Here is a 55042-nt window from a genome sequence, read left to right as displayed (position 1 = left end):
GGAGACCAAGCAGCTCCCGATCATCATGCTGACCGCGCGCGGCGAGGAAAGCGAGCGCGTGAGGGGGCTGGCGACCGGTGCCGACGACTACATCGTCAAGCCGTTCTCGGTGCCTGAACTGCTCGCGCGGGTGAAGGGCCTGTTGCGCCGGGCAAGCCCGGAGCGGCTCGCCACCGTGCTCACCTATGGCGACATCGAACTCGACCGCGAGAAGCGCCGCGTCGCGCGCTCGGGCCGCCCGATCGATCTCGGCCCGACCGAATATCGCCTGCTGGAGTTCTTCCTGGAGCATCCCGGCCGCGTGTTCAGCCGCGAGCAGCTGCTCGACAGCGTTTGGGGCCGCGACATCTATATCGACGAGCGCACCGTCGACGTTCACATCGGCCGCCTGCGCAAATTGCTCAATCCCGGCCGCGAGCAGGACCCGATCCGTACCGTCCGCGGCGCGGGCTACGCGCTCGATGATCGCTTCGCGAAGGCCGAGCAGTCGTAAACCGGCGACCTCAATCCGTAGCCCGGGTGCAGCGAAGCGTAACCCCGGGGAAATTTGGACCCGCCGATACAGCGTTCCCGGGTTGCGCTGCGCTCCACCCAGGCTACGATCTGTCGTCGGCTTACTTGCCTTGTGACGGCTTGACCGTCGGACGGCGGCGGTCAGCCGCCGGCTGGTAGGCGATGCGGGAGTGGTGCGCGCAATAGGGCAGGCCGGGAAGCGCCTTGCCGCCGCAGAAGAAGAATTCCGGGCTCGAGGGATCGCCGACCGGCCAGTGGCAGGTGGCCTCGTTCAATTCGAGCAGCGACAGCCGCTGGCTCATCGGCACCACATTGTCGTAGGCGATAGGGTCCGCTTCCACCTCCACCTCGAAGGCGTGGGCGAGCGCGGTGTTGCCGCGGGAGACCGGACGCGCCACGCGCATCATCGGCTGTGCGGGACGCGCCTTGCGCTGCCGCGGCGCGGCTGCAGCAGGACTCTTGGCGCGGCCCGAGAGGCCGAGCCGGTGCACCTTGCCGATCACCGCATTGCGGGTCACGTTGCCCAGTTCCGCAGCGATCTGGCTGGCCGAGAGGCCACCTTCCCAGAGCTTTTTCAACTGCTCGACGCGTTCGTCGGACCAGGTCAATACCGTCATCGCATCTTTCCCTTCGCGTTGCGCCGGCCGATCCTGGGACAGCGCTGCGATGCCTAATCTCAAAAATCCCTGCGGGCAGAATCCCTTAAGGCTCGCCGGGCACGAAAACCGCACCCGAACGTGTACGCCGCACACAAAGGACTCTAAGGGATCAAAACTGCCGCACGAGATGTCGTACCCGACAGGCTAGACGCTACAATATGGCGTGACTCTGGCGCAAGAGTCCGCGCCTATGCGTCCACATGTTCCGACATTTAGGGATTGCAATCGGGCTTTTCCACCACACCGGAAAACTGCGGATTACCGGCACTTTGCAGCGCAGCCTGGCGGCTTCGTGGCGATTGACAGCACCCGCCGCGCGCATAGAATGCCTTCACGTGCCGCCCTGCAAAGGCGGCACGTTTTGTTTTCGCTGGATGAGCTCCAGCCGCGTGTCTGCATCGCTGCACGCCGCCGGGGCTTGTCTGAAAGGCTTGTCTGAACCCTTCAGTGATCGCCATGACCGACCGCGCCACGTCGCATCTGCTTCCCGTTTTTGCCAGGGCCGATCTCGGCTTCGAACGCGGCGAAGGCTGTTGGCTGATCTCGACCAAAGGCGAGCGTTATCTCGACTTCACCTCCGGCGTCGCGGTGAACGCGCTCGGCCATGCCCATCCGCATCTGGTGAAGGCGCTGCAGGAACAGGCGACGAAGCTCTGGCACATGTCGAACCTGTTCAAGAGCCCGGACGGCGAGAAGCTTGCCGCGCGGCTGTGCGAGCAGAGTTTTGCGGACTTGGTGTTCTTCTGCAATTCCGGCGCGGAAGCGATGGAGGGCGTGATCAAGGTCGTGCGTCACTATCACTTCTCGAAGGGGCATCCGGAGCGCTACCGCATCATCACCTTCGAAGGCGCCTTCCATGGCCGCACGCTCGCGACACTCGCCGCGACCGGCGCCGCTAAATATCTCGAGGGCTTCGGCGCGCCGATGGACGGCTTTGATCAGGTGCCGCATGGCGATATCGAAGCGGTGAAACGCGCGATCGGTCCAGAGACCGCAGGCATCCTGATCGAGCCGGTGCAGGGCGAAGGCGGCGTGCGCTCCGCGCCGCCGGCCTTCTTCAAGGCGCTGCGCCAGCTCTGCGACGAGCATGGCCTATTGCTCGCGTTCGACGAGGTGCAGACCGGCATGGGCCGCACCGGCGATCTCTTCGCCTACAAGCGCATCGGGGTCACCCCTGACGTGATGTCGCTGGCCAAGGCGCTCGGCGGCGGCTTTCCGATCGGCGCCTTCCTTGCGACCGCGGAAGCTGCGTCCGGCATGACGCCGGGTTCGCATGGCTCGACCTTCGGCGGCAATCCGCTCGCGGTCGCGGCCGCCGGCGCCGTGCTCGATGTGATGCTGAAGCCCGGCTTCTTCGATCACGTGCAGAAGATGTCGCTCCTGCTCAAGCAGAAGCTCGCCTCCGCGGTTGACCGCTATCCGTCCATTCTCGCCGACGTGCGCGGCGAGGGGCTTCTGATCGGCGTCAAGGCCGTGGTGCCCTCGGGCGACCTCGTCAACGCCCTGCGCGAGCAGAAGCTGCTCACAGTCGGCGCCGGCGATAATGTGGTGCGATTCCTCGCGCCGCTGATCGTCAGCGAGGCCGAGATCGAGCACGCCATCGGTTGTCTGGAGCGCGCCTGCACCGCGCTCTCAAGCGGACCGTCGAAGAAGGCAGCGGGATGATGAGCAAGGCGCCCCGTCACTTCCTCGACATCAACGAAATGTCGCTCAACGAGCTGCGCGCCATGCTGGCCGCCGGCGCCGCCATGAAGGCGAGACTGAAGGCGCATGAGCGGGCCACGAAGCCGCTCGAAGGCAAGACGCTGGCGATGATCTTCGAGCGTCCTTCGACCCGCACGCGAGTGTCGTTCGACGTCGGCATGCGCCAGCTTGGCGGTGAATCGATCATGCTCACCGGCGCCGAGATGCAGCTCGGCCGTGGCGAGACCATCGCCGACACTGCGCGCGTGCTGTCGCGCTATGTCGATGCGATCATGATCCGCATCCTCAACCACGATGCGCTCTTGGAGCTCGCCGCGCATGCCACCGTCCCCGTGATCAACGGGCTGACGCGCCGCTCGCATCCCTGCCAGGTGATGGCCGACCTGATGACGTTCGAGGAGCGTCGCGGTTCGATCGAGGGCAAGACCGTGGCGTGGACCGGTGACGACAACAACGTGCTGGCGTCATGGGCGCATGCCGCCGAGCGTTTCAAGTTCGCCCTCAATATCGCGACGCCGCCGCAGCTCGCGCCGAACAAGGCGATGCGCGACTGGATCAAGGCGACCCAGGCGCCGATCGTGCTCGGCAACGACCCAGAGGAGGCCGTGCGCGGCGCCGACTGCGTCGTCACCGACACCTGGGTGTCGATGGGCGACAAGGACGGCGAGCACCGGCACAATCTGCTCCGACCCTATCAGGTCAATGCCAAGCTGATGTCGCTGGCGAAGCCCGATGCTTTGTTCATGCATTGCCTGCCGGCGCATCGCGGCGAGGAAGTCACCGACGAGGTGATCGACGGTCCGCAATCGGTGGTGTTCGACGAGGCCGAGAACCGCCTGCATGCGCAAAAGGGCATTCTGGCCTGGTGTTTTGACGCGGTCGCGTAAGCGCGCCGCCAAGATAGCTGTCGTCCCGGCCAAGCGAAGCGCGAGCCGGGATCCATAACCACCGATGTGAGTTGTTGCATCAAGCTGCGGCCCCAGCTTTTCACAATGCTCACATCGGTGGTTATGGATCCCTGCTTTCGCAGGGATGACGGCTAACAACGATAGATGTGAACCCCTTTCGTTTCGCCTCTCAAGACCCCAGATAGAGCGCCATGGTTTCACAATCCCCCGACATCAAGATCACGGAAACACCGACCCGGGCGCCATCGGCCGTGCCGGTCGACGACGCGGTGCTGCCATTCGAGGTCGATGCACTCGATCTGCGTGGGCGGCTGACGCGGCTCGGTCCCGCCCTCGACGACATCCTGCACAAGCATGATTATCCGCCTGCGGTCGGCAAATTGCTCGGCGAGGCGATCGTGCTGACGACGCTGCTCGGTTCATCCCTGAAGTTCGACGGCCGTTTCATCCTGCAGACCCGGACCGACGGCCCGGTCTCGTTCCTGATCGTCGATTTCAAGGCGCCCGATCGGCTGCGCGCCTATGCGCGCTACGATGCGACGCGATTGCAGGACGGGCTCGACTCCGGCGCGCTGCTCGGCAAGGGCCATCTCGCGATGACCATCGACCAGGGGCCGGACATGAGCCGCTATCAGGGCCTGGTCGCGCTCCATGGCGGCAGCCTCGAGGACGCAGCGCATGAGTATTTCCTGCGCTCGGAGCAGATCCCGACGCGCGTGCGCCTTGCAGTCGGCGAGGAATGGCGCGGCGGCGACGGCGGCAAGGTTCGCTGGCGCGCCGGCGGCATGCTGCTGCAGTTCCTGCCGAAGGCGCCGGAGCGCGCGCGGCAGGCCGATCTGCACCCCGGCGATGCGCCCGAAGGAACGGCCGCCCATGAGGTTCCGGAAGACGATGCCTGGGTCGAGGGGCAGTCGCTGATCGGAACGGTCGAGGACGTCGAACTGCTCGATCCGGATCTGTCGGGCGAGCGGCTATTGTACCGCCTGTTCCACGAGCGCGGCGTGCGCGTGTTCACGCCTCTGCCGCTGCGCGCGCAATGCTCCTGCTCGCGCGAGGCGGTGTCCTCGATGCTGAAAAGCTTTACGGCGAAGGACCGCGCCGACATGGTGAAGGACGGCAAGGTCGTCGTCACCTGCGAGTTCTGCTCGTCGGTGTACGAATTCACGCCGGAAGAGGCCGGGGTGGAGTAGGGCGCTAAACTCCGCGTGTCATGGCCGGGCTTGACCCGGCCATCCATCTCGCCTGAAAAATTCTGTCGAAGAGATGGATCACCGGGTCAAGCCCGATGATGACGAGCGCGAGCGCTCGTCAATTCAACACCCTCTTCCCGTCCGGGCTGTCGAGCGAAAATGTCGGCACGTCGATCTCGAACCGTTCGCCGCTTTCGCTCACCATCTGGTAGCGGCCGCTCATGAAGCCGGATTCGGTCGGCAGCGGCACGCCCGAAGTGTATTCGAAGCGCTCGCCCGGCGCGAGCACCGGCTGTTCGCCGACCACGCCCTCGCCGCGCACTTCCTGCTGGCGGCCGGTGGCGTCGGTGATGAGCCAGTATCGGGTGCGCAGTTGCACCGTCTCGGTGCCAGAATTGGTGATGACGATGGTGTAGGACCAGAAATATTGCCGGTTTTCAGTCGACGAACGTTCCGGCAGGAAGTTCGGCTCGACGGTGACTTCGATGTCGCGGGTGACGGCGCGGTACACTTTTCCGGTCTCCTCAACTCGCATCATAGCCAATAAGTCCGTCGGAACCAATCGTCGCACTTGGTGACGAAGTTGGGCGGTTTCTGTTTTTCATCCCCGTTTGACCATAGTTCCGCTCTAAAGGCGCGAGGATCCGCGTCAATCCCGTATCTTGTCCGCAAGTGGCGGGCGGATATTATCCTTTTGAGTCGGGGCGGCGCAAAACTTCGCACGGTCATGGTGCCCGATGACGTCGATTGCCGATCCAATTTCCGGAACGCAGCTTGCCGACGCCAAGGACGCGAGCGCAGCGGTCGCCGCCGCGCCCGCGATCACGATGCCCGCAACCTCCGAGCGCGAATTGCGGCTGGATTTGTTCCGCGGCCTCGCGCTGTGGCTGATCTTCATCGACCATTTGCCGACGAACATTCTGACCTGGCTCACGATCCGCAATTACGGCTTCTCCGACGCGACCGAGATTTTCATCTTCATCTCCGGCTACACCGCGGCCTTCGTCTATGGCCGTGCGATGCTTCAGGCCGGCTTCGTGGTGGCGACCGCGCGCATCCTGCGCCGCGTCTGGCAGATTTATGTCGCCCACGTGTTCCTGTTCACGATCTTTCTTGCGGAAATCTCCTACGTCGCCACCCGCTTCGAGAACCCGCTCTACACCGAAGAGATGGGGATCATGGATTTCCTCAAGCAGCCTGATGTCACCATCGTCCAGGCGCTGCTGTTGCGCTTCCGTCCCGTCAACATGGACGTGCTGCCGCTCTACATCGTGCTGATGCTGTTCCTGCCCTTGATCCTGTGGCTGATGAAATGGCGCACCGACGTGACGCTGGCGCTCTCGGCTGGCCTCTACGTCCTGACCTGGCATTTCGACCTCTATCTCAGCGCCTATCCGAACGGCGTCTGGGCGTTCAATCCGTTCGCCTGGCAATTATTGTTCGTGTTCGGCGCCTGGTGCGCGCTCGGCGGCGCAAGAAGGATGTCGCGCATCCTGGCCTCCCCGATCACGCTCTGGATCTGCATTGTCTATCTTTTCGCGGCGTTCCTGGTCACGCTGTCCTGGTATCTGCCGCAGCTCGGCCACATCGTGCCGCGCCGCATCGAGCAGTGGATGTATCCGATCAACAAGACCGATCTGGACGTGTTGCGCTTTGCCCATTTCCTGGCGCTGGCGGCCATCACCGTCCGCGTCCTGCCCCGGGATTGGCCGGGCCTGAAATCGCCCTGGCTGCGACCTTTGATCCTCTGCGGCCAGCACTCCCTTGAGATATTCTGCCTTGGTGTGTTCCTGGCATTTGCCGGGCATTTCATCTTGGCCGAGGTGTCCGGCGGCGCCGGAATGCACTTCCTGGTCAGCGTCACCGGGATTGTCATCATGTGCGCCATGGCGTGGGTGATTTCGTGGTACAAACACTCCGCCGACAAAGGTGCCGCGCGATACAAGAGCGCCGGCGGCAATGCCGACCTGGCGGGAGGGGCGGTATGAAGTCCGGCTTATGGACTATGCTAGGCCTGACATTGCTGGCCGTTTATCTGTCGGCGGCCCCGGCACGCGCCGGCGATCCCGAGCAGATCTGCGACGTCCCGGCCAATCTGCTGGCCACCGAAAGCTCGTTGCGCAAGGTCGCCGAGGCGGTGCGAAGCGGCCAGCCCCTGAACGTGCTGGTGGTCGGCAGCCGCTCCTCCACGATTCCCTCTTCCGAGGCCAGCGCGTACCCGGCAAAGTTGCAGGCTGCGCTGAAGGAAAGCCTGCCCAGCACGACCGTTAACCTGTCCGTAGAACTGCAGGGCGCCAAAACCACGGGGGATACAGCCGACACCCTCGTTAAGCTGGTGGAAGCAAAAAGGCCTACTTTGGTGATCTGGCAGACGGGAACCGTCGATGCCATCCGAGCTACCGATCCCGACGACTTTCGCAGCGCTCTGGATGCGGGAATTGGTGCATTGCAACAGGCGGGAACCGACGTGGTCCTGGTCAATCTTCAGTACAGCCCCCGCACCGAAAGCATGATTTCCGGATCACCATACCTAGATAATATGCGGGTGTCGGCGCACGAACATGATGTCCCGCTGTTTGATCGTTTCGCCATCATGCATCACTGGAACGATGCTGGTGATTTCGACCTGTTCAGCTCCGCCCACGGCGTGGAATTGGCCAAGCGGGTGCATGCCTGTCTCGGCCGTGCGCTGTCGAAATTCGTGATCGACGCGGCCCACCTCGGACCGGCGCAGCAGAACTAAAGGGAACCAGCGTTAATGAGGACCTACCGCCCTTTTTGTCGAAGCACATGGCTGGTGGCGGCCGCCGCCGTCACGGCGTCCGTGCTCGTGACCTCGCCGCTGCACGCGCAAGTTGCGCAAGGCGACCAGCATGCCGCGCTTACTGACGGCGCGAAATCCCACCCCCCATCCGACAAATCGGGACCATCCACGCCGGCCATTTCGTCCGGTACTGCGGGCGCCGCCGAGGCTGATGCCCAGAAGGGCATCGCCGGAAAGGCGATCGACAAGGTGAAGGAGGTCGCGAAGTCGGCCAGCGACATCTTCCGTCGCGTGCCCTGCCTGCCGCCGAAGGGCGTCTCGAAAACGATGGGCTCGCTGCCCCATGTCGCGAGCAAGCTTGCCGCGGGCCAGCCGGTCACCATCATCGCCTTCGGCTCGTCCTCGACCCAGGGCTATGGTTCTTCGGCGCCGGAATTCACCTATCCAAACCGGCTCGCGGCGCAACTGCACCGGCAGTATCCCGGCGCCGACATCCGCGTCGTCAATCGCGGCCGGGGCGGCGAGGACGCGCCGGAGATGATGCAGCGGCTGCAGACCGAGGTGATCGACGCCCACCCGGACCTCGTGATCTGGCAAGTCGGCACCAATGCCGTGCTGCGCAATCTCGACCCCGGCGAGACCGAAAAAATGGTCGAGGATGGCGTGACGCGCATCCAGTCGGCCGGCGCCGACGTCGTGCTGGTCGATCCCCAATATTCGCCGCGCGTCACCGAGCGCGCCGCTAGCGCCAACAAGATGATCCGGCTGCTCAACCACATCGCCGAGCTCCGCCATGTCAGCATCTTCCCGCGTTTTGAAGTGATGCGCGACTGGCACGAGAAACAGTCGATCCCGATCGACAGCTTCGTGATCGCCGACGGCCTGCACATGAACGATTGGGGCTATGCCTGTTTCGCCCAGTTGCTCGGCGACGACATCATCAAGTCGGTCGGTCAGATCAAGCTCGGCGTCAACGTGCCGGCGGATGTGCGGACGTATCGGCCGATGTAAGGCTGAAAGCGAATGGAGAGTGGCGAATAGGGCTGACCCTACTCGCCACGCGCCATTCGCCTGAATCACACCGCCTCCAGCGCCTGGGCAAAATCCTCGATCAAATCGTCGGCGTGCTCGAGGCCGGCGGAGAAACGAATAAAACCTTCGCTGATGCCGAGCTCGGCGCGCGCGTCCGGCCCCAGGCGCTGATGCGTCGTGGTGGCGGGGTGGGTGACGAGGCTCTTGGCATCGCCGAGATTGTTGGAGATGCGCGAGATCTTGAGCCCGTTGAGGCAGCGGAATGCGCCGGCCTTGCCGCCCTTCACCTCGAACCCGATCAGGGTCGATCCGGAACGCATCTGCTTCTTCACGGTCGCCGCCTGCGGATGATCGGCGCGGCCGGGATAGATCAGCCGCGTGATCTTCGGATGGCTTGCGAGCGCATCCGCGATCTTCGCGGCCGTCTCGGTCTGCGCCCGGACGCGCACCGCCAAGGTCTCCAGCCCCTTCAGCAGTATCCACGCATTGAACGGCGACATCGACGGCCCGGTCTGGCGCAGGAAGTTATGGATATGCTCGGTGATGAACGCCTCGGAGGAGAGGATGATGCCGCCGAGGCACCGTCCCTGGCCGTCGATATGCTTGGTCGCGGAATAGACCACGACGTCGGCGCCGAGCGACAGCGGGCTCTGCCAGATCGGAGTGGCGAACACATTGTCGACGATCAGCCGTGCGCCGCCCTGATGCGCGATCTCGGCAATCGCGCCGATGTCGAGCACGTCGAGCGTCGGATTGGTCGGGCTCTCGAGGAAGCAGGTCTTGGTGTTCGGCCGGATCGCCTTTTTCCACTGGTCGAGGTCGAGCCCGTCGACCAGCGTCGACTGGATGCCGTAGCGCGGCAAGAGTTCCTCCACGACGTAGCGGCATGAGCCGAACATCGCTTTTGAGGCCACCACGTGATCGCCGGCCTTCAGCGGCGCGAGGATCGCAGTCGTCACCGCCGCCATGCCGGTCGCGGTCGCGCGCGCAGCTTCCGCGCCCTCGAGCTCGATCATGCGGCGCTCGAACATCGAGACGTCGGGGTTGGAGAAACGCGAATAGAGGAAGCCGGGATCCTCGCCCTTGAATCGCGCCTCGCATTCCTCGGCCGTGGCGTAGACGAACCCTTGGGTCAGGAATATTGCTTCGGACGTCTCGCCAAATTGTGAGCGTAGCGTTCCGGAATGAACCAGCCGGGTTTCGGGGCGGTAGCGTGTAGCTGCAGACATTAGGACCTCCAACGTGACCATTTTCGTCCTTGGGAAAATGGTCACAAAAAAACCGGCCTGAAGGGCCGGGATCGCTGAGGTCCCCGGCCTGTTTAGCGACTTATTTAACGTGGCTGCAAGCCGGCCGGCTCAAATCACCACGGGATAAGTCATGCTGATATTCGTTCCCGCCCTTTCCGTCAAGGCGGGCATCGGCTAACCGATAAAATCCATTTTTTGGGCCTTTTATGGCTCTAAGCCGTCTTGAGGGACCGCGTCTGTGTCGTTCGTACTGCAAGACGATGCCAATGGGATCCTGCCCGACCGCATGATCGCGGCGATGGCGGACGCGGGCCTGATCCTGCCGGTCTATCCCTTTGTGGAGAGCCAGATCCAGCCCGCGAGCCTCGATCTTCGCCTCGGCGACATCGCCTATCGCGTGCGCGCGAGCTTTCTGCCCGGTCCCGACGCCACCGTTGCCGAGCGCATCGACGAGCTCAAGTTGCACGAGATCGATCTCGCCGACGACGCGGTGCTGGAGACCAATTGCGTCTACATCGTGCCGCTGCTCGAGAGCCTCGCGCTGCCCCCGGAGATCGTCGCAGCTGCGAACCCGAAGAGTTCGACCGGGCGGCTCGATGTCTTCACCCGCGTGATCGCCGACGGCACGCGCCGTTTCGACATGATCGGGGCCGGCTATCACGGCCCGCTCTATGCCGAGATCAGCCCCAAGACGTTTCCGATCCTGGTGCGCGAGGGCTCGCGGCTGTCCCAGGTGCGCTTCCGCACCGGCGATGCCATCCTCAGCGCCAACGAGCTCGATGCGCTACATGACGCCGAACGCCTGGTCGATATCGACGATGCCGATCTCACCAATGGCGTCGCGGTTTCGGTTGATCTCTCGGGCGAGAATTCCGGCGGCTTCGTCGGCTATCGCGCCAAGCGCCATACCGGCGTGGTCGATGTCGATCGCCGCGGCGGTTATCCGGTCGATGATTTCTGGGAGCCGATCCGCGCGCGCCCCGACGGCAGCCTGATCCTCGATCCCGGCGAGTTCTATATCCTCGCCTCGAAGGAAGCCGTGCAGGTACCGCCGGACTACGCCGCCGAGATGGTGCCGTTCGATCCCTTGGTCGGTGAATTCCGCGTGCACTATGCCGGCTTCTTCGATCCCGGCTTCGGCTATGCCGGCGCCGGCGGGCAGGGCGCCCGCGCCGTGCTGGAAGTGCGCTCGCGCGAGGTGCCGTTCATCCTCGAGCACGGCCAAATCGTCGGCCGCCTGGTCTATGAGAAGATGCTGGCCCGGCCTGATGCGATGTACGGCCAGCGCATCGGCTCGAACTACCAGGCCCAGGGCCTGAAGCTCTCGAAGCATTTCAGGGTGTGATCGCGAAATCTCCTGTTGCTCATTTGGTACGGTTAGCCTGAATCACAGATTACATTCCTTGTGACCACCATAACGACACAAAGACGTTGTGGCCTATCTCAGGGGGCGACGGCTTGATGGGTGGTCGGTGGACTACACTGTAACCTGTTTCGGGGTCATTGCGGCTTGGCTCGCCTTCAATGGACTTGTTGCCATTGCACTGACCTATTGCTCTCCGGGTGAGCGCCTTTGGCGCCGTCAGCCATCAGAACCTGTCGACCGCGGTCGTAGCCGCCACCCTTCGGAAGGGGAAACGACAATTTTGATCGTGTTCGAGGCCGCGTAGCGCTCGCTTGGTCTCACATGACGCGGGGTTGTGGCCTCGACGCATCGACAGTGCCGGAAATGTTCCCCTGCGGTCGAATCCTTTTGACTGATCAGGGACGAGATCACCCCCTAAAGGCATGTTTGATGCAGTAATTTCATGTCTGATTATATTGAGCGTCGGTATTCTCATAGCCCACGCTATCGACGCACTTCGACCCTAGCGGCCGGATGTCGTCGCCGGACATTTGAGGTATGCTCGGCACATGCAGGATAGCGACACCCTGTTCGACGCCTTGCGCCGCTCGGCCGACCCGGTCGTGGTCGATGCCGTCGATAATCTCGTCCAGAACGGACGTGACGAGGAACTCGCCCGGCTCAATGCCGTGGCCTTCGCTGCCGGCAGCGGCCTGGACGAGGAAAAGGTCATCGCGGCCCTTCTGCACGCATCGCGGCTTGGGCTGTTCGAGATGTCCTGGAACATTCTATGTCCGAGCTGCGGCGGCATCCTCGGTGCCAACGCCACGTTGCGGAGCGTGCAGAAGGAGGACTACCATTGCGCTTTCTGCGGGGTGGCGAGCGAGCCGGTGCTGGACGAAACGGTGGAGGTCAGCTTCACGGTCAGCCCACGGATTCGCCGCATCGCCGCCCACTCTCCGGACGAACTCGGCTTCTGGGACTATCACCGGCAGGTCTTTTTCGGGACGGGGGTCGTCTCCCCCAGGCCGGACGCGTTCGCCGAGCTCGCCAGTAAGGCTGTGTTGGAGACGATCGAGCTGCACGCCGGCGAACGGATGATTCTGGCTCTGCAACTTCCGGCGCAGCCCGTGATCGTCTTCGACCCGGTGACCCATAGTGCCCATTTGATCGAGACCTCAGGCGAACCGACGGCGGAACGCCGCGAGCTCTCGATGATCTTCATGAACGCCCCTACCGGCCTCAGCCGCATCACCCTGTCTCCGGGTCCATTGCGTCTTCTGCTGGATAACCGAACGGAGCGCCGGATTCTGGTCGGCGTCTATGTGACGGGCCCGGAGCTGGAGCGGCTGATCGGCGGCCGGCGCCCCTTCCTTACCGCCAAGCGATTGCTGACGAACCAGACATTCCGCGACCTCTATCGGACGGAGACCCTCGACGTCGAACAGCGGCTCAAGATCATGAGCCTGACCTTCCTGTTCACGGACCTGAAGGGGTCGACCGACCTGTACGATCGGGTCGGCGATCTCGTCGCCTATGATCTGGTGCGCTCGCACTTCCAGATCCTGAACGAAATCGTGGCGTCTGAATCCGGCGCCGTGGTCAAGACCATCGGTGACGCCGTAATGGCGACCTTCCCGGTGCCGCACCGCGCCGTCTCCGCCGCCCTCAAGATGCGCGATTCGATGCGAGCGCTGAATGTCCGGCGGGGCGCGGAGGAACTGATCCTGAAGATCGGGATTCACGAGGGGCCCTGCCTTGCCGTGAACCTGAACGACCGGCAGGATTACTTCGGCCAGACGGTGAACATCGCATCGCGGGTGCAGGCTTTGGCCACAGGCGACAGCATCTTCGCCACCCAGGCGGTGGTGCAGGATCCGGAATCGGCCCGACTCATTTCGTCGCGCGGGGTGGATCCCCAACCTCAGGTGATGACGCTCCGCGGTGTCGGCGAGCGCATGCCCATCTTCGCGATAAGCTGACCAGAGCACTTTAGCCCGGTTGGCCGCCAGCGGCGACATGGCCCTTTCCGTTGCGGCCGGGGACCGACGTCGGACGGGCTTCACAGATTAAAAGCCTGCCGGCTTGCCTTTCTGGTTCGGCGAAACACAGTTCTGGCAGATATTCAGTTTGCGCCTGAGCTGATCGTCATCAGCCCGCTGGCGCGCTGCTTCTTCCTCCCAGTTCGTGGATTTTGACGCCGAACCTTGCGCCGTTTCGTCCTTCCGCTTGCGGGCCGTCCGTTGCTGCGGAAGAGAAGGGATGGCTTCCGCTGGAGGCTGATAGAAGCCGTCTATATCGGTGGGGCCCAACGAGCCCTGCTGGGCATAGCAGCGCTCGCCAGATTGGCAGAATACCGCGGCCAACAGTAGGCCAGCATAGATGAGCTTCATGGACTCCCCTCCGGCACAATAAGGACCACCGGGCCGTGGCGGCAGCGATGCTTTTATAGCAGCAGTTTCTCAAGTCCCGTCGATGCGCGCGATAGATTATGACGGCATCGGACGGGGGCCTGCCGACCTGCGCTCCCTTGGGCCCGGAGAGCCGCACAAAATCTATCTTGAAACGACCGTCAGGGAATTTGGCGAACTCCGTCAGCACTGGCGGACGCCGGGGCTGGCGAAAGCGAAGCCCTGCGAGAGTCCGCCGCGATCACATTGGCGGGCCGCTCCAGTCGAAGCGACAACTTGAAATTTGAGGATTGGCCAAGCTTTGCACGGCCGACCATTCCTCGTTCAACCGCCTTTCGACAAACCCACGTTCAAGATCCGTAAGATTGGTCCCCAGCAGCCGCCGGTATCGGCTGATGTTGCTGTCATGGGCCCGCAGACGGGCGACTTTCTCGTCGGTCATCGAGCATCCATATGCAAAAGAAATCAATTTTGAGGCTACCAAAATACCGTCGTTGCTTGACGCCTTTATGAAGCTTTCGATCAGCTCGCTCTGAGCGTTCGGCAATTCACAAAACTCCGCCGCCGGGTTCGAAATGCAGTCTCCCGGCGGCGTTTGCCTCAATTGGTGCCCTTGCAAATACGATCAGGGCCCGTTGCAGTCACCCGCTGGCGATGCGGGGTGGCCGCCTACGCGTTGGCGCCGCCGTCGATGGTAAGCTCGGTGCCGTTGATCGAGCGCCCCTCCGGCCCAGCGACGAATGCGACCAGCGCTGCGACGTCCTCTGCCTTGCCGTAGCGGGGGATCGCCATCCGGGCCCGCTGGGCGGCCGCCTGCTCGCCTTCGGCGGGATTCATGTCGGTGTCGGTCGAGCCCGGATGCACGATGTTGACCGTGATGCCGCGGCCGCCGAGATCGCGCGCCAGGCCTTTTGTCCACGCGATCAGCGCGGATTTGCTCATGGAGTATAGGCTCATGCCGGGACCGGGCACCTGGGTCGCCAGATTGCTGCCGATCGAGATGATGCGGCCGCCTTCGCCCATGTGCGCTGCCGCCGCCTGGGATCCGACCACCACAGCGCGGACGTTGACCGCGAGCGTCGCATCGATGTCTTCGAGGCTGAGTTCGTCGATCCGTCCGCCCCTGAAGATGCCGGCATTGTTGACGAGGATATCGAGACCGCCGAGCGCCTCGGCGGCTTGATCCACGGCCGCCTTGACCGCAGCGGCATTGGCGCTGTCGGCCTTGATCGCAAATCCGCGCCGGCCCAAACGCTCGATCTCGGCGACTACCGCCTGCGCCTTGTCGGCCGAACGTTCATAGGTGATCGCAACGTTCGCGCCATCGGCGGCGAGCCGCCTTGCGATCGCGGCGCCAATCCCGCGGCTCGCGCCCGTCACCAACGCCCGCTTTCCCTGCAATGCGCTCATGTTCCATCTCCATTTCTGTGTTGACCGATACAGAAATAGGTTGGTTGCGCCGGGCGGTCAAGCTAATTATGTATCGAACAACACAGAAATCGGGTGGACGGATGGTCGAACGAGGTCGCCCCAGGGGCTTCGACAAGGATGCGGCGCTCGCGCGCGCCATGGAGGTGTTTTGGGTCAAGGGCTATGAAGGGGCGTCGATGACCGATCTCACCACGGCGATGGGGATTGCTTCGCCGAGTCTCTATGCGGCCTTCGGCTGCAAGGAAGAACTGTTCCGGCAAGCGCTGCAATTGTATAGCGCCACCGAGGGGCCTGAGATCTGGGATGGCATCGCCCGCGCGCCGACTGCTTTTGAGGCGGTGGAAAGCTATCTCATGCAGACGGCGAGGGCGTTCACGCGACGGAACCGGCCGACGGGGTGCCTGGTGGTGCTATCGGCGCTGCATGCGACCGAGCAGTCCGAAACGGTGCGGCGCGAGCTGATGGCGATGCGCACGAAAAACGTCGAGGATCTGCGGCAGCGCCTGCAGGAGGGCGTGGTATCAGGCGAGATATCGGCAAGCGCCGATCTCGCGGCGATCGCCCGATACTACGTCACCGTGCAACAGGGCATGTCGATCCAGGCGCGCGACGGCGCGACGCGGCGAGAGCTTGAACGCGTTGCGCGCGCGGCGCTCGCCGCATGGAAGCCCTTGACCAGCGCGCCTGGCTAATTCGCCGGCAATCGTCCCCGTCGTTCTTTCGGGGTGCGACCTACTTTGCGAGCAGCTCGGTCAGGTCGGTCGAGCTCGAACAGCGCAGCTCATCGATTTGCCGGGCCAGCAGCAACGCGCTCGCCCTCAGCGCTTCCAGCTTCGAGGCCTCGGGATGTTGTCTTTCGAGTTCGGTGATACGGTCATTGAAGCCGGTCAGCTCATTCTGGAGCCGCGCGATCTCTGCCGTGGCGTCGGTGGACACCACCGGCGCAGATAGTCTGGTCGCCCGCATAACCATCTCCCCAAGTATGGTCGATGCTTCGTGAACCGAATTCGTGGCGAGACCGAGAAGCCATTTGGGCGAGGATGCGACGGCCGCGGGCAATGTTTGCGTTCGCGTGCAGCAAAGCCACAGTAGGAACCTTGGCCAGAGCGTTTTCGAGCGAAGTGGACACCGGTTCGCGTGAAGAAAACGCGTCAAAACAGGAATCCAGAGCTTCGGTTCTGATTCAATCAGAACCGAAGCTCTGATCGATCCGATCGCTATTTCGCCGCCGAATGCGTCGCCGGCGTCACGCGCCAGACCGTGTTGCCGATGTCGTCGGCGACGAGGAGCGCGCCGTCCTTGGCAATGCGGACGCCGACGGGACGGCCCTGGGCCTCGCCCTTGTCGTTGAGGAAGCCGGTCAGGATATCCCGCGGCGGCCCTGCGGGCTTGCCATTCGCGAATGGCACGAAGATCACCTTATAGCCGGAACGCGGCTTGCGATTCCACGAGCCGTGCTGGCCGATGAAGGCGCCGCCGGCCATGTCCTGCGGAAAAAGATTCCCAGTGTTAAATGTGAGCCCGAGCGAGGCGGTATGCGCGCCGAGCGCATAGTCCGGCACGATCGCCTTTGCGACCAGGTCCGGCCGCTGCGGATCGACGCGGCTGTCGACATGCTGGCCGAAATAGCTGTAGGGCCAGCCGTAGAAGCCGCCATCCTTCACCGAGGTCATGTAATCGGGCACCAGATCGTTACCGAGCTCGTCGCGCTCGTTGACGGTGACCCAGAGCTCGCCGGTCTGCGGATTCCATGATGGGCCGTTCGGGTTGCGCAGACCGGAGGCGAACACACGCCACTCGCCGCTCTGGCGATCGACTTCGAGCACGGCGGCGCGATTGGCCTCGGCCTCCACGCCGTTCTCGCCGACATTGCTGTTGGAGCCGACGGTCGCATAGAGCTTGCTGCCGTCGGGGCTCGCGGTCAGGTCCTTGGTCCAGTGATGATTGATGGTGCCAGCGGGGAGCTCGGTGAGCTTCACGCCGGCCGCGTCTATCTTGGTATCTCCCTCGTGATACGGGAAGCGCATGATCGCATCGGAGTCGGCGACATAGAAATCATTGCCGACCAGCAGCATGCCGAAGGGCGAATTCAGGTCTTTCAGGAAAATGCTGCGGGTTTCGGCGACACCGTCCCCGTCGGCGTCGCGCAGGAGCGTGATGCGGTTGGCGCTCGGCACGCCGGCCCCGGCCCATTTCTGCGCCTGCTTGTAGATGAAGCCCTTGATGCCCTTGCCGTCGTCCGGCTTCGGCGGTGCGTTGCTTTCGGCCACCAGCACATCGCCATTCGGCAATACGTAGACCGTGCGCGGATGATCGAGCCCGGTCGCGAAGGCGTTGACGGCCATTCCGTTGGCGGCCATCGGCTTGGTGCCGGCGGGCCACGGATTCGGCGTGGCGATATCGACGGTCGGGATCAGCGAATGTTCGGGCGGCGGCAGCGCCGGCGCGGCCCCGTAGCTCTGTGCGACGGTCTTGGTGTCCTCCGGGTCATTGCAGGCGGAAAGCGACAGCGCCAACGCGCCGATCGACATTGCCACGAGCAGATTCCTGCGCATGGGTGGGCTCCCTAAAGATGGTGCAGGGACAATCCGTTGCGCGGTCGAATGTTCTTATCGTTCGGCGTGAATTTCGTGTGGTGGGACGGGAGGCTACCCACCTACAATCGTGCAGGGGGCCCCTGCGCCGGGCGCACGTGGGATTGATCGCGGCCGTGGTAGGGAAGCACCGCGCCGCGGCAACCAGACCGCGTGCTTCGGAGTGGAAATGCCTGATATCGCGGTTGCCGAAATACCTGTCGACGAGGAAGAGCGCCCGCTGCCGCCGCCGGTGACGGCGCCGGCGCGTAACCGCCTGCTCGACGGGCCGATCCTGCGCACGCTGTTGTGGCTCGCCTGGCCCAACGTGATCGCGCTTTCGGCCGGCACCTGCGTGGTGATCGCGGAGACCTCCTATATCGGCCGGCTCGGCGTGGAATCGCTGGCCGCGATGGCGCTGGTGTTTCCCTGCGTGATCCTGACCATGACCATGTCGGGCGGGGCCATGGGTGGCGGCGTGGCCTCCGCGATCGCGCGGGCACTTGGCGCCGGCGAGACCGAACGCGCCTCCACGCTTGCGGCGCATGCGCTTCTGATCGGCATCAGCTTCGGGCTGGTCTTCATGCTGGGCATGCTGATCTTCGGGCCGCATCTTCTGGAATTGCTCGGCGGCCGCGGCAACGTGCTGGCGCAGGCGATTGCTTACAGCCAGATCTTCTTCGGCGGCGCCGTGCTGCCGTGGCTGATGAACACCATGGCGGGCGTGTTGCGCGGCACCGGCAACATGAAGCTGCCCTCGACCATGATCCTGTCGTCCGCCGTGTGGCAGATCATCCTGGGCGGCACGCTGGGCCTCGGCCTCGGCCCCATCCCGCAATTTGGCATGCGCGGCGTCGCGGCGGGTTCGCTGATCGCCTATTCGATCAGCATTGCCGTGATGGGCTGGTACCTGTTCTCCGGCCGCGCCCGCGTCGTGCCGAAGCTCAGGGGATTGCGCATCCAGTGGGCGATGTTCATCGACATCCTGAAGGTCGGCGCCATCTCCTGCTTCTCGCCGCTGCAGTCGGTTTTGACCATCAGCATCTTCACCCACATGCTGGCGAATTTCGGCACCGCGATCCTGGCCGGCTACGGTATCGGCGCGCGGCTCGAATTCATGCTGACGTCGCTCGCGTTCGCGACCGGCATCGCCTCAGTGCCGATGATTGGCATGGCGGTCGGCGCCGACCGTATTGCGCGGGCGCGGCGGATCGCCTGGACCGCGGGCACGGTGTCGTTCGTCTCGGTCGGTGCGATCGGCACCTTCCTCGCCATCTTCCCCGACCTCTGGGTCAACCTCTTCACGGGTGATCCCGCCGTGCGCCTGGCCAGCCATCAATATCTGTCGACGGCGGCGCCGATGTACGCTTTCATCGGGTTGGCCATGTCGATGTTTTTCTCCTCGCAAGGCGCGGCAAAGGTGCTGGGCCCGGTGCTGGCGCAGACCGCGCGTCTGCTGTTCATCGCCGCCGGCGGCTGGTGGCTCTCGACGCATGAGGCGACCGCGCAGAACTTCTTCATGCTCGCAGCCGCCTCGATGGTCGTGCTTGGCGTGCTCTCATGCTTAAGCGTGGTGCTGACGCGCTGGGGCCCGAAGCGTGCGCCGATTGCGAAGGTAAGTCCCGCGCTGTCCTGACACGGGTTCATCACGGCGCCTCTCGCCCGAGCTTGTTCTGCATCGCACTGACGCCGAGATCCATCTGGGAGGAGATGTAGGGCGCGATCTCGTTCGGCAGCATATCGGCGATCCATGTCACGCGGCTGCGGGAGTCGCCGTCGGCGAACACCTGGATGGATGCGCTGTGCTGCTTCAGCCGCTCGCTGACGACGGCATAGACCAGCCGCCGCCGCGCGTCGTCGCAGTCGACGAACAGTTCACGCGCGACCGTGCCGTTGGAGAAGGTGACGATGCGGGCATCGCCGTCGAGCTTGGTGTCGAGCACGAAGCCCGGCACCAGGCGCGTATGCAGCGCGCCGAAATCGCGTAAGGCATCCCAGACCTGGTCGGGATGCGCGTCGATGATGAATTCCTTGCGGATGGAAGCCATGGGGTGAATTCCTCTTGCATGTGGAGTTCGTCATTGCGAGGAGCGAAGCGACGAAGCAATCCAAGCCTCCGCAAGTGGCACCATGGATTGCTTCGCTCCGCTCGCAATGACGGCGGAGATGGCGGTTGCTTACGCACACACCGCCTCGACATTGTTGCCGTCGGGGTCGATCAGGAACGCCGCGTAATAGGTCGGGCTGTAATCCTTGCGATGGCCGGCTGCGCCATTGTCGCGGCCGCCGGCTTTCAATCCTTCGCTATGGAATGTCTTGATCGCCTCGTGGTCCGGCGCGCGGAATGCGACATGGGCGCCGCCATTGCTCTTGCCCTTGTGCAGATGCAGCCACAGCGCCGGCTCGCCCTTCGGGCCGAAGCCGGCGCCACTGTCATCGCGCGAGCACAGGACATAGCCGAGCGGGGAAAGCGCCGCGGTATAGAAACGCACGCTGGCGTCGAGATCGCCGACGCGCAGTCCGATATGGTCATACATGATCGTTCTCCAGTGCTTTAAGCGCGCCTGATGACGCGCTGGACTGGAGGAGGCTAGCTAGTGCAGCGCCAGCCGTTCTTGGAAAATCTTGCGGTCGCCGCGCGACGCTTTTCGGAACGCATGCGGCGAGACGCCGGCGGCGCGGCGGAACGTGCGCACGAAATTGGAGAGATCGCCGAAACCGACGTCGTAGGCGATCTCGGTGACCGAGCTGTCGTCATCGGCCAAGCGGCGCGCCGCGTGGCGCAGCCGCGAGCGCACGAGATATTGATGCGGCGTCACGCCGAGGACGTCCGAGAACAGCCTGAGGAAATGGAACGCGCTGATGCCGGCCTGATCCGCCGCATCATCCAGCCCGATTTCTTGCTGCGAATGCGCGTCGATCCACAGCGCGGCCTCGACCGCGCGGCGCCGATCGCGCAAGGCGGCTGTCACCGGCTTCGCCGCGCGCCCCGACACCACCTCGACGAAGCGGTTGGCCAAGAGATGGCCGGCCTCGTCAAGGCCGATGTCGCTGTTGCCATCTGCTGCCGTTTGCGCGAGCTCGCCCAGCACCATCAATTCCGGCAGCGGCGGCACCGATCCGATCTGCCAGACGGCGCGGCTGTCGCCGATCGCCTGCACCAGCTCCGGATGCAGGTAGAACGACAGGCATTCGTCGCCGCCGACATGGTCATGGGTGCAGGTATATTCGTCGCCGGGATGGCCGACCAGGATCGCGCCGGTCACCAGCTCATGGAAACGGCCCCGGCAATGGCAGCCGAAGCTGCCCTTGCGGACATAGGAAATCGAATGCGCATCATATTGTTCGGCAAACGGTTTCTCGCCGGGCACCGCGGTGCAGCGGAACTCGTTCACGGCAATGCGCTCACGCTGCAACAGCGGTCTTCGGATCATGCCCCAGGACTTAGCGATGCGCCCGCCGCGGCGCAACGCCCCAAGCAGCCCACCCGGAATCTGGATGTTTTCCGTTAAGGAGAACGCCAGAGGCGGCTTGGCGAAAGCCCCAGTCTCGGCTAATCAGGTGCGGAAAGCGAGATCCGCGGGCGTAGTTCAATGGTAGAACGGCAGCTTCCCAAGCTGCATACGAGGGTTCGATTCCCTTCGCCCGCTCCAATCCCTCGCGTCACCCGACATCGAATTTGACGCCCTGCGCCAATGGCAGTTCGCGCGAATAGTTGATGGTGTTGGTGGCGCGCCGCATGTAGCCGCGCCAGGCGTCGGATCCGGATTCGCGGCCGCCGCCGGTTTCCTTCTCGCCGCCGAACGCGCCGCCGATTTCGGCGCCCGACGGGCCGATATTGACGTTGGCGATGCCGCAATCCGAGCCGACCGCGGACAAGAAGGTCTCGGCCTCGCGGATGTCGGTTGTGAAGATCGACGATGCGAGCCCCTGCGGCACCGCATTGTGGCTGGCGATCGCCTCGGCAAGATCGCGGTAGCGCATCACGTACAGGATTGGCGCGAACGTCTCGCGCGGCACCGGGCCGGTTTGGGCCGGCATCTCGACCAGGGCAGGCGCAACGTAATAGGCGGCTTGTGATTGATGATCCACGCGGGTGCCGCCATGCACCTTGCCGAGCGAGGTTGCTTCCTCCAGCGCGCGGCCCATCGCCTCGAAGGCGGCTGCATCGATCAGCGGGCCGACCAAGGTGCGCGACTCGCGCGGGTCGCCGATGGTGACGGAACGGTAGACGCGGCTGAGCCTCGAGACGAAATCATCGGCGATGCTTTCGTGCACGAACAGGCGGCGCAGCGAGGTGCACCGCTGGCCGGCAGTGCCCATCGCCGAGAACGCGATGCTGCGCAGAGCGAGATCCTGATCGGCGGAGGGCGTGACGATCGCGGCGTTGTTGCCGCCGAGCTCGAGAATGGCCCGGCCAAAGCGCGCGGCGACGCGCGGGCCGACCTGCTTGCCCATGCGCGTCGATCCGGTGGCCGACAGAATGGCGACGTCGGGGTGATCGACCAGGACTTCGCCGATCGTGCGGTCGCCCTGCACCAGTTTGGCGAGACCCTGCGGCGCATCGCCGAAACGCGCGAGCGCACGCTCAATGATCGCCTGCACCGCGCAGGCGGTCAGCGGCGTTTTCTCCGAAGGCTTCCACACCACGGCGTTGCCGCAGACCAGCGCAAGCGCTGCATTCCAGCACCACACGGCAACCGGAAAGTTGAACGCCGTGATGATGCCGCACACGCCGGCCGGATGCCAGGTCTCCATCATCCGATGACCGGGGCGTTCGGATGCGATCGTCAATCCATAAAGCTGGCGCGATAGCCCGACGGCGAAGTCGCAGATGTCGATCATCTCCTGCACCTCTCCGAGTCCCTCGGAGAGGATCTTGCCGACCTCGATCGTCACCAGCCGCCCGAGCAGTTCTTTCGAACCGCGCAATTCCTCGCCGAGCAGGCGCACCAGTTCGCCGCGGCGCGGGGCAGGGACAGTTCGCCAAGCCAGGAACGCGCTGCGCGCGCGGGCGATCGCCGCGCGCATGTCGTCATCGCTTCCAGGCTTGAGACGCCCGATGACCTCGCCGTCGATCGGCGAGCGGGCGATCAGACTGCCGTCGGCGACGAAGGCCGGCAGAGCCCGCAGCTTCGTCAGGAGATCGATGGCTTCGTTGGCGACAGAGGTACTCATGGCAGATGTCCTCGGATCAGCGGTCGCGCATGTCAGCGCCGGCCTCGATCCGTTAGCAAGTCCCGCAAGCGCTCGTCCGCGTCAAGTCCATCCGCCGCCACGCGAAGAGACTTCGCGCGGCGGCGCTGCGTGCTGGCGTTATCGCGCTGTTATGGCCGTGCTTCCAGGATCAGGTTGAACGGCGTTTCGGTGGCGCGCCGGAACCGGGTGAAGCCGGCTTCGCGGGCGATCTCGCGCAACCTGGCCTCGCCAGCCTGCGCGCCTAAGGCGAGCCCGACCTCCTGGTCCAGGGAGGCCGGCGTGCAGACCATGGTCGAGGCCGCATAGTAGACGCGCCCGATCGGATTGAGATTGTCCTCCAGCCGGTCGTTGGCGAAGGGCTCGACCAGCATGCAGGTGCCGTCCTTGGCCATGGTGCTGCGGGTATGCTTGAGCGCACCGACCGGGTCGCCCATGTCGTGCAGGCAGTCGAAGAAGCACACGAGATCGTAGCTGTTGGCAGGAAAAGTCTTCGCGGTGTGGGTCTCGAAGTGCATGCGATCGGACAGTCCCGCCTCCCGCGCCAGCTCGCGCGCGACCTGGACCGAGCCCTCGTGATAGTCGAACCCCAAGAATGTGGATTTCGGAAACGCTTCCGCCATCAAGCGGGTCGATATGCCATGGCCGCAGCCGACATCCGCGACCTTCGCGCCCCGCTTCAATTTGTCGACGACGCCCTCGAGCGAAGGCAGCCATTCCTGCACCAGATGATGCTTGTAGCCGGTGCGAAAGAAGCGCGCCGTTCCGCAGAACAGGCATTCGCTGCGCTTGTTCCAGCCGACGCCCTTGCCGGTCTTGAAGGCGTCGGAAATCTTCTGCTCGTCGAGGAATGTCGCCGCTACGACGTTGCCGACCGCGCCCAGGAAAACCGGGCTTTCGTCGTCGGCCAGCGCCATGGCCTGTTCCGGCAACATCGAGAACTTTCCGGATTTGGTGTCGTATTCGACGTAGCCCGAGGCGGCTTGCGCCGACAGCCACTCGCGCACATAGCGCTCCGCGGTGCCTGTCGCTTCCGCCAGCTCTGCGGAGTTCATCGGTCCCTTCTCGGCCAACGCCTTGTAGAGGCCGAGCCTGTCACCGATCAGCATCAGCGACGCGTTCATCGCGGCGCCGATGTCACCAATCATCTTGCCCATGAAAGAGTTCAGGCGGTCAGTATCAACTTCCATGATATGCCTCCGTTGAAATTGCTTTTCACCGAAACTGTCACATCGACGCTGCGCAAAGCGACCCTTGCGGGATGCAAAACCGCTTCATCGCACCGCGAGATAATGGTGTGGGAGGTGAGGCGTTACTTCTCACGACAGCGAGATCGCCGTCACAAGCGCGCGAGCGGTAACGCAAACTTGCTCCGCTCTATGCTTTCTTCTCGGCAGTGCATGGCAGGGAGGCTGACGGATGTTGCGTCAGTAGCACCGCCATGCACCGCATCATATCACGCGCCCTGCGGCACCTGGTCGAGGAAGCCGGTGATGCTCTTGATGCGGCCGTCCTTCAGCACCGCGAAGTCCGTGCCCTTGATCGGGCCGTCGGCGCCGTCGGGACCAAGGCCCCAGCAAAAGCGGAGATGATCGCCGAAACCGTTGGGTTCGCCGATCAGTTTGAATTTGAAGGCCGGAAATTTTTCCTGGACGCCCGATATCAGCGCATCGACGCCTTCATGGCCGTCGCCGCTCATCAGCGGATCGACATAGCGTGCGTCCGTGGTCCAGTTCTCGGCCAGTATCTCGCGGCGCCGGCTCGGCGTGCGCTCGTTCCACAGTTCGATATAGCGGCTTGCGATGGTTTTGTGGTCGGTCATCTTGCTCTCCTTCGCGTGTCGCCGAATGGATCGGCTGCTGCGGACTATCGGATGTTGGCGTGAGCTAATCGATTACCTCCGAGGTCATCGCCGGCCGCTTGGAAATCTGCGGTGGTGCGCGAAACCGGATCACGTGCCAGCCGTTGGTTTCGCGCTAGAGCAATTCGAACAAAACTCTTCAGGTTCTAGATTCCGGGTCTCTGGATCCAATGATCGCCGACCTTCTCATAGGATCGCTTCACCGCCGCCCAGGCGGTCCGGTGTGCGGTCTCCTCTTGCCTGATGTCGCCCGCATGCGCGGCAAAGGAATGGTTGAAGGCTTCGCGATAGATGTCCTGGGCATGCGGAGGCAAATGGCTGCGAACCGGAAATGGCAGATCCGCATTCGAGGGATAGGGCATGGACAACTCCCCTGCTAACCCGCTCAGGCCAGCGCTAATATGGTGGTCCTATATTGTCCACGCTTGATCGAGGTCAAACCTTCCGCTGATGCCTGTCCGACCATGGCGCCGGCGAGCAAAGGGGGGTGAGCTTGAGCGAAAAGAGCAGACCACCGCAAGAGAAGCCGAGCGTCGACACGGATTGGGCGGTGCAGACGCTGCTATGGCCGATGGCAGCCACGCGATTGGCGCTGGAAGCCTATCTGCATTGGTTCGCTGGTCGCGACCCCACGCCGTCCGAGCCGGAGAACGAAACGCCGCCCCCCTGGTCCACGCCGAACGTGATCGCGCTGCAGCTCGCCTCGATGCGGCTGCGGGATTTTTCACGCAAGGCGACGGGCCAGCCGCTTCTGATCTGCGCCCCCTTTTCGCTGCACGAGGCCTTGGTCGCCGATTTCGCGCCCGGCCATAGCCTGGTGCAGGCCCTGCAACAGGGCGGCATGGATCGCATCTATGTCACCGACTGGTGCTCGGCGACATCAGAGATGCGCTATCTTTCGATCGACAGCTATCTCGCCGACCTCAACGTGGCCGTCGATGACATCGGCGCACCGGTCGATCTCATCGGCTTGTGCCAGGGCGGGTGGCTGTCGCTGGTCTATGCCGCCCGTTTTCCGCAAAAGGTGCGGCGGCTCGTGCTCGCCGGTGCGCCGGTCGATGTCTCCGTGCCCTCAGATCTGTCGCGGATGGTGGCAAGTGTGCCCGAGGCAGCGTTCGACGAGCTGGTGCACCAGGGAGAGGGCATCATAAGCGGCAAGCATACGCTTCGCTTCTGGAGCATGCCGCTCACCCCCCAGGACGTCGAAGCGACCTTGCAGAGGGATGTCGGTGATGGATCCGAACAGGGGGCGGCACTGCTGGCACGCTTCGAGCGCTGGGATCGCAAGCTGCTGGATTTGCCGGGAACCTTTTATATCGAGGCGACCAACTGGATCTTCCGCGAGAACCGGATCGCCCAGGGACAATTCATCGCGCTTGGCCACAAGATCGATCTCGCCGATGTGACGGTTCCGGTCTTCCTGCTGGCAGCAGAGAAGGACATTCTCGTGCCGCTCGAGCAGGCACTCGCCACGGCGCGCCTGCTCGGCACGCCGCCGCAATGGCTGGAGCAGTCCTCCGAGCCGTGCGGTCACCTAGGTCTTTTCATGGGGCGCGAGAGCTTGGGCCGTTCGTGGCGCCGGATCATCCGCTGGCTCCAGGCCGGTGGCGACGATGTTGCGGAACCAAGGCCCAGGATCAGGGCGTGAAACGAAAGCTTTCGGCGGGGAGCCGGGCTATCTCAACTCGGCTAGTGCGAGCGGACGCATCGCATCGGGCGCGGCAATATGCTGGACAATGGGCTGCCGGCGTGAAGCTTCGGTCTGGTCGCTGCTTCGGCCATGAACCGCCAGCAGCATGATCGCGACCGCGGCGGCAGCACCAAGCGCAATGATCTTGCGATGGGTGCCACGATCCGCGCTGATCAATGAATGGTTCATGGCACACCTCGGTCGATTCTATCCTCGTCAGGCGTTCAGGCGTTCAGCCGGTTTAGCGCAGCCCGGTTCCGCAATTCGATCCTGCGCGAGGTCGCCAGCGCGATGGCGCCGGATTGTTCCAACTGGGTGAAGGTGCGGGATACGGTCTCGATGGTGAGGCCGAGGTAATCGGCAATGTCCTGGCGCGACATCGCAAGTTCGATCGAATTCGTGCTGGCGGTGCGGCGGGCGATATCGAGCAGGAATCCCGCGACCCGCTCCTCGGCCGTCTTGATCAGGAGCAGCATGTGATTGCGGAAGCGCTGCAGTTCGCGCGTGGTGGCATCCCAAAGCTGCTGCGACAGATCCTTCTCGCGCTCGGCACGCAGCATCACCGCGCTGCGCTTGACGATCAGGACCTGCGCCCCGTTCACGGCCTCGGCGGAAGACGAGTGCGTTTCGCCCGCCTCAAAGCCGAAGATGTCGCCCGGCAGATAGAAGCCGCCGATCTGACGCCGGCCGTCTTCCAGCACCTTGTAGGTGCGGACGGTGCCAGAGACTACCTGATAGAGATATTCGGCTTCGTCACCTTCGCCGTAGATCTCGGCATTGCGCGCATATTGAAAGGGCGTGCCCATCAGCGCAAGCGGTCCCTGCATGGCCGGGCTTCCGAGACGGTGCGGCGTGCTCGCGGCCTGGATGACGGGGCGGGAAGCGTCGGTGTGCATGGCGGGCTCCTTCAAATCATCTGATGGAGCCAGAGTGCCTGCCTGCACCGCGCCTGAAAATTCGGAGTCCTTCCCTAAGGAGGATTACGGACCCTAAGGAATGTTACGGAGGGCTGGGACCCAGACAATCGTCATTGCGAGCGCAGCGAAGCAATCCATGGCTCCACGTGCGGAACGATGGATTGCTTCGCTGCGTTCGCAATGACGGACGATACGCGACGGCGGAGGCCCGCCAGCCAGCTCAATGCGACATCAGGGTCGGTACCGTCATGCACTGGAGCATTTCGCGGGTGACGCCGCCGAGCAGCCGTTCCTGCAGCCGCGAATGCCCGTAACCGCCCATCACCAGCAGATCGAGGCTCTCGTCGGCCGCAACGGACAGGATGGCCGGCTGGATTTCGGAGTGCGCGGCCGGGAAGGCCATGATCTTGGCCGGCAGTCCAAGCCGCGCCAGATGTTCGACGAGGCGCTGCGGGCTTGCTTCGTCGGGAATCGCCCCCGGATTGCCGATGGAAATGATCGTGAGCGCGTCGGCGTGCCGCAGCAGCGGCATGGCATCCCGCAGCGCACGGCCGGCAAGGCGGCTTCCGTCCCAGCAAATTCCGATGCGCCGCGCCGCAAATGCGCCGCGGAAGGTATAGGGCATGAACAAGACCGGGCCGCCTGACTGGAACAGGACTTCCTGCGGAACATCGTTGTCGAATGTATCGCGATCGGGTTCCGGCTGCAGGACGACGGTGAGATCATGAAGCCGGGCGCTGGCGCCGGCGATCGCGATTGCCTCGCCTGGTGTCGCGCTCATGGTGCGGCAGGTATACGAAATCCCTGCGTGCTTGGCCTCGACCTCGAAAACGAGCATCGCGGCCTCTGCGCGCTCCAGCGCGTGCTGCCGGGTCTCCTCGACGATCATGACGACCGCAGCGCCGCCGGCCGCGGCGATCGGAACATTGGCAGTCTCGTAGGCGACGGACAGCGCGTCGAGGTGGGCGCCGTACGCCATGGTCAGCAGCACGGCGCCGTCAATTACCGGCCGCGCCGGACGTTCGGAAGGGATAAGCACCAGCAGGTTCTTGAACATCGTCATTCTCCCCCACAATTGGTGGCAATCGGCCCGAATTGGACGCAGCCATAAGAGCACAACGGCCGATCCAGGTATTGATCCAGGTCAGAGGGCGCCGTCGTCATTTTGACGCACATCAAGGTCCGGCTCGTTCGCCGGTGCACGCTGGAGCTTAGGTTCTGATTGAACCAGAGCCGAAGCTCTAGATTTTTGCTTTGACGCGTTTTCTTCACGCGAACCGGTGCCCACCCTCGGATCAAGTCCGAGGGCATGCTTCGCTCGAAAACGCTCTCGCGACCCGAGCCTGTTTGGAGAGAAACAATGCTGGCAACGGATGTCATGCGAACCTGCTTCGCCACCATAAAGCCGAACGCGCCGCTGCTCGATGCCGTCCACCTGCTCCTGGAAACCACCCAGCGTGGCTTGCCTGTGATCGACGATGATGGATCTTTGGTCGGCATCATCTCCGAAGGTGATTTCCTGCATCGCCAGGAGCTGGGCGTGACTGGCCCCGCAGGGTTCTTGCTCGAATTGATGCTCGGAAGAGCGGAGGGTCATCTGATGCGTGAGCGGACGCACGCGTTGCGCGTCGATGCCGTCATGACGCGGGATCCCGTGCGCGTGGATGAGACCGCGACGGTAGACGATGTCGTCACGCGAATGGACGCGCACCAGATATCGCAGGTGCTGGTGGTCCGCGACGGCAAACCCATCGGAATCGTTGGCCGGACGCAGTTGCTCATCGCGCTCGAACGTTGTTTGAGCCCGCAACACTGACGAAGGGGCGGCGGGCTATTCGCAGCGTTTTCGGCCTGGGTTGCGTTGATAAAGCCACGCAGCGACCGATTCCCAAAACCGCCGTGCAGTGGTACTCGGACCTCATCGCCGCCAGCCAGCCGGCAGGCGCGGACCGGAACCGGCAAGCGGCTGCGGCGAAAGATGGGCGCGTGCTGATCGGAACTCGACAGGAACGGAGTCAATGACCGGGACCAGCCAAGCATTGCTCGCCGATATCGGCGGCACCAATGCGCGTTTCGCGCTCGTCAGGGGTGGTCAGATCGGCCCCATCGAACATGTCAAGGTCGCCGACTATCCGACCTCGGCGGAGGCGATCGCTGCCTTCCTCGCCCGCCACGCGATGGGCGACGTTGCCACTGCGGCGATTTTCGGCATCGCGGGCCCGATCGAGAACAACCGCGTGGTGCTGACCAACAGCCCGTGGATGTTCGATGCGGCCAGCCTGCGCCAGCAATTCGCCTTCACGGCTGTGCATCTGCTCAATGATTTCGAGGCGCTGGCCTGGTCGCTGCCGGCGCTGGGGGCTTCCGACGTGGTGTCGCTCGGCGGCCGAACTCCGGTCGCCGGCGCTCCCATGCTCGTGGTCGGGCCGGGGACCGGCTTTGGCGCGTCCTGCCTGGTTCCGGCGAGCAAGCTGCCCGTGGCAGTTGTCACCGAAGCCGGCCATGCCACCTTGCCGGCAACGTCGGAACGGGAGGAGCGGGTGATCGATCACCTGCGCGGGCGCTTCGGTCACGTCTCGATCGAACGTGTGCTATCGGGGTCCGGCCTCGCCAATCTCTATGACGCCCTGAACGCCATCGACGGCGCCGGCGCCCCCGCGCGCGATGCGGCCTCGATCACGCAGGCCGCGCTTGACGGGAACTGCGCGACGAGCCGGGCGGCGCTCGACATGTTCTGCGCGATGCTCGGCATGGTCTGCGGCAATCTGGCGCTGACCTTCGGCGCCCGCGGCGGCGTCTATATCGCCGGCGGCATCGTGCCTCGTTTCGTCGATCATCTGGCGGGATCGGGTTTTGGCACGGGCTTCACCAGCAAAGGCCGGTTCGATGCCTATCTGCGGGAGATTCCGGTCCATGTCATCACCAGGCCCGATGTGACTTTTGTCGGGCTCAAGGCGTTCTTCGAGACCAACGTCGCGGCCGCATAGGTCGCTTCGACGATGGAAGTCGCTCGATCACGCTCGACGAAATGCACGATGCCGGCCGCGCGTCACGGCCGGCATCGCCATTCTCGAGTAAGGCGCGCTTACTTCGCCGCGGTCACCATGATCTCGACAGTGTATTGCGGCGCCGCCAGCTTGGCCTCGACGGTGGCGCGCGCCGGCGTGTTGCCCGGCGACACCCAGCGGTCCCACGCGGCGTTCATCTCGGGAAACGTCTTCATGTCGGTGATGTAGATCGTCGTCGTCAGCAATTTCGATTTGTCGGTGCCGGCCTTTGCCAGATGGCCGTCGATGATCGAGAGGATCTCCTCGGTCTGTTTCGTCACGCTTTCACCGGCCGTCTTGTTGGCGACGATGCCGGCCAGATACACCGTGTCGCCATGCACGACGACCTGGCTCATCCGCGGCCCGGTTTCAAAACGCTGAATGGTCATATTGTTCTCCCGTTGATTGGCGGGTGACTACCTAGCGCAGTCGCTTAACACTGGCGAGTCGCGATTTATCCCACCGCCTTCGCCGCGGCGCGTCCCGCGTTTCGTCCGGAGAACAGGCAGCCGCCGAGGAAAGTCCCCTCCAGCGAGCGATAGCCGTGCATGCCGCCGCCGCCGAATCCTGCGGCTTCGCCGACGGCGTAGAGTCCCCGGATGATCTCGCCGTCGTGGCCGAACACACGTGAATCGAGATCGGTCTCGAATCCGCCGAGTGTCTTGCGGGTGAGGATGTTGAGCTTCACCGCGATCAGCGGTCCATGCGCGGGATCGAGGATGCGATGCGGCGCGGCGGTGCGGATCAGGCGGTCGCCGATATATTTGCGCGCATTGTGCAGGTTCATCACCTGCGCGTCCTTCACGTAAGGATTCGTGATCTCGCGGTCACGCGCCTCGATCTGCGTCCGGATGTGATCGAGCTTCAACAGGTTGTCGCCGGAAAGCTGGTTCATCGCAGCGATGAGATCCTCGAGCCTGTCGCGCACGATGAAGTCGACGCCGTGTTTTTTGAACGCTTCCACCGGCGCCGGCGCGCCTTTGTTGGTCGCGCGCTTGATCGTCATGCGCCAGCTCTTGCCGGTGAGATCGGGGTTCTGCTCGGAGCCCGAGAGCGCGAACTCCTTCTTGATGATGCTCTGGGTCAGGATGAACCAGGAATAATCATAGCCGGTGCCCATGATGTATTGCAGTTGCCCGAGCGTGTCGGAGCCCGGAAACAGCGGCGCCGGCAATCGCCGTCCGGTCGCATCGAACCACATCGATGACGGCCCGGGCAGGATGCGGATGCCGTGCTTCGGCCAGATTGGATTCCAGTTCTGGATGCCCTCGACGTAGTGCCACATCCGGTCGCGGTTGATCGACCGCGCGCCGCTCGCCTCGGTGATGCCGATCATGCGGCCGTCGACATGTGCGGGCACGCCGGAGATCATGTGCTGCGGCGGTTCGCCCAATCGCTTCGGCCAGTTCTGCCGCACCAGGTCATGATTGCCGCCGATGCCGCCGGACGCCACGATCACGGCTGGCGCGCGCAGCGAGAATTCGCCGACCACATTGCGCGAGGTGCTCTTGCCGCGCTCCACATTGGTCGGCTCGAGGATCGCGCCGGTGACGCCGTCGATCGCGCCGTTCGTCACCGACAGCGCATCGACGCGATGGCGGAACTTGAAGATCAGCCTGCCGCTCTTTTCGGCCTCGCGTGCGCGGCGCGCGAACGGCTCGACGATGCCGGGCCCGGTGCCCCAGGTGACGTGGAAACGCGGCACCGAATTGCCGTGGCCCATCGCGTCATAGCCGCCGCGCTCGGCCCAGCCGACGATCGGAAACAGGCGATGGCCCATCGCGCGCAGCCAGTCGCGCTTTTCACCCGCGGCGAAAGCGACGTAGGCTTCCGCCCAACGCCGCGGCCAATGGTCTTCGTCGCGATCGAAGCCCGCGGTTCCCATCCAGTCCTGCAGCGCGAGCGCGTGAGAGTCCTTGATGCCGAGCCGGCGCTGCTCCGGCGAATCGACCAAGAACAATCCGCCGAACGACCAGAACGCCTGGCCCCCGAGCGATTGTTCGCCTTCCTGCTCGACCACGATGACGCGTTTTCCGGCATCTGTAATCTCTGTGGCGGCAACAAGGCCTGCCAGACCCGCGCCCACCACAATGACGTCTACATCCTCAGCCATGTCTTTCTTCCCCGAGTTCCCTTTGAATGAGACCTGCACGTTCGCGCGCGGTCAACGGCAAAGGGAGCTTGGCGGCCGTTCCGCGAGGACACGGTAAGGTTGTTTCAGTTTGGGACCTCTCATCCGCAAACTGCAGCGTGTGCGCAACACTCGATTTGAATTTGTTTTGATCGAGCTGTGACGGCTGGACAAAAATCCAGACCCGCAACACGCTGGCCAAAGTCTTGCATCACTAAGATCAACGGATTCGATATTCGACTGGGGCAGGCCATGAAGTTGATGACGGGGTTGCTCGCGGCGGTTCTCCTGCTGGCGGGTATGGGGGCTTCGCATGCGGTGGTGCGGATCGCCGACGATCGTGGCGGCAGGATCGGCACTTACGTCGACAGATATCAAGGCCTTCGCAGTTCCGGCGAAACCGTCATCATCGACGGCCTCTGCGCATCGGCCTGCACCATCGTGCTGGGTGCGGTTCCGCATAATCGGATCTGCGTCACCTCGCATGCCAATCTCGGTTTCCACGCTGCATGGGATTTCGGCGCCAACGGCCGCGCCATCACCAATCCCGAAGCGACCCAGATGCTGTACTCGATGTACCCGACCTCGATCCGCCGCTGGATCGCCTCGCGCGGCGGCCTCACCCCGAGGATGATCTTCCTGCGCGGCAAGGCCCTGCAGGCCATGTTCCGGCCCTGCTACCTCGACGCCCAGGCCTCCGCCAACCGGGCGCGCTAGAGGCGCGGTCGCCCTCTGCCGTCATGGGCGGGCTTGACCCGGCCATCCACGTTCTTGACGTCAAGGAAGACGTGGATGCCCGGGTCGAGCCCGGGCATGACGAGTGGCGACAGTTCGGTATTTCCCTCCACATGATGTGACGGCGCGCCGCAGCATTGCGCTTGCCGGGCGGCGGAACCGGGCTTATTTCAAGCACATGGTTCAGCCGGTTTCCGCCTCGCATGGAATGACCGCGCCGGCCTCGGCACAGGGCAAGGCGGCGTCCGCCATCGCCTGGGGTGCCGCGGGGCTGGGCGCGCTCGTCGTGCTGGGCGCGGGCGCGCTCTGGTTCCATTACGGCACGGCGGTGTTCTTTGAGACCATCGCGGCCGGCGTCTCGGCCTGTTTCTGATCCAATAAGAGGAATTTTTTCATGGATCGGACCACCCGCCCGCTCGTGATCGTGGCTGCCTTCGCCGGCAGCCTGGCGATCGGACTATTGCTGTTGTTCTGGACGATGGGCGGCCTGCGCAGCATGACCACCCCGTCGGCGATCGGCGGCCCGTTCCAGCTCACCGACCAAGCCGGCCAGACCATCACCGACAAGAGCCTGAAGGGCAAGCCGACGCTGATCTTCTTCGGCTTCACCCATTGCCCCGACGTCTGCCCGACCTCGCTGTTCGAGATTTCCGAAGTGCTGCGGGCGATGGGCACGGACGCCGACAAGGTGAACGCCTATTTCGTCTCGGTCGATCCGGAGCGCGACACCGCGGCGGCGATGAAGGACTATCTCTCCAGCTTCGACCCGCATCTGAAGGGCCTCACCGGCAACCCCGATGCCATCGCCAAGGTGCTGTCGGCCTATCGCGTCTACGCCAAGAAGGTCCCGCTCAAGGACGGCGACTACACAATGGACCACACCGCGCTGATCTATCTGATGGACCGCGACGGCAAGTTCGTCTCCCCGTTCAACCTCAAACGCAGCCCGGAAGAAGCTGCGGCCGACCTCAAGCGCTATCTCTGAGCTAAAGCCTCGCATCGTGCCCCGGATGGTCTATAAGGCCGTCCAATTCCGCAACATTGCCCGGCCAAATGTCAGATCAGACCGCCCCGCTCGACATTTCCCGTCCTGTCCGCGCCACGGCCGGATGGCTGGTTGTAGCGGCGTTGGCTGTCTGTAGCGGGTCCGCGCTGGCACAAACCCCGCCGCCGAAGCCGCCCGTCGAGGCGGCGCCGCAGGCGGTGCCCGGTTTCTGGGATCCGCGGCGGCGGCCTGAACGGCCGGATCTGTCGCGCATCACCGTCATCCGGTTCCTGACCGAAACCGATTATCCGCCGTTCAACTTCACCGGTCCTGACGGCAATCCGGCCGGTTTCAATGTCGACCTGGCGCGCGCGATCTGCGAGGAGATCAAGGTCACCTGCACCATCCAGATGCGCCGCTTCGAGACGCTCGTGGATGCGCTCGCCACCAACAGGGGCGATGCCATCATCGCCTCGATGGCGGTGACGCCGCAATTGCGCACAAGGGTTGATTTCTCCGATCCTTATTACCGCGCGCCGGCCCGCTTCGTGTCCCAGCGCAACGCCGTGCTGCCGGAGGTGCGGCCGGAATATCTCGAAGGCAAGAAGGTCGGCGTCATCGGCGGCACCGCGCACGAAGCCTATCTGAAGGCGATGTTCACCGACGCCGAGCTCCACACTTATCCAAATGACGACGCGCTCCGGCAGGCGCTTCGCCGCGGCGAGGTCGATTTCATCTTCGGCGACGCGATCGCGCTCGCGTTCTGGATCAACGGCACCGATTCGGCCGAATGCTGCGCCTTCTCCGGCGGCCCCTTCGTCGAGAGCCGCTTCTTCGGCGAGGGCATCGGCATTGCGGTGCGCAAGGGCAACGACCTGCTCCGGCAGGCGTTGAACTGGGCGCTGTTCCGGCTCTGGGAAAAAGGCCGCTACACCGATCTGTGGCTGCGCTATTTTTCCGTCAGCCCGTTTTAGCGCTGTCATTCCGGGGCGATGCGCGAGCATCGAACTACGATGTGCTATTGCACATCGGAGAATCCCGAGATTCCGGGTCTGGTGCTGACGCACCATCCCGGAATGACAGCTTCGCCGCTATTTTGCATTTTGCCGCGGAGGCCGTTAGTTTCCGCGGCCTTGGAGACCCCGATGTCCGTGACTGACCTTGCCGCAAGCCCGAGCGACCTGCGTGCGCTCGCCGAACAATCCAACGCCTGGCCGTTCGAGCAGGCGAAAGCGATTGTCGCGCGGCTGAAAAAAAATCCGAAGGATGAGGTGCTGTTCGAGACCGGCTATGGCCCGTCCGGCCTGCCCCATATCGGCACCTTCGGCGAGGTCGCGCGCACCACCATGGTGCGCCACGCCTTCCGCGTGCTCACGGAGGACAAGATCAAGACGCGCCTGCTCGCCTTCTCCGACGACATGGATGGCCTGCGCAAGGTGCCGGACAATGTCCCGAACAAGGAGCTGCTGGAGCAGCACCTCGGCATGCCGCTGACGAAGGTGCCTGATCCCTTCGGCACGCATCCGAGCTTCGGCGAGCACAACAATGCGCGGCTGCGCGCCTTCCTCGATCAGTTCGGCTTCGACTACGAATTCGCCAGCTCGACCGACTACTACACCTCGGGCCGCTTCGACGCCGCGCTGCTGCGGATGCTGGAGCGGATCGAGAAGGTGATGGCGATCATGCTGCCCTCGCTCCGCGAGGAGCGCGCCGCGAGCTATTCGCCGTTCCTCCCGATCTGCCCGCGCACCGGGCTCGTGCTTTACGTGCCGGTCACCGCACATGACGCCAAGGCCGGCACCATCTCTTATGAAGACCCCGAGACGAAGGAGAGCGTCACGGTGCCCGTCACCGGCGGCCGCTGCAAATTGCAGTGGAAGCCGGACTGGGCGATGCGCTGGTATGCGCTCGGCGTCGACTATGAGATGGCCGGCAAGGACCTGATCGATTCGGTGAAGCTGTCGGGCAAGATCTGCGCGGCGCTCGGCGGCACGCCGCCGGAAGGCTTCAACTACGAGCTCTTCCTCGACGACAAAGGCCAGAAGATCTCGAAGTCGAAGGGCAACGGGCTCACAATCGACGAATGGCTGCGCTATGCCTCGCCGGAATCGCTGTCGCTGTTCATGTATCGCGAGCCGAAGGCGGCCAAGCGGCTCTATTTCGACGTGATCCCGCGCAATGTCGACGAATACCAGCAGTTCGTTGACGCCTTCCCGCGTCAGGAAGGGCGCCAGCAATTGCAGAATCCGGTCTGGCACATCCACTCCGGCCATCCGCCGAAGGTGGACATGCCCGTCACCTTCCAGCTTCTGCTGACGCTGGTGTCGTCGTCGAATGCGGAGAATGCCGAGACCTTGTGGGGCTTCATCGGCCGCTATCGCCCGGGCGTGACGCCGCAGACGCATCCGAAGCTGGATGCGATGGTCGGCTATGCCATCAACTACTACCGCGACTTCGTCGCGCCCTCGAAGCAGTTCCGCGAGCCGACCGAGAGCGAGCGGGCGGCGCTGCAGGATTTGCGTGATGCGCTCTCCAACATGCCGCCGGACTCGACCGCGGAGGACATCCAGAACGTGGTCTACGAGATCGGCCGCCGCGAGCCGTTCCTCGATCCCGTGAAGAAGGGCAAGGACGGCCGCCCCGGCGTCTCGCTCGACTGGTTCAACATGCTCTACCAGGTCCTGCTCGGCCAGGAGAAAGGCCCGCGCTTCGGCTCCTTCGTCGCGGTCTACGGCCTCCAGAACGCCGTCAACATGATCGACGGCGCACTGGCAAGGTCGTCGTAGCTTTCTCAATCCGTCATGCGCGGGCTTGACCCGCGCATCCATCCAGCTTCGCAAGACTCTTTCGGTCGATGGATTGCCGGGTCAGGCCCGGCAATGATCGTCCCGTAGGGTGGGCAAAGCGAAGCGTGCCCACCATCAAGCGCGGCGCAAGGAATGGTGGGCACGCTTCGCTTTGCCCACCCTACCGCTTCGCATCCCGCAACCCATCACTCGTCGCACGCAATAGCGTCAGCAGGAGGCCGTTGAGCGGCGTCGCCACGCCATGTCGTTTGCCGGCCGCGACGATCGCGCCGGTGAGCGCGTCGGCTTCGAACGGTCGGCCGGCGAGGCGATCGAAATACATCGAGGTGCCGGCGTCGGGCGGATAGGTGAGCAGCGTCGCCAGCATTCGCTGGGCCTCATCTGCCTCGAGGCGAGCGCCATCGGCGCGCCCGACGGCAACAGCCTCTTCGAGGATGGCAAGACACAGCGCTTTGACGTCATCGCGCCGGAACACCGCCTGCCGCAGCAGGGTCAGCGCGGTGATCGGATTGGCGACCGCGTTGATCAGGAGCTTTCGCCAGGCGAGCGTGGCGAAGTCGTCACTGCGCAGCACTCGCAGGCCGGTTTCTTCGAGCAGGGCTTCGAACGCCCGTCCATCGGCATCGTCCGCGACCGTGAACTCATAGTCGCCGGCACGTCGGAAGCGAACGCGGTCCGGCGCCAATCGCTCGCCATTGTAATAGACGAGCGTAGGAATAATGGTTGCGTGTCCGGCCAATGGTGCCAGCCGCTCCTTGTGCCCGATGCCGTTCTGCAGGACCGCGATCCGGGTGTCGGCGCCGCAGAGTCTTGCAAGCCACGGCGCGCTTGACGGCGTGTCCTGCGCCTTGGTGCAGAACAGCACCCAGTCCACCGGCGTCGCCTGCTCCGGATCGGTCAGTGCGCGAAGCGGAACATCGATTGCGCCTTCCGCACGCTCGACCACGAGACGATCGAGCGGCCGCCTGACACAGGCGACCACATCGTGCCGGTCCGCCGCGCGCAACAGGCCGGCGATGATACCGCCGATGCTTCCGAGGCCGACGACGGCAATGGTTTTGCGATCCGGGTTTCCTTCAGTGCCAGCAGTCATCCGAAATAGGTCTCCTCATCCTTAACTGTAGGGCGAACATTGCCGGCTTTGCCAACGCAAACTGCGTCTTGCCGCGTTGTTCTATCGAAAACATGCTGCCAACTGCCGCCAATGCGCCGCGCCCGCCTCGCGAAATTGGGATGGTTGGTGCACGGTAATTGCAATCGGGGCGGCGGCAATTTGAGCTAGACTGCGCCAATAACAAGCCGCCAGCACAGGCGCGCAAGGGAGGATCAACATGCAGTTCAGGGTTTCGCCGGACACGCTTACCGATCAAGGCGCCGCAGAGTGGCAGGCGCGCGTCGATCTCGCCGCCGCGCACCGGCTCGCCTTCATCCAGGGTTTCAGTGAGGGCATCTTCAACCATCTGACCTTCGTGGTGCCCGGCCGCAGCGACCGCTACTATCAGATTCCGTTCGGCATGCATTGGTCGGAGGTGACCGCTTCCTCTTTCATGGAAGTCGGCATCGACGATGCCGAGGTCAAGCGCGGCGAGGGCGAGGTCGAGCGCTCCTGCTATTGCATCCACGCCCCGATCCACAAGGCGCTGCCGCAGGCCAAAGCGGTGTTTCACACCCACATGCCGTTTGCCAGCGCGCTGACCCGGCTCGAGGATCCCCGCATCAAGGAGATCGGCCAGACCGAAGTCGGCATGGCCGGCAAGATCGCCTATGACGACGAATATACCGGCCCGGCGCTCGATCCGGCCGAAGGCGCGCGGCTCGCCAGGGTGATCGGCGACAAGACCATTCTATTCATGGCCAACCACGGCATCTCGACCGTCGGCGAGACCGTCGCGGCGGCCTATGACCGGCTCTACTACATCGAGCGCGCCGCGCAGGTGCAGATCTATGCGATGTGGACCGGACAGCCGCTGAAGAAGCTGCCTGCTCCCGTGGTCGAAAAGACCATGCGCGATATCGGCGGCACCAGCCTCTACAGGAGCCCAAGCCCGGCGCAGCGGCACTTCGATGCGCTCAAGCGCATGCTGGACCGCAAGGAGCCGGACTACGCGACGTAAGGTGAGGTTTGCGCGACTGCATCCAAGCCGTCATTGCGAGCGAAGCGAAGCAATCCATCTCACCGCTTGTGGAGATGGGGATTGCTTCGTCGCTTCGCTCCTCGCAATGACGGCGTCGTCCGGGGCTTGCGCGCCGCGGCGAAGCCGCTTGGTGTAGCCGGGACCCGGGACCCAACCACAGTAATGTGCTCCGCTGTAACCGCTTGTTCGCGTCACAACAGCTCCCTGTGGTTATGGGTCCCCGCCTTCGCGGGAACGACGAGAATGCCGAGTCTACGCGCGATGCTTCTGCAGCCGACGTTTACGATCGCACGGCCGGCGGCGCCTGCAGCGTCGGCGCCGCAGCCGCGAGGATCTCCGCACGATCACCTGTCCGCGGCGGATAGATCCGCACGTGATTGATCGTCTGCTTGGTCACTTTCGCGGCAGCCCCACTGGTACGCACCTGGCGATCCCACCCTTCCGTGTACAAAGCTCCCCACGCGCCGAGATCGAGCACGGTGACATACCAATCAATATGAAGCGGTAGCATCGGCTGCCCGAACAGGTCGGCCACGACGTTATGGCCTGCGAAGCGGCCCATCGGCCGGGCGAACTGGCAGGACATCACGGAGGCGTGGACGCCGTCCACGAAACTGCAGGCCACATCGCCGGCGGCAAAGACATTTGTTGCACCGGTCACGCGCATGAATTGATCGACGATGACGCGACCATACCGGTCGCGTTCAACATCCAGCGCCTCAGCCAGCGGACTTGCGCGCATGCCCGCGCACCACACGACTGTCCGTGTGGGAATGATCTCCCCCGAACTGAGCGCGATCGCGTTCGGCTCGATAGCGGTAACCCTCACGCTCAGTCGCGTTTCAACGCCGAGCGCCAAGAGCGCCTCATTGATGACAGGGCGGGCATTATCCCCGATCGTGACGCCAACCGCGGGATTGGGGTCTATGAGAACGATGCGTTGCCCGTCGGTGACGCCGGCTCGATCGAGCTTGCCCGGCATCTCGGTTGCGACCTCAATTCCGGTGAAACCGGCGCCGACCACGACCACCGTGGAGCGCGCTTCCGATGGCGCCTCGGCGCCGAGCGCTGCGAGATGTGCGTCGAGCCGGACGGCAGCCGCATAGGCGTCCACGTCGAAGCCGTTGGCCGCGAGGCCGGCAATCGCCGGGCGCGCCAGTTCGCTGCCAAGCGCCAGCACCAGCCGATCGTAAGTCAAAACCTCCGGGCCGTCGCTCGCTGCGACGGTCACCTGCTGTTTGACCGCATCGATCGCTTGCACCTCGGCAAGTCTGTGAGCGACGCCGATAGGGTCCAGCACCTCGCCAAGCGGGATCGCCGCCTCGCTCAGGTCGACTTCGTAATTGCGGACTCGAATGTTGTGATAGGGATTGCGATCGATGACGAGAATCTCGACCTCGGCCGCGCGGCCGATCTCATCGCGCTTGCGCGCAGCCCCGATGGCAGCCCAGAGGCCGGCGAATCCCGCACCAAGGACAAGAATGCGCGCCACAACAACCTCCTGTGGTTATGGGTCCCTGCTTTCGCAGGGATGACACCAGAGAGTTACTGCCTCACCCACACGATCCGCGCGATCCAGGCGACGTCCTCGGCCGCGAGCGTGCGATCTGCTTCCGCCGGATTGAGCGACTGCAATTCGAGCGTCTTCGCCGTGCGGCGTTTGCACTCCTTCACCAGTATCTCGCCGTCCTTGGTTCGCACCACCACGCGATCGCCGCGGCGGATCGGAGTTGACGGCGACACCATAATGATATCGCCCTCGCGGAAAACCGGCCGCAGCGTGTCGCCGAAGATTTCGAGCGCGAAGGCGTGCTCGTCGGGGACGGTCGGCAGCGCCACTTCGTCCCAGCCTTTGCCGGTCGGAAAGCCGTTGTCGTCGAAAGCATCGCTTGCCGACGCTTCGGCAAGGCCGATCAGCGGCACTGACGGGCCGCCGCGGCCGCCGCCGTCGCCGATCAACTGCACGAAGGTGTCGATGGACACGTTGGTCGCGGCGAGCGCCTTCGCGACCGATTCGGTCGAGGGCCAACGCTCGCGGCCGTCGGTGGTGATGCGCTTGGACTTGTTGAAGGTGGTCGGGTCCAGCCCGGCGCGCCGGGCAAGCCCGGACGGCGACAATCCGGCGCGCTCCGCCAGCCGGTCCAGTGCGGCCCAGACCTGGCCGTGGGTCAGCAGGCGCGATTGCTTGGGCGGTCTGACCATCGGAATTCCGCCGTTCTGATTTAGGAATTATTGCCGGAACCTGCGGCTTTCCGCAAATGTCCCCAATCGGCCCTGCTGTGGCGCTTGAGTTGCGCCACGGGCGTCGATACGGTCCATCGCTGGCCCGGCCAGCTTCGGGAAAACCCCAACAGACTCAAGCGTGAAGCATGGGACACCGGATAGGTGCGCACGATCTATAAAATCAGCCCTGCCTCAGCTTGGCGCGAGGCCGAGCGGGCCGGAGTGTATCGGGGTAGTGCCGACGATCTGCGCGACGGTTTCATCCACTTCTCCACCGCATCCCAGGTCGCCGGGACCGCGCGAAAGCATTTTTCCGGCCAAACCGGCCTGTTTCTGATCGCGGTCGACGCGGATGCGCTGGGTGATGCCTTGCGCTGGGAGCCTTCCCGTCACGATGAATTGTTTCCGCATCTCTATGGCGAGCTCGATCTCGGCGCGGTCACCGCGGTCTACGACCTGCCGGCGCGCGCCGACGGCACCCATGCGATCCCGGAGACGTTGCCGTGATCCGCGCCTTCGATGCCGTCTCGCTGCCGCTGCTGCGCTGGCTCGATCCGGAGGACGCCCACCGGCTGGCGATCCAGGGGCTGCGCTTCCTGCCGCCGATCCGCCAGCGGCCGGATGATCCGAAGCTCGCGGTGCGCGCGTTCGGACTGAATTTTCCCAATCCGGTCGGCATGGCCGCGGGCTTCGACAAGAACGCGGAGGCGCCCGATGCGCTGCTCAAGCTCGGCTTCGGCTTTGTCGAGATCGGCTCGGTGACGCCGCTGCCGCAGTCCGGCAATGCCAGGCCGAGGCTGTTTCGGCTTGAGCGGGATGAAGCCGTCATCAACCGCATGGGCTTCAACAACGACGGCGCGGCGGCGGTGCTGCGGCGGCTCGCCGGCCGCGCCCATCTTTCCGGCATCGTCGGCGTCAATGTCGGCGCCAACAAGGATTCGCCGGATCGTACCGCCGACTATGTGAAGCTGATCGAGACTTTTGCGCCGGTCGCGAGCTACTTCACCATCAACGTGTCCTCGCCGAATACGCCGGGCCTGCGCAATCTGCAGCAATCGGCCGCGCTCGATGACCTCCTGGCACGGGTCATCGAGACCCGGGAGCGGGTGCGGAAAAATGCCGGCGACTCGCCGGTGCTCTTGAAGATCGCGCCGGACTTAAGCCTCGCCGAGCTCGACGACGTCGTTCACATCGCACGCTCGCGCCGCGTCGACGGCATGATCGTCGCCAACACGACGCTGGCGCGGCCGTCCACGTTACGTGAGCAGGCCCGCATCAAGGAGCAGGGCGGTCTCTCGGGCCGGCCGCTGTTCCGCCTGTCGACGCGGATGGTGGCGGAGACCTATGTGCGCGCTGAGGGTGCGTTTCCCCTGATCGGCGTCGGCGGCATCGATTCCGGCGGCGCCGCGCTCACAAAAATCCGCGCCGGCGCCAGCCTGATCCAGCTTTATTCCTCGCTGGTCTACAAGGGCCTCGGCCTCGTCGACGACATCAAGCGCGATCTCTCCTCGACGCTCCTGCGCACCGGCCGCGACTCGCTGTCCGAAATCGTCGGCGCCGATGCCGCCACCATCACGGCCGAGGACTGGCCGGTACGGTGAGCCATGTCCGGCCTGCACCGTCATTGCGAGGAGCGATAGCGACGAAGCAATCCATGCCGCCGCGCGGGAGAGATGGATTGCTTCGCTTCGCTCGCAATGACGGCGTAGTCGGTTCGTACTATGGCGTCGCGAACGATGCCCTGAACAGCGCCGGATAGCGCAGCGCCTCCAATCCGCCGCGCGCGGCATAGTGCACCAGCAGTGCGGTCCACAGCCCGGCATTGCCGAAGGGGCGCAAGAGAAACCAGGCGGCGAGGAAGATCACGAGCGACAGCACCATCAGATTGCGCATGTCGCGCGCCCAGGTCGCGCCGATATAGACGCCGTCATAGGCGAAGGCGAACACCGCCAGCAGCGGCGACAGGATCACGAACAGCAGGAACGCGCGCGCGGCCTGCCGCACCTCCGTGTTCGCGGTCATGATATCGATCAGAACAGGCCCGAACAGCGCGAATGCCGCCATCACTGCGAGCGCAAACGCAAAGCCCCAGACGATGACCAGCCGCACTGCGCCGGCAAATGCATAGCGGTCGCGCGCGCCATAGGCGCGGCCGCAGAGCTGCTCGGCGGCATTGGCGAGGCCGTCGAGGAAGAAGGCGCTGACTAAAAGGAAATTGTTGAGCACCGCATTCGCCGCCAGCGTGACGTCGCCGGCGCGGGCGCCTTGCGCGGTGAAAAACAGGAACGCCGTGATCAGTGCTGCGGTGCGGATCATGATGTCGCGGTTGACGGCGAGCATCCGCATTAGTTTTTCGCGCGCAAACAGCGTGCCCGGCAGGATGTCGAGCTTTCCTCCCGTCAGATGCCGCGCAATGAGGATGCCGAGCAACAGCCCGGCCGTTTCCGCGATCACAGCGGCGATCGCCGCGCCGGCAATGCCGAGAGTGAACACCAGCACCAGCAGTATGGTCGCCGCCATGTTGACGACGTTGATCGCGATCTGCGTCGACAGCGCCAATGTCGCCCGCGCCTGGCCGATCAGCCAGCCGAGCACGACGTAGTTGGCGAGCGCGAGCGGCGCCGACCAGATGCGGATCAGGAAATAGGTCTTCGCCGCCGCCGTCACGCCTTCGCTGCCGCCCATCGCGCTGAGCAGGATCGCGGCCAGCGGCCCCTGCAGCACGATCAGCGCGGCGCCGATCACCGCCGCGACGATGAAGCCGCGCACCAGGATCGCACGCAATTCCTGCGTCTCGCCGGCGCCGAGCGACTGCGCGGTGAAGGCAACCGTGCTCATGCGCAGGAACGCGAACAGCCAGAACATGCAGTCGAACAGCACGGAGGCCATCGCGACCCCGCCGAGCAGCGCCGCATCGTCCAGCCGTCCGATCGCCGTGGTGGAGACGATCCCGATCAACGGCGTCGTCAGGTTCGCGATCATCGCGGGACCTGCGATGGCGAATACCTGCCGGCTCGTGACCTCCGCGGATGGGTTTGGTGCGTGCATCTTCTAGAACACCACCACCATGCCGTCGCTGGCGGCGGTGTAGGGCAGCTCGTCCACGCGGCCGAGCATGTCGTCGCTCATGTGGGTCAGCACCAGCCGCTTGGCGCCGATCTCGGGCAGATGCGCTTCCAGCGTCGCCAGGCTGAGATGGTTCTTGACGATCTTGTCGTAGGTATTAGCTTCCGCGATGAACAGGTCGGCGTTGCGCGCCGCCGGGATCAGCGTCTCCGTCCATTCGGTGTCGGCGCTGTAGGCAATGACGCGGCCTTCGGTCTCGATCCGGTAGGCCAGGAACGGTCCGCCGGATTCGCCATGCACGACCGGATAGGGCGTCACCGTCACCGCGCCGAAGCTGCGGCTTTGCTCGGGCACCAGCGGCACGACGGAGAGCTCGAAACGCTGCTTGGTCTTGGACGAATGCTCGAACAGCGCTTCCATCACCTGTGGCAGCCGCGTCTCGATGCCCTCAGGCCCCGCGATCACGAGCGGCCGGCTGCGCCGTGAGAACTGTGCATCGAGCAGGAAGAACGGCAGGCCGGCGAAATGGTCGCCGTGGAAATGCGTGATCAGGATCAGATCGATCTCATCGCGCACGATGTCGAGGCGCTTCATGGCCGGTAGCGAGGATGCGCCGCAATCGATCAGGAAATTGACGCTGTTGCCGGTGACGTGGAAGCAGGTGTTGTACCTGCCGCCGGAGCCGAAGGCGTCGCCGCAGCCGACAAATCGCAGTTGCATCGCCCGGCCCGCGCCAGCTAGCGGCCGCGCGGCGTGCCGAACAGCCGCGACAACAGCCAGACCGGGATCACGATCACGGCGCCAAGCAGGAAGTAGCGCCACAGCCAGTTGATGGTGTCGAAGCCGAGGTCCCACAGCCGCTGGAACAGCAATTGGATGCTGTGGATGATATTCCAGGGATCGAATCCGACCGCGGCGAGCACGACGCCGACCAGGATCGACAAGAGGATCAGCCGGAAGGCGACCGACAGCGGCGAGCCGCCGAGAAAGCGGTACAAACCGTCATTCTGGCTGGCCGGCAAGTCACGGACGTCGTCAGGCATTGCTGTCTCCTCGCGGGTGTGCATCCGCATTATAGGCAAGGCGATGCACATGGGGAACCCGCGCCGCGCCGTCAATGCTTATCATCCACGGGCGGAACCTTAATTTGCCGTCACACTCTTCAGCATCCGCTCCAGCGTCTCCAGCCGGTCGGCCTCGCGCGGCGGCTTGTCCCAGCGCAATCGGTTGATGCGCGGAAACCGCATCGCAACGCCCGACTTGTGCCGCGGCGAGCGCTGCAGACCCTCAAAGGCCACTTCGAGCACCAGGCCCTGGTCCGGCTCGTGCACGACATGGCGGACGGGGCCGAATTTCTCGGTGGTGTTGCGGCGAACGAAGCGGTCGATCTGCAAGAGTTCCTCATCGGTGAAGCCGAAATAGGCCTTGCCGACCGGCACCAATTCGTCGCCAGCACCGCCATTGGTCCAGACACCGAACGTATAGTCGGAATAATAGGACGAGCGCTTGCCGTGGCCGCGCTGCGCATACATCAGTACCGCGTCGATGATGTGCGGATCGCGCTTCCACTTCCACCATTGCCCCTTCGGACGGCCCGGCAGATAGGGCGCATCGCGGCGCTTGAGCATCACGCCCTCGACCGCTTCCGCATCCAGTCCCGCGCCGGCGCCGGCCGGATCGGCACGCGCCGCGGTCAGCGCGGGCCAATCGGTGAAGGGGACGGTCGGCGACAGGTCGATGCGCGGATCGGCGAGCTTCCTGATGAAGGCTTCCAGATGCGTGCGGCGCTCCTCGAACGGCAGTTCGCGCAAATCGTTCTCGTCGTCGCCGAGCAGGTCATAGGCACGCAGATGGATCGGATAATCCTTCATCAGTTTCGGCGAGACGACCTTTCGGTTCAGCCGCTGCTGCAGCACGTTGAAGGTCTGCACCCGCCCGTCGCGCAGCACCAATAGCTCGCCGTCGATCGCGCCGGGCAGATGCAGCGACGGCAGCAAATCCGGAAAGCTCTTGGTGATGTCCTCGCCGCTGCGCGAATAGAGCCGAACCTGCAAATGCCCGCGCTCGTCGCGGCCTGAGACGGCCTGCACGCGGATGCCGTCCCATTTCCATTCGGCGATGAAATCCGCCGGATCGAGACTGGCGAAATCCGCATCCTCGATCGCATGCGCCAGCATCACCGGGCGGAATGGCGCCGGGTCGCGGTTGACAGGCTTTTCGGCCCGGCCCTCCAGCCAGGCGAACAGATCGAGATAGGGCGGCGCCAGCCCCGGCCACATCAATTCGATCTCATGCGGATCTTTCTCGCCGAGCGCCGCGGCCGCGGTTTTCGCGAGCCGCGCCGAAATCCCGATCCGCATCGCGCCGGTGACGAGCTTTAGCAGCGCCCAGCGCCCGGTCTCGTCGAGCTCGTCCAGCCAGCGCGCGAGCTGCGCCGGCAACTCGGTCTTGCCAAGCGTGCGCAGCCGCGTGACGACCTCCGTCAGCGTCGGCGGCGGCGGATTGTTGTGGCCGACGAGCGCCACCTTCGGCCACATCAGCGCAACGGTTTCGGAGAGATCGCCGACATAATCATACGAATATCCGAACAGCACCGGATCGGTGCGCTCCATGATCAGGTCGCGGATCAGGCCCGGCTTGGCGTGCTTGAACGACAGCGCGCCGGTGAGCGCCGCCAGCGCATAGCCGCGGTCGGGGTCCTCGGTGTCGCGCAAATAGGCCGTGAGCAGCTTCAGCTTGTTGTTGCGGCCGGGCTCATAGGCGAGGCGGTCCAATAGTTCGGCGAAACGGTTCATGCCCCGCCTTCCTCGCCGTCGAGCACGACTTCGGTCTCCTCTTCATCGCCATAGCCGACGAGATCGAGCGGCCGCGCGGCAAGCCCCTTGCTCTTGCACCAATGCACCAGCGCGTCTTCCTGACCGTGCGTCACCCACACCTCGCCGGCGCCGGTCGCGCCGATCGTCGCGGTCAGCCCGTCCCAGTCGGCATGGTCAGAGATCACCAATGGCAGCTCGACGCCGCGCTGGCGCGCGCGGGCGCGCACCCGCATCCAGCCCGAGGCAAACGCGGTGACCGGGTCGGGAAAGCGCCGTGTCCAGATGTCGGAGGTCGCCGTCGGCGGCGCCAGCGTGATGGTGCCGGCCAGCTCGGCCTTCTTCATGCCGCGCACCGGGCGCAGCTCGCCGAGCGCAATCCCGCGGCTCTCGTAGTAGCGCGTGATCTTCTCCATCGCGCCATGCAAATAGATCGGCGCGTCATAGCCGGCCTCGCGCAATAGCGCGATCACGCGCTGCGCCTTGCCGAGCGAATAGGCGCCGACCAGATGCGCCCGCTCCGGAAACAGCGCCACCGATGCCAAGAGCTTCTTCACCTCATCGGCCGCATCGCCATGCCGGAACACCGGCAGGCCGAAGGTCGCCTCCGTGATGAAGACGTCGCAGGGCACGAGCTCGAACGGCGCGCAGGTCGGGTCCCGCGCATCCTTGTAGTCGCCGGAGGCGACGATGCAGAGATCCTTGCAGGAGACCGCGATCTGCGCGGAGCCCAGCACGTGCCCTGCGGGATGGAATTTCACCTTGATGTCGCCGAGCCTGACCTCCTCGCCATAACGAATCGCCTGCGTGGAGCCGGCGAAATTGTCGCCATAGCGCAGCCGCATCATGTCGAGGGTCTCTTGCGTCGCCAGCACCGCGCCATGGCCGGCTCGCGCATGGTCGGAATGGCCATGGGTGATGACCGCGCGCTCCACAGGGCGGACCGGATCGATATGAAAGCCACCCGGTTTGCAGCAGAGACCGGCAGCAACTGGCAGCAGGATGTCTTGCGGACGCATGCCGCAGTATATAAGCCGGCTTAACCCGATTTTTAGCCGTCATGCGCGGGCTTGACCCGCGCATCCATCTCTCTAAAGATTCCATCTTTCTATTGATGGATTGCCGGGTCGAGCCCGGCAATGACGGAACTGGTTCCCCAAGCGATGTCCGGACGTCTCTTCCTGTCCTCCGGCGATCTCGTTGCCGACCGCCGCTATGAATTCGCGCGCGATTTGCAGTTGCGGGGTGATCTCGCCGCCGCCGCCGACCTGCTCGAGCAGGCGATCGAGCTCGCACCGCGCTTCGTCTCCGCCTGGTTCGTGCTCGGCGAGATCCGCCAGGAGCTCGGCGAACGCGAGGCGGCGATCACAGCCTTCCGTCGCGCCCGCGACGCCGACCCACAGGATCATCACGGCGCCAGTCTGCATTTGATGCAGCTCGGCGCGGAGGGATTGTCCGACATGCCGAAGGCCTATGTGCAGGCGCTGTTCGATCAATACGCGCCGCGCTTCGACGAGGCTTTGAAGCGCGATCTCGGCTATCGCGGCCCCTCGCTGTTGTTCAAGGCGGTGCTCTCGGCGCGCGCCGCCGCGAACAAGCCGGCCTTTTTCAAGCGCGGCATCGATCTCGGCTGCGGCACCGGGCTCGGTGCTGCCGCCTTTGCCAAGAACGTCGATCGCTTCATCGGCATCGACCTCTCGCGGGGCATGATCGAGCAGGCGCGCGCCACCGGCCTCTATGCCGAGCTCGAGGTCCAGGACATGCTGAACGGGCTGCGCGCCAGGGATGACGCCAGCGCCGATTTCATCCTCGCGGCCGACGCCATGGTCTATGTCTGCGACCTCGCGCCTGTTCTGGCGGAGGCTGGACGCGTGCTCGCACCCGGTGGCGCCGTCGCCTTCACCGTCGAGACGCATGATGGCGACAGCATCGTGATCGGCGACGGGCTGCGTTATGCGCACGGCGCGCCCTACATCGGCGCCGTGATCGAGGCCGCAGGCCTGAACTTATCGGCGCTGCAGCCCGCCTCCACGCGCAACGAAGGCAAGGTGCCCGTCCCCGGCCTGGTCGTGATTGCCACGAAGACGTAACGGCCGTAGCCCGGGGAGCGCTCTTGACCGCAGCAATAACCGGCCGTCATTCCGGGGCGCGCACAGCGCGAGCCCGGAATCCATCACGCACCGGGTGACGGCGGACAAATGGATTCCGGGCTCGATGCTGCGCATCGCCCCGGAATGACGGCAGTGAGCGTGGCGAAGCCGGAGTGAATTAACTCCGGTCGCCAATCGAAACCTTCACCGGCTGCGGCATCAGCAAAACTTGAGTCTAGACGCTACCCTTTCCGTCGCGCGGAACTGTTCGAGCGTCATTGCGTCGCAAAGGCAAAAGTTCGGTATTGCCGAGCCAAGCGGAATGTTGATCATTGTTGTCGTCTAGGGAGAGACAACAACAATGAAGAAGCAAACCAGGCGCGAATTCTGCGCCACCGCCATCAGTGCGTTCGCCGCATCAAGCCTGTCCGCGCCCTATCTCTGGGCCGCCGAGAAGAAATATGATCCGGGCGCCAGCGACACCGAGATCAAGCTCGGCCAGACCGTGCCGCATTCCGGCCCCGGCTCGCTGTATGGCGTGCTCGGTCGCGTCGGCGAGGCCTATTTCCAGATGCTGAACGAGAAGGGCGGCATCAATGGACGCAAGGTCAAGTTCCTCACCATGGACGATGCCTACAGCGCGCCGAAATGCGTCGAGGCAACGCGGCGCCTGGTGGAGCAGGAGGAAGTGCTGGCGCTGTACGGCTCGCTCGGTACCGCGCCGCAGACCGCCGTGCACAAATATCTCAATTCCAAAGGCGTGCCGCAGTTGCTGCTCAACACCGGCGCGTCGAAATGGAATGATCCGAAGAATTTCAAATGGACCATGGCCGGCCTGCCGCTCTACCCGACCGAGGCCCGCATTCTGGCCAAACACGTCGTCAGCGTGAAGCCGGACGCGAAAGTCGGCATTCTCTACCAGAACGACGATTTCGGTCGCGACTTCTTAGGTCCGTTCAAGAAGGTGCTGGGGGATGCCGACGGCAAGGCGCAGGTCATCATGGAGCAGACCTACGATCTCACCGATCCGACCGTCGATTCCCAGCTCATCAATCTCTCGAAATCCGGCGCCGATGTCTTCTACAACATCACGACAGGCAAGGCGACGTCGCAGTCGATCCGCAAGGTCGCCGAGCTCGGCTGGAAGCCGCTGCATCTGCTCTCGGCGGGCTCGACTGGCCGCTCGATCCTGAACGCCGCGGGGCTTGAGAACGCAACCGGCATCGTCGCGATCCGCTACGCCAAGGAAGTCGGCGTGCCCCGCTTCGAGAAGGATCCGGACGTGCTCGCCTTCGAGGAGCTGCGGAAGAAATATCTGCCCAATGTCGATCCCGACAACACGATCGCCTTCGCCGGCTACGGCCAGGTCGCGACCATGGCCGAAATCCTGCGCCGCTGCGGCGACGACCTTACCCGCGCCAATGTGCTGAAGCACGCGACCACGCTCGCCGGCTTCCACTCGCCCTATTTCCTCGACGGTATCAATTACAGCTACACGCCCGAAGACTACACGCCGATGAAGACGCTCTACATCTCGATCTTCAACGGCAAGGATTGGGACATCTCCGACAAGCCCGTGACGGAGTAGGCGGGGAACTGCTTCATCTCCCTCTCCCCGCTCTTCGCGGGGAGAGGGTTGGGGAGAGCACCCCTCGACGAAGTGCCCCCGAAGGCATAGCTCTACCCGGTGCCCGTCCTGACCCAGCCCGCGGCCCCGACCGAGGCCGAATCCCTCCTGCCTCTCCGCTTCCAGAAATGGTTCGCGGCCCGCGGCTGGTCGCCGCGCGCGCATCAGCTCGCGCTGTTGGCGAAGGCGCGCGAGAACCGCTCGGCATTGCTGATCGCGCCCACCGGCGCCGGCAAGACGCTGGCGGGATTCTTGCCGACTCTCGTGGAGCTTAGCGGCGGGCTGCACCGCCCCAGCCCTCCCCCTTTCAGGCGGAGGGAGAATGACCTGCTCGCCAGCGGAGAGGGAGCGACCTCAAGTGCGCCGCGCTCCAACCTCATCTCCACCGGCCGCAGCGTGAAGCGCGCCGGCGGCCTTCACACCCTTTACATCTCCCCGCTGAAAGCGCTCGCCGTCGACATCGCGCGCAACCTTGAGGCGCCGGTCGCTGAGATGGGGCTGCCGATCAAGATCGAGACCCGCACCGGCGATACGCCGGTATCGCGACGCCAGCGGCAGCGGCGCTATCCGCCGGACATCCTGCTCACCACGCCCGAGCAGCTCGCGCTCCTGCTCTCATCCGATGACGCGCCGTTCCTGTTCTCCTCGCTGAGGCGCATCGTGCTCGACGAGCTGCACGCGCTGGTGACCTCCAAGCGCGGCGACCTGTTGTCGCTTGGTCTCGCGCGGCTGTGGCGGCTCGCACCGGAGATGCGCGCGATCGGCCTGTCGGCGACGGTCGCCGAGCCGGAGCAGCTCGCGCGCTTCCTGGTGCCGCAGCAACCGGCCGCGCAGATCGCCGCCGATGTCGTCACCGCCGGCGGCGCGGCGCCGCCGATCGTCGAGATGCTGGATACGCGCGAACGTCTGCCGTGGGCCGGCCACACCGCGCGCCATGCGCTCGGCGAGATCTATGAATTGATCAAGCAGAACAAGACCACGCTGGTGTTCGTCAACACGCGCAGCCAGGCCGAGATGCTGTTCCAGGATCTCTGGCGCATGAACGACGATGGGCTTGCGATCGCGCTGCATCACGGCTCGCTCGATGTCGCGCAGCGCCGCAAGGTCGAGGATGCGATGGCGGCCGGCCGGCTGCGCGGCGTGGTCTGCACCTCCTCGCTCGATCTCGGTGTCGACTGGGGCGATGTCGACCTCGTCATCAATATCGGTGCGCCCAAGGGCTCGTCGCGATTGATGCAGCGCATCGGCCGCGCCAATCACCGTTTCGACGAAGCCTCGCGTGCCGTGCTGGTGCCGGCCAACCGTTTCGAGGTGCTGGAATGCCGCGTCGCGATCGACGCGATTGCCGAGAATGCGCAGGACACGCCGCCGCTGCGATCAGGCGCACTCGACGTCCTGGCGCAGCATGTGCTCGGCTGCGCCTGTGGCGAGCCGTTCTTTTCCGATGAGCTGTATGACGAAGTGCGGACAGCGGCGCCCTATGCCGCGCTGACGCGAGCCGATTTCGACGACATCGTCGATTTCGTCGCCACCGGCGGCTATGCGCTGAAGACCTATGAGCGCTTCGCCCGCATCAAGCAGGACAAGCAGGGCCGCTGGCGCGTCGCCAATCCCCGCGTGCGGCAGAGCTACCGTCTCAACGTCGGCACCATCGTCGAGGACACCATGCTGAAGGTGCGGCTGGTGCGCTCACGCGCCGGCGGCTCCGGCTCGACCGGCGCAATCGCGCGCGGCGGCAAGATGCTAGGCGAGATCGAGGAAGTCTTCATCGAGGGCCTCGTGCCCGGCGACACCTTCGTGTTCGGCGGCGAGGTGGTGCGCTACGAGGCACTGGTCGAGGACCAGGTCTATGTCTCCCGCGCCAACGACAAGGATGCAAAAGTGCCGTCCTATATGGGCGGCAAATTCCCGCTCTCCACCTACCTCGCCGAGCGCGTCCGCAAACTGCTCGACGATCGCCGGGCGTGGAATGCGCTGCCGGACCAGGTCCATGAATGGCTGTCGCTGCAGAAGGATTTCTCCCGCGTGCCCGCGGTCCGCGAGCTCCTGGTCGAAACCTTTCCACGCGGCAACAAGCATTATTTGGTCTGCTATCCCTTCGAGGGCCGGCTCGCGCACCAGACGCTCGGCATGCTCCTGACGCGACGGATGGAGCGCGCCCGCACCCGGCCGCTCGGCTTCATCGCCAATGAATATGCGCTGGCGATCTGGGGGCTCGGCGACCTCTCTTTTATGATCCGGCACGGCCAGCTCGATCTCAACGCGCTGTTCAATCCCGACATGCTCGGCGACGATCTCGAAGCATGGCTCGCCGAATCGGCGTTGATGAAGCGCACCTTCCGCAATTGCGCCATCATCTCAGGGCTAATCCCGCGTCGCCATACTGGTGAGGAGAAATCGCGACGTCAGGTGCTGTTCTCGACCGACCTTGTCTATGATGTGCTGCGCAAGCATCAGGGCGATCATGTCCTGTTGCGCGCGGCCCGTGCCGATGCCGCAACCGGTCTGCTCGATCTGCGCCGGCTCGGCGATATGCTCGCGCGGATCCAGGGGCGAATCACGCACCGGGAACTGGAGCACGTCTCACCGCTCGCGGTTCCAGTGATGCTGGAAATCGGCCGCGAGTCAGTTTATGGCGAAGCATCCGACGAGCTCTTGGCGGAAGCCGCCGACGAACTCGTGAAAGAGGCGATGTCATGAGACATCGTAGCAAAGTAGATGAATTTTTGGAGCACATCTCTCTCCACACCGTCATGCCCGGGCAAAAGCGCGAAGCGCGTCTTCGCGCAGATGTCCCGGGCATCCACGTCTTTCGCTTCGGCGCGTGCGGAAGAACGTGGATGGCCGGGACGAGCCCGGCCATGACGGAGCAAGTGGCTCTCACCGTCGATACGACCGCCGCCGTCGATATCGCCGGCGTGTCATTCGCCGCCGATCTCTCCGGCGCTTTGTTCTGGGAAGAGCAGCGCCTGCTCGTCGTCTCCGACCTGCACCTGGAAAAAGGTTCGAGCTTCGCCACGCGCGGCGTGCTGCTGCCGCCTTACGACACCGCGGCGACCCTCGGCCGTTTGGCCGCCGTGATCGCCCGTCATGACCCGCGCATGGTGATCGCGCTCGGCGACAGCTTTCATGATCGGCGTGCGCACGAGCGGATGAGCGCGCAGGATCGCGACGCCATCACCGCGCTGCAGGCACGGCGCGACTGGATCTGGGTTTCGGGTAATCACGATCCGGCCCTGCCGTCCGATCTCGGCGGCATGGTTGCCACTGAAGTCGCGATCGGCCGCATCAGATTCCGCCATGAGCCGACCGGCGCCATCGGCGAGATCGCCGGCCATCTGCATCCCAAGGCCCGCGTCTCGACCCGCGGCCGCGCGGTCGAACGCCGCTGCTTCGCCAGCGATGGCGAGCGCGCCGTGATGCCAGCCTTCGGCGCCTACGCCGGCGGCCTCAGCATCCGCGACGCCGCCTTCGCAAAACTCTTCGGCACACCGGCCTTCACCGCCCACCTCCTCGGCGACACCAAGCTCCACACCATCGCCGCCTCCCGCTGTTATTGATTGGCGCCACAAGCGCCCCCCTCATCCCGAGAAGCCGCGCAAGCGGCGTCCCGAGGGATGGGCCACGAACTCCTCACTCTCCGTCATTCCGGGGCGCGACGAAGTCGCGAGCCCGGAATCCATTCGTCCACTTGCGCTGGCGGAGAAATGGATTCCGGGCTCACGCTACGCGTGCCCCGGAATGACGGCGGAGAAAAATTCACCAGCGATTCCAAGTTGATTTGCGCCGTCCAGCCCTCGCGCGAAAAACATTCCGCTTCCGCCGTCGGGCAAATCAGTGATTTAACTCCGCGCGTCTCACGCGAATGAGGGGCGGCTCGCGATCGTCACGAACGTTGCGGTGAGATGCGGTGGACGCGATGCGTGCGACTGACGAGCG

Annotated in this window: 54 protein-coding genes, 1 tRNA gene and 1 riboswitch (1 of these 56 cut by a window edge); of the genes, 27 read left to right on the top strand and 28 right to left on the bottom strand. The window is 64.3% G+C overall.

The features are described from left to right. Positions 1-493: the 3' portion of a phosphate regulon transcriptional regulator PhoB gene (gene phoB / locus AC5ZGW_RS08560; RefSeq protein ID WP_028163454.1), read on the top strand. The gene continues 215 nt to the left of window position 1, outside the view; only the last 493 of its 708 coding nucleotides appear in the window; its start codon lies beyond the left edge, outside the window; its stop codon occupies positions 491-493. Positions 494-614: 121 nt separating this feature from the next. On the opposite strand, the gene AC5ZGW_RS08555 is transcribed toward phoB, so the two are convergent. Next, the gene (locus tag AC5ZGW_RS08555) at positions 615-1130 is read right to left on the bottom strand and encodes a GcrA family cell cycle regulator (RefSeq protein ID WP_028163455.1); all 516 of its coding nucleotides are present in this window, start codon (positions 1128-1130) and stop codon (positions 615-617) included. A gap of 498 nt (positions 1131-1628) precedes the next feature. Here AC5ZGW_RS08555 and AC5ZGW_RS08550 point away from each other — a divergent pair, with 498 nt between their 5' ends. From AC5ZGW_RS08550 to AC5ZGW_RS08540, 3 genes are all read left to right on the top strand, one after another. Next, positions 1629-2837 carry an aspartate aminotransferase family protein gene (locus AC5ZGW_RS08550; protein ID WP_165435484.1) on the top strand — a complete coding sequence of 403 codons (1209 nt, stop codon included), beginning with the start codon at positions 1629-1631 and terminating at the stop codon, positions 2835-2837. Continuing rightward, the gene (argF, locus tag AC5ZGW_RS08545; protein ID WP_028163457.1) at positions 2837-3763 is read left to right on the top strand and encodes an ornithine carbamoyltransferase; all 927 of its coding nucleotides are present in this window, start codon (positions 2837-2839) and stop codon (positions 3761-3763) included. Before AC5ZGW_RS08550 ends, argF begins: the two co-directional genes overlap by 1 nt. Before the next feature lie 212 nt (positions 3764-3975). After that, entirely contained in the window at positions 3976-4974 is a 999-nt protein-coding gene (locus AC5ZGW_RS08540; protein ID WP_456640683.1) for an Hsp33 family molecular chaperone, read from the top strand. Positions 4975-5092: 118 nt separating this feature from the next. Here AC5ZGW_RS08540 and apaG read toward each other — a convergent pair whose 3' ends face one another. Continuing rightward, on the bottom strand, positions 5093-5485 hold the full coding sequence (gene apaG, locus AC5ZGW_RS08535) for a Co2+/Mg2+ efflux facilitator ApaG/CorD (protein WP_028163459.1): 393 nt from the start codon (positions 5483-5485) through the stop codon (positions 5093-5095). A gap of 226 nt (positions 5486-5711) precedes the next feature. Here apaG and AC5ZGW_RS08530 point away from each other — a divergent pair, with 226 nt between their 5' ends. Genes AC5ZGW_RS08530 through AC5ZGW_RS08520 form a run of 3 tightly spaced genes read left to right on the top strand, consistent with a single transcriptional unit; the run spans position 5712 to position 8749 of the window. After that, positions 5712-6962 carry an OpgC domain-containing protein gene (locus AC5ZGW_RS08530; RefSeq protein ID WP_130229009.1) on the top strand — a complete coding sequence of 417 codons (1251 nt, stop codon included), beginning with the start codon at positions 5712-5714 and terminating at the stop codon, positions 6960-6962. Beyond that, positions 6959-7717: an SGNH/GDSL hydrolase family protein gene (locus AC5ZGW_RS08525; protein WP_130229010.1), complete on the top strand. Its 759-nt coding sequence runs from the start codon at positions 6959-6961 to the stop codon at positions 7715-7717. The genes AC5ZGW_RS08530 and AC5ZGW_RS08525 overlap by 4 nt, the downstream gene beginning before the upstream one ends. A 15-nt stretch (positions 7718-7732) precedes the next feature. Beyond that, positions 7733-8749, top strand: coding sequence for an SGNH/GDSL hydrolase family protein (locus AC5ZGW_RS08520; protein ID WP_130229011.1), 1017 nt, complete (start codon positions 7733-7735; stop codon positions 8747-8749). Between the two features lie 65 nt (positions 8750-8814). Here AC5ZGW_RS08520 and AC5ZGW_RS08515 read toward each other — a convergent pair whose 3' ends face one another. Beyond that, positions 8815-9999 carry an O-succinylhomoserine sulfhydrylase gene (locus tag AC5ZGW_RS08515; protein ID WP_245474992.1) on the bottom strand — a complete coding sequence of 395 codons (1185 nt, stop codon included), beginning with the start codon at positions 9997-9999 and terminating at the stop codon, positions 8815-8817. A gap of 71 nt (positions 10000-10070) precedes the next feature. Beyond that, positions 10071-10150: riboswitch (SAM riboswitch) on the bottom strand. Positions 10151-10306: 156 nt separating this feature from the next. Between AC5ZGW_RS08515 and AC5ZGW_RS08510 the strand changes: the two genes are divergently transcribed. Beyond that, positions 10307-11365 carry a 2'-deoxycytidine 5'-triphosphate deaminase gene (locus AC5ZGW_RS08510; RefSeq protein ID WP_456641005.1) on the top strand — a complete coding sequence of 353 codons (1059 nt, stop codon included), beginning with the start codon at positions 10307-10309 and terminating at the stop codon, positions 11363-11365. Positions 11366-11934: 569 nt separating this feature from the next. Continuing rightward, positions 11935-13347: an adenylate/guanylate cyclase domain-containing protein gene (locus tag AC5ZGW_RS08505; RefSeq protein WP_130229014.1), complete on the top strand. Its 1413-nt coding sequence runs from the start codon at positions 11935-11937 to the stop codon at positions 13345-13347. 87 nt (positions 13348-13434) lie between these two features. On the opposite strand, the gene AC5ZGW_RS08500 is transcribed toward AC5ZGW_RS08505, so the two are convergent. The 3 genes from AC5ZGW_RS08500 to AC5ZGW_RS08490 form a co-directional block, all read right to left on the bottom strand. After that, positions 13435-13758: a hypothetical protein gene (locus AC5ZGW_RS08500; protein WP_130229015.1), complete on the bottom strand. Its 324-nt coding sequence runs from the start codon at positions 13756-13758 to the stop codon at positions 13435-13437. 259 nt (positions 13759-14017) lie between these two features. Further along, entirely contained in the window at positions 14018-14323 is a 306-nt protein-coding gene (locus AC5ZGW_RS08495; RefSeq protein WP_130229016.1) for a hypothetical protein, read from the bottom strand. Positions 14324-14445: 122 nt separating this feature from the next. Next, positions 14446-15186 carry an SDR family NAD(P)-dependent oxidoreductase gene (locus AC5ZGW_RS08490; RefSeq protein ID WP_130229017.1) on the bottom strand — a complete coding sequence of 247 codons (741 nt, stop codon included), beginning with the start codon at positions 15184-15186 and terminating at the stop codon, positions 14446-14448. A gap of 101 nt (positions 15187-15287) precedes the next feature. Between AC5ZGW_RS08490 and AC5ZGW_RS08485 the strand changes: the two genes are divergently transcribed. Next, a complete protein-coding gene (locus AC5ZGW_RS08485) occupies positions 15288-15899 on the top strand; it encodes a TetR/AcrR family transcriptional regulator (protein ID WP_130229018.1) in 612 nt (203 codons plus the stop codon). 40 nt (positions 15900-15939) lie between these two features. On the opposite strand, the gene AC5ZGW_RS08480 is transcribed toward AC5ZGW_RS08485, so the two are convergent. Together AC5ZGW_RS08480 and AC5ZGW_RS08475 are read right to left on the bottom strand one after the other, a co-directional pair. After that, positions 15940-16173, bottom strand: a complete 234-nt coding sequence (locus tag AC5ZGW_RS08480; RefSeq protein WP_028163469.1) for a hypothetical protein — start codon at positions 16171-16173, stop codon at positions 15940-15942. Between the two features lie 251 nt (positions 16174-16424). After that, complete coding sequence (locus AC5ZGW_RS08475; RefSeq protein WP_130227558.1) at positions 16425-17762, bottom strand: PQQ-dependent sugar dehydrogenase; 1338 nt, start codon at positions 17760-17762, stop codon at positions 16425-16427. A gap of 208 nt (positions 17763-17970) precedes the next feature. Here AC5ZGW_RS08475 and AC5ZGW_RS08470 point away from each other — a divergent pair, with 208 nt between their 5' ends. After that, positions 17971-19416 carry an MATE family efflux transporter gene (locus AC5ZGW_RS08470; protein WP_130227557.1) on the top strand — a complete coding sequence of 482 codons (1446 nt, stop codon included), beginning with the start codon at positions 17971-17973 and terminating at the stop codon, positions 19414-19416. A gap of 10 nt (positions 19417-19426) precedes the next feature. On the opposite strand, the gene AC5ZGW_RS08465 is transcribed toward AC5ZGW_RS08470, so the two are convergent. The 3 genes from AC5ZGW_RS08465 to AC5ZGW_RS08455 all read right to left on the bottom strand — a co-directional run bounded on the left by AC5ZGW_RS08465 (position 19427) and on the right by AC5ZGW_RS08455 (position 21214). Next, positions 19427-19828, bottom strand: a complete 402-nt coding sequence (locus AC5ZGW_RS08465; protein WP_130227556.1) for an SRPBCC family protein — start codon at positions 19826-19828, stop codon at positions 19427-19429. 129 nt (positions 19829-19957) lie between these two features. Beyond that, complete coding sequence (locus tag AC5ZGW_RS08460) at positions 19958-20317, bottom strand: VOC family protein (protein WP_130227555.1); 360 nt, start codon at positions 20315-20317, stop codon at positions 19958-19960. Between the two features lie 57 nt (positions 20318-20374). Beyond that, complete coding sequence (locus tag AC5ZGW_RS08455) at positions 20375-21214, bottom strand: helix-turn-helix transcriptional regulator (RefSeq protein WP_028163474.1); 840 nt, start codon at positions 21212-21214, stop codon at positions 20375-20377. A gap of 145 nt (positions 21215-21359) precedes the next feature. On the opposite strand from AC5ZGW_RS08455, the gene AC5ZGW_RS08450 reads away from it, so the two are divergent. Further along, positions 21360-21433: transfer RNA gene (locus AC5ZGW_RS08450), tRNA-Gly, on the top strand. 10 nt (positions 21434-21443) lie between these two features. Here the strand turns inward: AC5ZGW_RS08450 and amaB are convergent. The 4 genes from amaB to AC5ZGW_RS08430 form a co-directional block, all read right to left on the bottom strand. After that, positions 21444-22958 (bottom strand): L-piperidine-6-carboxylate dehydrogenase, encoded by a 1515-nt coding sequence (gene amaB / locus AC5ZGW_RS08445; RefSeq protein WP_130227554.1) that lies wholly within the window; start codon positions 22956-22958, stop codon positions 21444-21446. A 149-nt stretch (positions 22959-23107) separates the two neighbouring features. Next, positions 23108-24166, bottom strand: coding sequence for a class I SAM-dependent methyltransferase (locus tag AC5ZGW_RS08440; RefSeq protein WP_130227553.1), 1059 nt, complete (start codon positions 24164-24166; stop codon positions 23108-23110). Between the two features lie 266 nt (positions 24167-24432). Further along, entirely contained in the window at positions 24433-24798 is a 366-nt protein-coding gene (locus tag AC5ZGW_RS08435; RefSeq protein WP_130227552.1) for a nuclear transport factor 2 family protein, read from the bottom strand. Between the two features lie 185 nt (positions 24799-24983). Beyond that, complete coding sequence (locus AC5ZGW_RS08430) at positions 24984-25199, bottom strand: ChaB family protein (RefSeq protein ID WP_130227551.1); 216 nt, start codon at positions 25197-25199, stop codon at positions 24984-24986. A 320-nt stretch (positions 25200-25519) separates the two neighbouring features. Here AC5ZGW_RS08430 and AC5ZGW_RS08425 point away from each other — a divergent pair, with 320 nt between their 5' ends. Continuing rightward, positions 25520-26485 carry an alpha/beta fold hydrolase gene (locus AC5ZGW_RS08425; protein ID WP_349645096.1) on the top strand — a complete coding sequence of 322 codons (966 nt, stop codon included), beginning with the start codon at positions 25520-25522 and terminating at the stop codon, positions 26483-26485. Between the two features lie 27 nt (positions 26486-26512). Here AC5ZGW_RS08425 and AC5ZGW_RS08420 read toward each other — a convergent pair whose 3' ends face one another. From AC5ZGW_RS08420 to AC5ZGW_RS08410, 3 genes are all read right to left on the bottom strand, one after another. Further along, positions 26513-26716, bottom strand: a complete 204-nt coding sequence (locus AC5ZGW_RS08420) for a hypothetical protein (RefSeq protein ID WP_130227550.1) — start codon at positions 26714-26716, stop codon at positions 26513-26515. Between the two features lie 35 nt (positions 26717-26751). Continuing rightward, a complete protein-coding gene (locus tag AC5ZGW_RS08415; RefSeq protein ID WP_207231068.1) occupies positions 26752-27423 on the bottom strand; it encodes a helix-turn-helix domain-containing protein in 672 nt (223 codons plus the stop codon). 241 nt (positions 27424-27664) lie between these two features. Continuing rightward, positions 27665-28501 (bottom strand): universal stress protein, encoded by an 837-nt coding sequence (locus AC5ZGW_RS08410; protein WP_130227549.1) that lies wholly within the window; start codon positions 28499-28501, stop codon positions 27665-27667. A 303-nt stretch (positions 28502-28804) separates the two neighbouring features. Between AC5ZGW_RS08410 and AC5ZGW_RS08405 the strand changes: the two genes are divergently transcribed. Further along, positions 28805-29260: a CBS domain-containing protein gene (locus AC5ZGW_RS08405; RefSeq protein ID WP_028163482.1), complete on the top strand. Its 456-nt coding sequence runs from the start codon at positions 28805-28807 to the stop codon at positions 29258-29260. A gap of 202 nt (positions 29261-29462) precedes the next feature. Next, on the top strand, positions 29463-30431 hold the full coding sequence (gene glk, locus AC5ZGW_RS08400) for a glucokinase (protein WP_130227547.1): 969 nt from the start codon (positions 29463-29465) through the stop codon (positions 30429-30431). Positions 30432-30529: 98 nt separating this feature from the next. Here the strand turns inward: glk and AC5ZGW_RS08395 are convergent, their stop codons facing one another. Next, positions 30530-30880 (bottom strand): RidA family protein, encoded by a 351-nt coding sequence (locus AC5ZGW_RS08395; protein WP_130227546.1) that lies wholly within the window; start codon positions 30878-30880, stop codon positions 30530-30532. Positions 30881-30945: 65 nt separating this feature from the next. After that, on the bottom strand, positions 30946-32604 hold the full coding sequence (locus tag AC5ZGW_RS08390; protein ID WP_130227545.1) for an FAD-binding dehydrogenase: 1659 nt from the start codon (positions 32602-32604) through the stop codon (positions 30946-30948). 270 nt (positions 32605-32874) lie between these two features. On the opposite strand from AC5ZGW_RS08390, the gene AC5ZGW_RS08385 reads away from it, so the two are divergent. From AC5ZGW_RS08385 to AC5ZGW_RS08365, 5 genes are all read left to right on the top strand, one after another. Then, the gene (locus AC5ZGW_RS08385; RefSeq protein WP_028163486.1) at positions 32875-33339 is read left to right on the top strand and encodes a hypothetical protein; all 465 of its coding nucleotides are present in this window, start codon (positions 32875-32877) and stop codon (positions 33337-33339) included. A 103-nt stretch (positions 33340-33442) separates the two neighbouring features. Further along, positions 33443-33730, top strand: a complete 288-nt coding sequence (locus AC5ZGW_RS08380) for a hypothetical protein (RefSeq protein WP_130227544.1) — start codon at positions 33443-33445, stop codon at positions 33728-33730. A gap of 21 nt (positions 33731-33751) precedes the next feature. Then, positions 33752-34342 (top strand): SCO family protein, encoded by a 591-nt coding sequence (locus AC5ZGW_RS08375; protein ID WP_028167642.1) that lies wholly within the window; start codon positions 33752-33754, stop codon positions 34340-34342. A 68-nt stretch (positions 34343-34410) separates the two neighbouring features. Further along, positions 34411-35316, top strand: coding sequence for an ABC transporter substrate-binding protein (locus AC5ZGW_RS08370; protein WP_130227543.1), 906 nt, complete (start codon positions 34411-34413; stop codon positions 35314-35316). A 171-nt stretch (positions 35317-35487) separates the two neighbouring features. Next, the gene (locus AC5ZGW_RS08365; RefSeq protein WP_130227542.1) at positions 35488-37128 is read left to right on the top strand and encodes a lysine--tRNA ligase; all 1641 of its coding nucleotides are present in this window, start codon (positions 35488-35490) and stop codon (positions 37126-37128) included. Between the two features lie 181 nt (positions 37129-37309). Here AC5ZGW_RS08365 and AC5ZGW_RS08360 read toward each other — a convergent pair whose 3' ends face one another. Continuing rightward, positions 37310-38242 carry a 2-dehydropantoate 2-reductase gene (locus AC5ZGW_RS08360; RefSeq protein ID WP_130227541.1) on the bottom strand — a complete coding sequence of 311 codons (933 nt, stop codon included), beginning with the start codon at positions 38240-38242 and terminating at the stop codon, positions 37310-37312. A 238-nt stretch (positions 38243-38480) separates the two neighbouring features. Between AC5ZGW_RS08360 and AC5ZGW_RS08355 the strand changes: the two genes are divergently transcribed. Beyond that, positions 38481-39263 (top strand): class II aldolase/adducin family protein, encoded by a 783-nt coding sequence (locus AC5ZGW_RS08355; RefSeq protein WP_245474846.1) that lies wholly within the window; start codon positions 38481-38483, stop codon positions 39261-39263. Between the two features lie 301 nt (positions 39264-39564). Here the strand turns inward: AC5ZGW_RS08355 and AC5ZGW_RS08350 are convergent, their stop codons facing one another. Continuing rightward, positions 39565-40776: an NAD(P)/FAD-dependent oxidoreductase gene (locus AC5ZGW_RS08350; protein ID WP_130227539.1), complete on the bottom strand. Its 1212-nt coding sequence runs from the start codon at positions 40774-40776 to the stop codon at positions 39565-39567. A 53-nt stretch (positions 40777-40829) separates the two neighbouring features. Then, positions 40830-41486 carry a S24 family peptidase gene (locus AC5ZGW_RS08345; protein WP_207231067.1) on the bottom strand — a complete coding sequence of 219 codons (657 nt, stop codon included), beginning with the start codon at positions 41484-41486 and terminating at the stop codon, positions 40830-40832. 183 nt (positions 41487-41669) lie between these two features. Here AC5ZGW_RS08345 and AC5ZGW_RS08340 point away from each other — a divergent pair, with 183 nt between their 5' ends. Both AC5ZGW_RS08340 and AC5ZGW_RS08335 read left to right on the top strand, forming a co-directional pair. Further along, on the top strand, positions 41670-42014 hold the full coding sequence (locus AC5ZGW_RS08340) for a DUF952 domain-containing protein (protein WP_130227538.1): 345 nt from the start codon (positions 41670-41672) through the stop codon (positions 42012-42014). Further along, positions 42011-43108, top strand: a complete 1098-nt coding sequence (locus tag AC5ZGW_RS08335) for a quinone-dependent dihydroorotate dehydrogenase (RefSeq protein WP_130227537.1) — start codon at positions 42011-42013, stop codon at positions 43106-43108. The genes AC5ZGW_RS08340 and AC5ZGW_RS08335 overlap by 4 nt, the downstream gene beginning before the upstream one ends. Positions 43109-43226: 118 nt before the next feature. Here the strand turns inward: AC5ZGW_RS08335 and AC5ZGW_RS08330 are convergent, their stop codons facing one another. From AC5ZGW_RS08330 to AC5ZGW_RS08310, 5 genes are all read right to left on the bottom strand, one after another. Further along, positions 43227-44555, bottom strand: coding sequence for an MATE family efflux transporter (locus AC5ZGW_RS08330; protein WP_130227536.1), 1329 nt, complete (start codon positions 44553-44555; stop codon positions 43227-43229). 3 nt (positions 44556-44558) lie between these two features. Further along, a complete protein-coding gene (locus AC5ZGW_RS08325) occupies positions 44559-45293 on the bottom strand; it encodes an MBL fold metallo-hydrolase (protein ID WP_130227535.1) in 735 nt (244 codons plus the stop codon). A 17-nt stretch (positions 45294-45310) separates the two neighbouring features. Beyond that, a complete protein-coding gene (locus tag AC5ZGW_RS08320) occupies positions 45311-45616 on the bottom strand; it encodes a DUF6460 domain-containing protein (protein WP_028167653.1) in 306 nt (101 codons plus the stop codon). 99 nt (positions 45617-45715) lie between these two features. Beyond that, positions 45716-47368 carry an ATP-dependent DNA ligase gene (locus AC5ZGW_RS08315; RefSeq protein WP_130227533.1) on the bottom strand — a complete coding sequence of 551 codons (1653 nt, stop codon included), beginning with the start codon at positions 47366-47368 and terminating at the stop codon, positions 45716-45718. Next, positions 47365-48405, bottom strand: a complete 1041-nt coding sequence (locus AC5ZGW_RS08310; protein ID WP_130227532.1) for a ligase-associated DNA damage response exonuclease — start codon at positions 48403-48405, stop codon at positions 47365-47367. The genes AC5ZGW_RS08315 and AC5ZGW_RS08310 overlap by 4 nt, the downstream gene beginning before the upstream one ends. Positions 48406-48549: 144 nt before the next feature. On the opposite strand from AC5ZGW_RS08310, the gene AC5ZGW_RS08305 reads away from it, so the two are divergent. The 4 genes from AC5ZGW_RS08305 (at position 48550) to pdeM (ending at position 54663) form a co-directional block, all read left to right on the top strand. Further along, complete coding sequence (locus AC5ZGW_RS08305) at positions 48550-49476, top strand: class I SAM-dependent DNA methyltransferase (protein WP_130227531.1); 927 nt, start codon at positions 48550-48552, stop codon at positions 49474-49476. 361 nt (positions 49477-49837) lie between these two features. Next, a complete protein-coding gene (locus AC5ZGW_RS08300) occupies positions 49838-51064 on the top strand; it encodes an ABC transporter substrate-binding protein (RefSeq protein ID WP_130227530.1) in 1227 nt (408 codons plus the stop codon). Between the two features lie 99 nt (positions 51065-51163). Further along, entirely contained in the window at positions 51164-53803 is a 2640-nt protein-coding gene (locus AC5ZGW_RS08295) for a ligase-associated DNA damage response DEXH box helicase (protein WP_463326991.1), read from the top strand. 161 nt (positions 53804-53964) lie between these two features. Continuing rightward, on the top strand, positions 53965-54663 hold the full coding sequence (gene pdeM, locus AC5ZGW_RS08290; protein WP_245475221.1) for a ligase-associated DNA damage response endonuclease PdeM: 699 nt from the start codon (positions 53965-53967) through the stop codon (positions 54661-54663). Positions 54664-55042 lie beyond the last annotated feature (379 nt).

This window comes from Bradyrhizobium sp. Crot121 (genome assembly GCF_059512385.1).
Note: the sequence above shows the minus strand (reverse complement) of the source record. Positions and strands in the feature narration are given on the sequence as shown.

Excerpts from the sequence above, each read along its gene's own strand:
- AC5ZGW_RS08430 (WP_130227551.1), bottom strand. The coding sequence starts at position 25,199 with ATGCCCTATCCCTCGAATGCGGATCTGCCATTTCCGGTTCGCAGCCAT.
- AC5ZGW_RS08470 (WP_130227557.1), top strand. The coding sequence starts at position 17,971 with ATGCCTGATATCGCGGTTGCCGAAATACCTGTCGACGAGGAAGAGCGC.
- AC5ZGW_RS08305 (WP_130227531.1), top strand. The coding sequence starts at position 48,550 with ATGTCCGGACGTCTCTTCCTGTCCTCCGGCGATCTCGTTGCCGACCGC.
- AC5ZGW_RS08505 (WP_130229014.1), top strand. The coding sequence starts at position 11,935 with ATGCAGGATAGCGACACCCTGTTCGACGCCTTGCGCCGCTCGGCCGAC.
- AC5ZGW_RS08455 (WP_028163474.1), bottom strand. The coding sequence starts at position 21,214 with ATGATCCGAAGACCGCTGTTGCAGCGTGAGCGCATTGCCGTGAACGAG.
- AC5ZGW_RS08540 (WP_456640683.1), top strand. The coding sequence starts at position 3,976 with ATGGTTTCACAATCCCCCGACATCAAGATCACGGAAACACCGACCCGG.
- AC5ZGW_RS08515 (WP_245474992.1), bottom strand. The coding sequence starts at position 9,999 with ATGTCTGCAGCTACACGCTACCGCCCCGAAACCCGGCTGGTTCATTCC.
- AC5ZGW_RS08525 (WP_130229010.1), top strand. The coding sequence starts at position 6,959 with ATGAAGTCCGGCTTATGGACTATGCTAGGCCTGACATTGCTGGCCGTT.
- AC5ZGW_RS08370 (WP_130227543.1), top strand. The coding sequence starts at position 34,411 with ATGTCAGATCAGACCGCCCCGCTCGACATTTCCCGTCCTGTCCGCGCC.
- amaB (WP_130227554.1), bottom strand. The coding sequence starts at position 22,958 with ATGAGTACCTCTGTCGCCAACGAAGCCATCGATCTCCTGACGAAGCTG.
- AC5ZGW_RS08320 (WP_028167653.1), bottom strand. The coding sequence starts at position 45,616 with ATGCCTGACGACGTCCGTGACTTGCCGGCCAGCCAGAATGACGGTTTG.
- AC5ZGW_RS08355 (WP_245474846.1), top strand. The coding sequence starts at position 38,481 with ATGCAGTTCAGGGTTTCGCCGGACACGCTTACCGATCAAGGCGCCGCA.
- AC5ZGW_RS08485 (WP_130229018.1), top strand. The coding sequence starts at position 15,288 with ATGGTCGAACGAGGTCGCCCCAGGGGCTTCGACAAGGATGCGGCGCTC.
- AC5ZGW_RS08390 (WP_130227545.1), bottom strand. The coding sequence starts at position 32,604 with ATGGCTGAGGATGTAGACGTCATTGTGGTGGGCGCGGGTCTGGCAGGC.
- AC5ZGW_RS08435 (WP_130227552.1), bottom strand. The coding sequence starts at position 24,798 with ATGACCGACCACAAAACCATCGCAAGCCGCTATATCGAACTGTGGAAC.
- AC5ZGW_RS08555 (WP_028163455.1), bottom strand. The coding sequence starts at position 1,130 with ATGACGGTATTGACCTGGTCCGACGAACGCGTCGAGCAGTTGAAAAAG.
- AC5ZGW_RS08365 (WP_130227542.1), top strand. The coding sequence starts at position 35,488 with ATGTCCGTGACTGACCTTGCCGCAAGCCCGAGCGACCTGCGTGCGCTC.
- AC5ZGW_RS08415 (WP_207231068.1), bottom strand. The coding sequence starts at position 27,423 with ATGCACACCGACGCTTCCCGCCCCGTCATCCAGGCCGCGAGCACGCCG.
- AC5ZGW_RS08510 (WP_456641005.1), top strand. The coding sequence starts at position 10,307 with ATGATCGCGGCGATGGCGGACGCGGGCCTGATCCTGCCGGTCTATCCC.
- AC5ZGW_RS08375 (WP_028167642.1), top strand. The coding sequence starts at position 33,752 with ATGGATCGGACCACCCGCCCGCTCGTGATCGTGGCTGCCTTCGCCGGC.
- AC5ZGW_RS08300 (WP_130227530.1), top strand. The coding sequence starts at position 49,838 with ATGAAGAAGCAAACCAGGCGCGAATTCTGCGCCACCGCCATCAGTGCG.
- AC5ZGW_RS08325 (WP_130227535.1), bottom strand. The coding sequence starts at position 45,293 with ATGCAACTGCGATTTGTCGGCTGCGGCGACGCCTTCGGCTCCGGCGGC.
- pdeM (WP_245475221.1), top strand. The coding sequence starts at position 53,965 with ATGACGGAGCAAGTGGCTCTCACCGTCGATACGACCGCCGCCGTCGAT.
- AC5ZGW_RS08345 (WP_207231067.1), bottom strand. The coding sequence starts at position 41,486 with ATGGTCAGACCGCCCAAGCAATCGCGCCTGCTGACCCACGGCCAGGTC.
- AC5ZGW_RS08550 (WP_165435484.1), top strand. The coding sequence starts at position 1,629 with ATGACCGACCGCGCCACGTCGCATCTGCTTCCCGTTTTTGCCAGGGCC.
- AC5ZGW_RS08460 (WP_130227555.1), bottom strand. The coding sequence starts at position 20,317 with ATGTATGACCATATCGGACTGCGCGTCGGCGATCTCGACGCCAGCGTG.
- AC5ZGW_RS08440 (WP_130227553.1), bottom strand. The coding sequence starts at position 24,166 with ATGGAAGTTGATACTGACCGCCTGAACTCTTTCATGGGCAAGATGATT.
- argF (WP_028163457.1), top strand. The coding sequence starts at position 2,837 with ATGAGCAAGGCGCCCCGTCACTTCCTCGACATCAACGAAATGTCGCTC.
- AC5ZGW_RS08420 (WP_130227550.1), bottom strand. The coding sequence starts at position 26,716 with ATGAACCATTCATTGATCAGCGCGGATCGTGGCACCCATCGCAAGATC.
- AC5ZGW_RS08475 (WP_130227558.1), bottom strand. The coding sequence starts at position 17,762 with ATGCGCAGGAATCTGCTCGTGGCAATGTCGATCGGCGCGTTGGCGCTG.
- AC5ZGW_RS08465 (WP_130227556.1), bottom strand. The coding sequence starts at position 19,828 with ATGGCTTCCATCCGCAAGGAATTCATCATCGACGCGCATCCCGACCAG.
- AC5ZGW_RS08360 (WP_130227541.1), bottom strand. The coding sequence starts at position 38,242 with ATGACTGCTGGCACTGAAGGAAACCCGGATCGCAAAACCATTGCCGTC.
- glk (WP_130227547.1), top strand. The coding sequence starts at position 29,463 with ATGACCGGGACCAGCCAAGCATTGCTCGCCGATATCGGCGGCACCAAT.
- AC5ZGW_RS08530 (WP_130229009.1), top strand. The coding sequence starts at position 5,712 with ATGACGTCGATTGCCGATCCAATTTCCGGAACGCAGCTTGCCGACGCC.
- AC5ZGW_RS08315 (WP_130227533.1), bottom strand. The coding sequence starts at position 47,368 with ATGAACCGTTTCGCCGAACTATTGGACCGCCTCGCCTATGAGCCCGGC.
- AC5ZGW_RS08330 (WP_130227536.1), bottom strand. The coding sequence starts at position 44,555 with ATGCACGCACCAAACCCATCCGCGGAGGTCACGAGCCGGCAGGTATTC.
- AC5ZGW_RS08310 (WP_130227532.1), bottom strand. The coding sequence starts at position 48,405 with ATGCGTCCGCAAGACATCCTGCTGCCAGTTGCTGCCGGTCTCTGCTGC.
- AC5ZGW_RS08385 (WP_028163486.1), top strand. The coding sequence starts at position 32,875 with ATGAAGTTGATGACGGGGTTGCTCGCGGCGGTTCTCCTGCTGGCGGGT.
- AC5ZGW_RS08480 (WP_028163469.1), bottom strand. The coding sequence starts at position 16,173 with ATGCGGGCGACCAGACTATCTGCGCCGGTGGTGTCCACCGACGCCACG.
- AC5ZGW_RS08410 (WP_130227549.1), bottom strand. The coding sequence starts at position 28,501 with ATGTTCAAGAACCTGCTGGTGCTTATCCCTTCCGAACGTCCGGCGCGG.
- AC5ZGW_RS08405 (WP_028163482.1), top strand. The coding sequence starts at position 28,805 with ATGCTGGCAACGGATGTCATGCGAACCTGCTTCGCCACCATAAAGCCG.
- AC5ZGW_RS08490 (WP_130229017.1), bottom strand. The coding sequence starts at position 15,186 with ATGAGCGCATTGCAGGGAAAGCGGGCGTTGGTGACGGGCGCGAGCCGC.
- AC5ZGW_RS08520 (WP_130229011.1), top strand. The coding sequence starts at position 7,733 with ATGAGGACCTACCGCCCTTTTTGTCGAAGCACATGGCTGGTGGCGGCC.
- AC5ZGW_RS08500 (WP_130229015.1), bottom strand. The coding sequence starts at position 13,758 with ATGAAGCTCATCTATGCTGGCCTACTGTTGGCCGCGGTATTCTGCCAA.
- AC5ZGW_RS08395 (WP_130227546.1), bottom strand. The coding sequence starts at position 30,880 with ATGACCATTCAGCGTTTTGAAACCGGGCCGCGGATGAGCCAGGTCGTC.